General features: G+C 68.0%; 35 protein-coding genes and 2 pseudogenes. 21 read left to right on the top strand and 16 right to left on the bottom strand.

The window, feature by feature from the left end; genetic code table 11:
- A partial coding sequence (locus HNV26_RS18415; RefSeq protein WP_216612478.1) for a hypothetical protein occupies positions 1-742 on the top strand: 742 nt, incomplete at its 5' end.
- Positions 743-1,237: 495 nt separating this feature from the next.
- On the opposite strand, the gene HNV26_RS18420 is transcribed toward HNV26_RS18415, so the two are convergent.
- Complete coding sequence (locus tag HNV26_RS18420) at positions 1,238-2,002, bottom strand: hypothetical protein (RefSeq protein WP_171439719.1); 765 nt, start codon at positions 2,000-2,002, stop codon at positions 1,238-1,240.
- 369 nt (positions 2,003-2,371) lie between these two features.
- Here HNV26_RS18420 and HNV26_RS18425 point away from each other — a divergent pair, with 369 nt between their 5' ends.
- The 4 genes from HNV26_RS18425 to HNV26_RS18440 are packed head-to-tail and all read left to right on the top strand — an operon-like array spanning position 2,372 to position 6,010.
- Positions 2,372-2,944, top strand: a complete 573-nt coding sequence (locus tag HNV26_RS18425) for an RNA polymerase sigma factor (protein ID WP_171439720.1) — start codon at positions 2,372-2,374, stop codon at positions 2,942-2,944.
- Positions 2,945-2,947: 3 nt separating this feature from the next.
- Complete coding sequence (locus tag HNV26_RS18430; RefSeq protein ID WP_171439721.1) at positions 2,948-3,727, top strand: hypothetical protein; 780 nt, start codon at positions 2,948-2,950, stop codon at positions 3,725-3,727.
- Between the two features lie 10 nt (positions 3,728-3,737).
- Positions 3,738-5,402, top strand: a complete 1,665-nt coding sequence (locus HNV26_RS18435; protein ID WP_366816898.1) for a caspase family protein — start codon at positions 3,738-3,740, stop codon at positions 5,400-5,402.
- On the top strand, positions 5,402-6,010 hold the full coding sequence (locus HNV26_RS18440) for a carboxypeptidase-like regulatory domain-containing protein (protein WP_171439723.1): 609 nt from the start codon (positions 5,402-5,404) through the stop codon (positions 6,008-6,010). Before HNV26_RS18435 ends, HNV26_RS18440 begins: the two co-directional genes overlap by 1 nt.
- Positions 6,011-6,411: 401 nt before the next feature.
- Here HNV26_RS18440 and HNV26_RS18445 read toward each other — a convergent pair whose 3' ends face one another.
- The 8 genes from HNV26_RS18445 to atpD all read right to left on the bottom strand — a co-directional run bounded on the left by HNV26_RS18445 (position 6,412) and on the right by atpD (position 13,158).
- A complete protein-coding gene (locus HNV26_RS18445) occupies positions 6,412-7,275 on the bottom strand; it encodes a F0F1 ATP synthase subunit gamma (protein ID WP_171439724.1) in 864 nt (287 codons plus the stop codon).
- Complete coding sequence (locus HNV26_RS18450) at positions 7,272-8,765, bottom strand: F0F1 ATP synthase subunit alpha (RefSeq protein WP_171439725.1); 1,494 nt, start codon at positions 8,763-8,765, stop codon at positions 7,272-7,274. The genes HNV26_RS18445 and HNV26_RS18450 overlap by 4 nt, the downstream gene beginning before the upstream one ends.
- The gene (locus HNV26_RS18455; RefSeq protein ID WP_171439726.1) at positions 8,765-9,493 is read right to left on the bottom strand and encodes a hypothetical protein; all 729 of its coding nucleotides are present in this window, start codon (positions 9,491-9,493) and stop codon (positions 8,765-8,767) included. The genes HNV26_RS18450 and HNV26_RS18455 overlap by 1 nt, the downstream gene beginning before the upstream one ends.
- A 6-nt stretch (positions 9,494-9,499) precedes the next feature.
- Positions 9,500-9,760 (bottom strand): ATP synthase F0 subunit C, encoded by a 261-nt coding sequence (gene atpE / locus HNV26_RS18460; protein WP_171439727.1) that lies wholly within the window; start codon positions 9,758-9,760, stop codon positions 9,500-9,502.
- Positions 9,757-10,437, bottom strand: coding sequence for a F0F1 ATP synthase subunit A (gene atpB / locus HNV26_RS18465; protein ID WP_171439728.1), 681 nt, complete (start codon positions 10,435-10,437; stop codon positions 9,757-9,759). Before atpB ends, atpE begins: the two co-directional genes overlap by 4 nt.
- 226 nt (positions 10,438-10,663) lie before the next feature.
- Positions 10,664-10,954 carry an AtpZ/AtpI family protein gene (locus tag HNV26_RS18470; protein WP_171439729.1) on the bottom strand — a complete coding sequence of 97 codons (291 nt, stop codon included), beginning with the start codon at positions 10,952-10,954 and terminating at the stop codon, positions 10,664-10,666.
- Complete coding sequence (locus tag HNV26_RS18475; RefSeq protein ID WP_171439730.1) at positions 10,947-11,363, bottom strand: ATP synthase subunit epsilon domain-containing protein; 417 nt, start codon at positions 11,361-11,363, stop codon at positions 10,947-10,949. Before HNV26_RS18475 ends, HNV26_RS18470 begins: the two co-directional genes overlap by 8 nt.
- Complete coding sequence (atpD, locus tag HNV26_RS18480) at positions 11,356-13,158, bottom strand: F0F1 ATP synthase subunit beta (protein WP_366816899.1); 1,803 nt, start codon at positions 13,156-13,158, stop codon at positions 11,356-11,358. Before atpD ends, HNV26_RS18475 begins: the two co-directional genes overlap by 8 nt.
- A 17-nt stretch (positions 13,159-13,175) precedes the next feature.
- Between atpD and HNV26_RS18485 the strand changes: the two genes are divergently transcribed.
- Together HNV26_RS18485 and HNV26_RS18490 are read left to right on the top strand one after the other, a co-directional pair.
- Positions 13,176-13,556 carry a zinc-binding dehydrogenase gene (locus HNV26_RS18485; RefSeq protein ID WP_253816754.1) on the top strand — a complete coding sequence of 127 codons (381 nt, stop codon included), beginning with the start codon at positions 13,176-13,178 and terminating at the stop codon, positions 13,554-13,556.
- Between the two features lie 40 nt (positions 13,557-13,596).
- Positions 13,597-15,033, top strand: a complete 1,437-nt coding sequence (locus HNV26_RS18490) for a glycosyltransferase (RefSeq protein WP_171439733.1) — start codon at positions 13,597-13,599, stop codon at positions 15,031-15,033.
- A 29-nt stretch (positions 15,034-15,062) separates the two neighbouring features.
- On the opposite strand, the pseudogene HNV26_RS38470 reads toward HNV26_RS18490, so the two are convergent.
- Positions 15,063-15,330 (bottom strand): annotated as a pseudogene (locus HNV26_RS38470) (transposase); the annotation flags it as partial.
- Between the two features lie 227 nt (positions 15,331-15,557).
- On the opposite strand from HNV26_RS38470, the gene HNV26_RS18500 reads away from it, so the two are divergent.
- The gene (locus tag HNV26_RS18500; protein ID WP_216612480.1) at positions 15,558-20,444 is read left to right on the top strand and encodes a cadherin-like domain-containing protein; all 4,887 of its coding nucleotides are present in this window, start codon (positions 15,558-15,560) and stop codon (positions 20,442-20,444) included.
- A gap of 389 nt (positions 20,445-20,833) precedes the next feature.
- Here HNV26_RS18500 and HNV26_RS18505 read toward each other — a convergent pair whose 3' ends face one another.
- Entirely contained in the window at positions 20,834-21,358 is a 525-nt protein-coding gene (locus HNV26_RS18505) for a DUF1993 domain-containing protein (RefSeq protein ID WP_171439736.1), read from the bottom strand.
- Between the two features lie 117 nt (positions 21,359-21,475).
- Here HNV26_RS18505 and HNV26_RS38475 point away from each other — a divergent pair.
- The 3 genes and pseudogenes from HNV26_RS38475 to HNV26_RS18520 form a co-directional block, all read left to right on the top strand.
- Positions 21,476-21,961 (top strand): annotated as a pseudogene (locus HNV26_RS38475) (M57 family metalloprotease); the annotation flags it as partial.
- Positions 21,962-22,146: 185 nt separating this feature from the next.
- A complete protein-coding gene (locus HNV26_RS18515; protein WP_171439738.1) occupies positions 22,147-24,303 on the top strand; it encodes a xanthine dehydrogenase family protein molybdopterin-binding subunit in 2,157 nt (718 codons plus the stop codon).
- 2 nt (positions 24,304-24,305) lie between these two features.
- Entirely contained in the window at positions 24,306-24,785 is a 480-nt protein-coding gene (locus HNV26_RS18520) for a (2Fe-2S)-binding protein (protein WP_171439739.1), read from the top strand.
- A 141-nt stretch (positions 24,786-24,926) separates the two neighbouring features.
- Here the strand turns inward: HNV26_RS18520 and HNV26_RS18525 are convergent, their stop codons facing one another.
- A complete protein-coding gene (locus HNV26_RS18525; RefSeq protein ID WP_366816900.1) occupies positions 24,927-26,924 on the bottom strand; it encodes a lipoxygenase family protein in 1,998 nt (665 codons plus the stop codon).
- A 275-nt stretch (positions 26,925-27,199) separates the two neighbouring features.
- Here HNV26_RS18525 and HNV26_RS18530 point away from each other — a divergent pair, with 275 nt between their 5' ends.
- The 7 genes from HNV26_RS18530 (at position 27,200) to HNV26_RS18560 (ending at position 37,708) form a co-directional block, all read left to right on the top strand.
- Positions 27,200-29,227: a lipoxygenase family protein gene (locus HNV26_RS18530; protein WP_171439741.1), complete on the top strand. Its 2,028-nt coding sequence runs from the start codon at positions 27,200-27,202 to the stop codon at positions 29,225-29,227.
- A 20-nt stretch (positions 29,228-29,247) separates the two neighbouring features.
- Positions 29,248-30,684, top strand: coding sequence for a cytochrome P450 (locus HNV26_RS18535; RefSeq protein WP_171439742.1), 1,437 nt, complete (start codon positions 29,248-29,250; stop codon positions 30,682-30,684).
- Positions 30,681-31,526: a fatty acid desaturase family protein gene (locus HNV26_RS18540; protein ID WP_171439743.1), complete on the top strand. Its 846-nt coding sequence runs from the start codon at positions 30,681-30,683 to the stop codon at positions 31,524-31,526. Before HNV26_RS18535 ends, HNV26_RS18540 begins: the two co-directional genes overlap by 4 nt.
- Before the next feature lie 1,690 nt (positions 31,527-33,216).
- Positions 33,217-34,575 carry a M23 family metallopeptidase gene (locus HNV26_RS18545; protein WP_171439807.1) on the top strand — a complete coding sequence of 453 codons (1,359 nt, stop codon included), beginning with the start codon at positions 33,217-33,219 and terminating at the stop codon, positions 34,573-34,575.
- A gap of 175 nt (positions 34,576-34,750) precedes the next feature.
- Positions 34,751-35,092 (top strand): hypothetical protein, encoded by a 342-nt coding sequence (locus HNV26_RS37925; RefSeq protein WP_216612481.1) that lies wholly within the window; start codon positions 34,751-34,753, stop codon positions 35,090-35,092.
- Between the two features lie 259 nt (positions 35,093-35,351).
- Entirely contained in the window at positions 35,352-36,116 is a 765-nt protein-coding gene (locus HNV26_RS18555) for a hypothetical protein (protein ID WP_171439744.1), read from the top strand.
- Between the two features lie 164 nt (positions 36,117-36,280).
- Positions 36,281-37,708: a tetratricopeptide repeat protein gene (locus HNV26_RS18560; RefSeq protein ID WP_171439745.1), complete on the top strand. Its 1,428-nt coding sequence runs from the start codon at positions 36,281-36,283 to the stop codon at positions 37,706-37,708.
- Positions 37,709-37,935: 227 nt separating this feature from the next.
- Here HNV26_RS18560 and HNV26_RS18565 read toward each other — a convergent pair whose 3' ends face one another.
- On the bottom strand, positions 37,936-39,081 hold the full coding sequence (locus HNV26_RS18565) for an acyltransferase family protein (protein WP_253816757.1): 1,146 nt from the start codon (positions 39,079-39,081) through the stop codon (positions 37,936-37,938).
- An 831-nt stretch (positions 39,082-39,912) separates the two neighbouring features.
- Entirely contained in the window at positions 39,913-40,089 is a 177-nt protein-coding gene (locus tag HNV26_RS18570; RefSeq protein ID WP_171439746.1) for a hypothetical protein, read from the bottom strand.
- Positions 40,090-40,355: 266 nt separating this feature from the next.
- Between HNV26_RS18570 and HNV26_RS38480 the strand changes: the two genes are divergently transcribed.
- Positions 40,356-40,538 carry a hypothetical protein gene (locus HNV26_RS38480; RefSeq protein WP_253816759.1) on the top strand — a complete coding sequence of 61 codons (183 nt, stop codon included), beginning with the start codon at positions 40,356-40,358 and terminating at the stop codon, positions 40,536-40,538.
- 18 nt (positions 40,539-40,556) lie between these two features.
- Positions 40,557-40,964: a hypothetical protein gene (locus HNV26_RS38485; protein ID WP_253816760.1), complete on the top strand. Its 408-nt coding sequence runs from the start codon at positions 40,557-40,559 to the stop codon at positions 40,962-40,964.
- Positions 40,965-41,220: 256 nt separating this feature from the next.
- Here HNV26_RS38485 and HNV26_RS18580 read toward each other — a convergent pair whose 3' ends face one another.
- Positions 41,221-43,578: a hypothetical protein gene (locus HNV26_RS18580; protein ID WP_171439747.1), complete on the bottom strand. Its 2,358-nt coding sequence runs from the start codon at positions 43,576-43,578 to the stop codon at positions 41,221-41,223.
- Between the two features lie 755 nt (positions 43,579-44,333).
- Complete coding sequence (locus HNV26_RS18585) at positions 44,334-44,591, bottom strand: YjhX family toxin (protein WP_020477688.1); 258 nt, start codon at positions 44,589-44,591, stop codon at positions 44,334-44,336.
- 537 nt (positions 44,592-45,128) lie between these two features.
- On the opposite strand from HNV26_RS18585, the gene HNV26_RS18590 reads away from it, so the two are divergent.
- Positions 45,129-50,597: RHS repeat-associated core domain-containing protein (locus HNV26_RS18590; protein ID WP_171452842.1), on the top strand; the 5,469-nt coding region annotated here is incomplete at its 3' end.

The raw sequence follows: 50,597 nt of genomic DNA on the forward strand, positions 1-50,597 counted from the left end.
TCCTATCGCCGGCCGCCCCCCGCCCGCCCTCGACCTGGACAATGCCTCATGCCTGACCCATGGCATGGCCCCGGAGCACGTGAAGAGTGCTCTCCAGCAAGGCCAACTCAACTCCGCCTACAGCCGGGAGGGAAAGGCGGGCCGCTATTCGCGGCCGGCGGACAAGAACGGCGGTGGCGCGCTCGCCGTCTACACGCGCGCCGTGGGGACACAGCAGGCCGACTGGCCTTCCAAGGGCTATGGCGTGGGGAGCAATGACAGCAAGGTGCAGCTGATCCTCAGCCCCAATGTGTTGCAGACCCCCAACCATGGGTGGCGGGCGTCCTCCACGGACAACGGAGGCCTGGTGCCCGGTGCGGCAAAGAAGGACCAGGTCGGCCTCCCTCAAGGGGATCCGCTCAAGCGGACGAAGCAGCTGTGGGGCAAGCAGACCGAGTCGGGCCGTAACGGCGCCTTCAACGAAACCGTGAAAGACACGTCCGTCAAGGAGAACAATGAGCAGCTGCATTGGGAGAAGGTCTCCCTCCAGGGAAACCTCAAGGGAATGGTGGTGACGTCCCAGGCCAGCTTCAACACGCTGATGGGGCTGGAGGGCGCACAGCAGACCGCGGGCGCGGCTGGACGGGGCACCGTCCGATTCGGGAACCAGGACGTCCCCGTCGTCCTCGCCGAGAAGAACTCCTCGCTGCTCTCCACGCTGAAGAGCGCAGGCATCGCTGATGACAACGGACGCGTCCGCTGAAGCAAGCGGCGATGGCATGGGGACGCCGCCCACTGCGAGCCCACCGTGACGCCCAAGCTCCCAATCCCAGGCACTTCACGCACCCCGGCGCCCTCGTGACAGCTGAGCGATTTGCTGGGGCTGCGTGAAATGCCGACGATGCCCCGCGGCGACTCCAGAGAACGGGTGGGCGGCGTGCCAAGCGGCTGTCTTCGGGCGTCATCACGGTGCTCGCCGTGGTGCCGAACTCCAGTGTGGGACTGGCCGCGGCCCCGCCTTCGTCCCCCACTGCCGCGCCTCCGAAGTTGCATCCGAGCGTCTCCGCGACACTGTGGCTGTTGTCGGCGCCCCCGGCCCCGGAGCCCACGCCCTCAGGGATTGAGTGCACCCCACCACATCTCAGGTGTCTACGGAGTCGGGGCAGGCTCAGACCTGCAACATTCGCGGCTGAGCGCCACAAGGACACGGCCCGCCCCTCACGCAATCGAGGGGCGGGCCGCTTCCATTCAGTCGGACTCAATCATCTTGATTGTCGTCGCTGTCGTCGTCCTCGTTGCTATCCATGTCGTCGTCGTCGAAGGCGTCGATGGAGCGGCGAAGATTGTCCTCAATCGTGGAGCGCGCAGACTCATTGCGAGGGTCCAACCGCTGCCCCTCGGCATCGACGAACCAGCCAGTGGGGTCGATGTTGATGGTGATGTTCGGCTCCTCGCCCTGCTTCACCTCGAAGTGGGCCTCGCGCTCCTGCTCCACGCGGATGCTGGAGACGAAGCTGAAGGGCTCGCCATCGATGGAGCCGTCGATGATCACGGACGCGCCGAGCTGTGCGAGCTCCTTGAGCGCCGCGTCTTCACCGGCCTCGGTGGTGGACACCTTGCCGATGTCGAACTCGATTTCATCGAAGATGCCGGGCTCCACATGGAGGTTGCCCACGCGGATGACCCTGCCGTTGAGGTCCTCCTCCGACAGGTCGATGAGGAACGGGCCAATCTCCTGCTCGGAGTCGTCGTCGCGCGAGTCCGGACGGTCTTCATCCGGTCCACCCTGCTGCCCGTCATCGCTGTCGTCGCCCTCGTGCTCCAGTTCCAGCTCGCGAACCGAGAGGCGGACACGGTCGATGGTGATGCCGGTGGACGCCTCGAGCTGCTGGGCGACCTTGCCGCGAACGGCTTGGGCCCCGCTCGATGCGCCCACGCGGGCGCTCAATCCGACCTTGACGGTCTCCTCACTGCCGCACGCCGAGAACAACATGAGGGACGTGAACAAGCCGATGAATCGCATACCTTTCATCTCCTGGTGTCGAGGGGAGCTGGCGCGCGACGCCTCCGGCCTGGAGCCGCCCGAAAATCCCCGGTCTGAAAAGGAAGGAGCACCGAGGCTCTTATCGGCCACATCGCGACGCGTCGTGCTCGTGCGAGTGGGGCGAGGAGTGGCCGACAGTCAGCTCGTGACTCCTTCCTTGAAGGCGGGGTACTGACTGGGAGACATGTCTTGTGTGCGTGCATGGAGAGTGGAGTGCGTCCGGTGGACCGGAGCATCCCGCGTGTGGGCCATGGCGCACGCATGTGGAGCAGGCAACCACGTCGTGTACATGTGGGACCTCCACGGAGGGCGAGGGGCGTCTCGTGGTCTGGGCGAGGGGGACATCTCGTGACGGAGGAGGAACTCTCCACCTGCATCCAGCGGGCGACCCGGGGCGCGCAGGATGCCCACCGGGAGCTGTACCAGCGATTCCATGGGTCCGTGCGTCGCGCCGCGCTGGGTTACTCCGCGCTGGGGCCCGCGGAAGTGGAGGACGTGGTCCAGGAGACCTTCGTTCGCGCCTTCCGGGAGCTGCCACGGCTCCAGCACCCGCGCGCCTTTGGGAGCTGGCTGGTGACGATTGCGCGGCACCATGCGCAGGCGCTCAGTCGGGGCGCGCAGGTCCGAGGTCGCGCGGTGGAGGACTTGGCGCTGGAGCTGGAGACGACGACGCCCGCGCAGCCTCCGTTCCTGGAGCTGGAGCGGCGCGTGGCGGTGGTGCGCGAGCTCATCGAGGCGCTGCCGGAAGGGCCAGAGAAGGAGACGGTGCGTCTCTTCTATCTGGAGGGGGAACTGAGCGCGCGGGAGATCGCCGAGCGCCTGGGGTTGGGCAAGAGCGCGGTGACGATGCGCCTGGAGCGCTTTCGCGCGCGGGTGAAGCGTGAGTTGCTGGCGCGGCTGTTGGCCGCGGGAGTGGGATGAGCCATGAGCGACGCGGGCAGACACCTGGATGCGCGCAACCTGCGGGCCCTGCAAGACAAGTCACCCGACGAGGTGGCGTACTTCGCCGACCACCTGTCGAGGCCCTGCGAGGTGTGCGAGGCGTTCCTCGAGGGGGCGGACGCGGAGCCCGCGTTCGGCTTGGACGCGCTGGCGGATGAGGCACTCGGGGCGCTCACGCCCGCGCGCGAGGACGCGCTGGGCTGGGCACGGCTGCGCCGTCGCTTGTTCGCCCCCCGCCGCGTGTGGTTCTCCGGTGCCGTGGCCGTGGCCGTCGCGGCCGTGGTCACCCTCGCGGTTCACCCGGAGCTGCTGACGGGTTCGCGCGCTGGACCGTCGCAGCGACTGAAGGGAGGCGCGGTGATGTCGCTGGAGCTGACAGCGGTCGCGCAACTGCCGGATGGGAGCCTGCGCGCGGTGACGGAGGACGCCGTGCTCCCCTCGGGCGCGGTGGTGCTCGTGCGCTACCGCTCCAGCGAGGTCGCCGACGCGCTGCTCGCGTTGGAGTCTCCAGACGGGCCCGCGCAGATGCTGGGCGGATATACCCTGCAGGTGGGCACGCACGACCTCAGCGAAGAGGGCGAGCTGGCGGGCGTCTCCTTGGAAGGTGAGCAGGGGCCCAGGGCGCTGGTGCTGGCCGCGTGGCCACGTGGCCCTTCCTCCGAGGCCGCGCGGAGCGCGGCGCTGGCCCAGCGGCAGGTGCCCGAGGAAGCGACCCAGGCCCGGCTCCGGTTGCGTGTGGAGCCGGGGTATGTTGTCCCCTGAGCGTGTGCGCGTGAACCGTCCTGGCCTCCACGTCGTCCTGTGGCTCGCCCTCCTGTCGCTCTCCGCCTGTGCTTCCGTCAGCACGGGGGAGAAGGGGCGGGCGGTGCGAGTCCGCCTGGACCTGGCGGAGCTCGCGTCGGCGCACGAGGGGGAGCGACACGCGCTTCTCATCGGCGTCAACCACTACGATGACGAGTCCTGGAACGACCTGCGTTACCCGGGGAAGGACGCGGAGGACCTGGGGCGCGCGTTGGCGGACCCGAGTCGCGGGGGCTTCCACTCGGTGACGGTGCTGAGCCGCCCCGAACAGACCACGCGCGCGGCGGTGCTGGAGGCGCTGCGGGCCCTGGCGGCGCGTCCCTGGCGGCCGAAGGATGTGGTGGTTGTCTATGTCTCGGGCCACGGCACGCTCGCGCGCGACGCGCGGGGAGACCTCCAGCGCTACCTGGTGATGCGTGACACCCGCTTCCGGGACGTGCAGGGCACGGGCTTGGAGATGGCGGCACTGGAGCGGGAGTTGGAGCGGCTGGCCTCGCGCAGGCGGGTGCTGGTGCTGGCCACGTGTCACAGCGGGACGGGCAAGTCGTTGCTGCCCCCGGCGGTGCTCGACGAACTGGAGCGCACCAAGGCCGCGTTCGTTCCGCGTCCGCTCGAGGAGGACAGTCGCGCCTCGCTCGTCCTGTCCGCCAGTGATTGGGGCGAGGCGGCGCGCGAGGACGACGCGCTCGCCAACGACATCTACACGCACTTCTTCATCCAGGCGCTCGACGGCAGTGGAGACCGCAACCGGGATGGCGCGGTGAGCGCCACCGAGGCGCACGACTGGGCGCGCCGCCACACGTGGACCTATACCCAGGGCCGCCAGCGCCCGAGCGCGCGGATGATGGAAGTGGGCGCGGACCCGGTGCTGCTCTCCGGCACGCTGAAGCGGCCTGGACAGCCGGAGGTCTTCTCCTACAGCCCGCGACTGGAGGGCTTCACCCTCAAGGTGGATGGCGTGGACGCGGGCGAACTCCCCGGCGGCGTGGCGCTCCCCGAGGGTAGGCGCAAGCTGGGGCTGCACAAGGGCGGCGAGCTGCTGTGGGAGGACACCGTGGCGCTCCATCTTGGTGAGCGGCGCGCGCTCGACTCGCTGCTGCGCGAGCTGGCGGAGGGCCACCGCCGCACCGCCTCCCTGGAGGTGGGCGCGCTGGGATTCCTCGATGGGCGCAGCCGCCGCGAGGTGCTGCCTCCCACGGTGATGGCGGGAGCGGGCCTGCGGCTGCGCGGTGTGCTGCTGGAGCAGCGGCTGGATGTCGGGGTGGATCTGGCGGTGGGAGCGGGGCGTCAGTCACTCAGGCTCGACATGGGGGGCACGGTGCCGGTGCGCCACCGCGCGGTGATGCTGGGTGTGACGGTGGGGCCTTCGTGGGAGTGGGGCCGGCTGGGGGTGTCCACGGGACCACGTGTGGCCGCTTTGTGGCTGGAGCGCTCCTTCCAGTTGGACCTGTTGAGCCAGGACGAGCGCTACCTCACGGTGTGGCCTGGCTGGATGGGGGGAGTGTCATGGCGCGTCGGAGCCCGGCTGGTGCTGGAGGCGAAGGGGCAGTTGCTCTGGGCCTATGTCCCGGTGGACGGCCGCACCCGCGCGGTGGGCTTCGGTGGCCTGTTGCTGAGTGGAGGGTACCGCTTCTGATGCGTGCGTCGAGACATCCGTCGTTCCTGGCATTGGCGGCGCTGGTCGGCGCGGGAGCCTGTGGCGGCTTCAACAACGGGCCGTTGCAGGCGGGCACCGTGCGCGGGCGAATCCTCGGCGTTGAGTCCGACGTGGCGGTGGTGAGCGTGTTCGGTAGGCCCGACCTTCGCGCGAGCGTGTCCCCGGACGGGCGCTTCGAATTGAGGGACGTCCCCGCCACCTCCGTGGAGTTGTTCCTGGTGGCATCGCGAACTCGGGCTGCCCGCACGAAGGTGCTGGCACAGGGAGCTCGCATCATCGACGTGGGCACTATCGACGCGCCCCTGGGAGGCTTCATCACCGTGCGCGTGCGAGACAGCCAGGGCAACATGCCGCCACGCGCCACGGTGGAGGTGGACGAAACCGTGTTCGATGACCTGGAGGTGGACGCATCGAGCGGCGAGGTGCGCATCGGTCCTTTGCCTGCGGGCTGCTACACGCTGGAGGTCGAGGGTGACGAGTACGACGAGACGGACGAAGACGTCTGCGTCCACGAAGGGGAGGAGCTGGTGCACGAGGTCGTCTTGGGCAACGATGACCCCGGAGGAGATGACGACGGCGGGGACTAGAGGTGACCTCGGAGTTGCCTCAAGAGGATGAGGATGCAGCCGATGTGGAGGCAACCGAGGACGTTCTCCACCTTCACCTCGTAGCGGGTGACGAGACGACGGGCGCTCTAGAGCCGGGCGAAAAGCCGCTCCCCCCTCCAGCCGCGGCGATATCGCCGCAGCTCACGTACATCCTGAGCCTTCGCCTTGCGCCCTCGACGGTGCGGGGCAATCAGCTCCACTCCCCGCTGGTGCAACAATCGCTCGTCCAGCTTGGCTGGCGTCGTAGGTCTTCCCAACGCAAGGCCCCCTCTTTTCGCCGAGGCGAAGAACGCGTCGAAGCCTCCGCGCTCCTTGAGGTCGAGAGCGAGCCAATCTGGCCGCCGACGCGTGTGCTGCCCCCACGTCAACCGCCCTGCGAGTCAGAGACCGAACCTTGGAGAGGCCCACCTCTGCTCATGCGCCATGGCTTCATGGCGGGCCCTTACTCCCACAGCAACTTCCAAGACTTCCTGCGTGCTGGCTTCTCGACGAGCCGCCGCGAGTTGCCGCCGAAGTCTGCAGGTCCGCTCTTCCAGCCATTTCTCCGCAGACTGAGTCGCGATGAGGCGCGCTCCATGCTCCGACGCGATCGCATCAAGCAACACATCATAAAGCGCGATGTAGAGAAACTCTCGAATCGCCGCAAAGGAGAACACCCCGGACTGAACATAGCGGGTCCCTGGCCACGCATCGGCGCGCGCTACTTCAAGAGGTAGCAGACGCACACTCTCCGGGCTCACACTCCCCACGCCGGCAAAGCGGCTTGAAACAACATCAAAACTCAAAAGCCGATTTTCGGCATAACTCCCAAGGATTTCCTCAGCCAATTGCAGCAACAAGCCCGGAATACCAGCCACGCTGGTCGGCATTCCATAGTCGCGAAGCACAGCGACCCCTCTGCGCCGCAACAAAGCCGCAGCACGATGTCCAACACAGAGAGTGGGCCCACCCCCGAGCAAGGCGCGGCGCGCCGCCCCCTCCGAGACGACCTGAGAGTTGTAGCTTCCACAAAAGCCCAACTCGGCTCCGATAACGAGCAACCCTGCCCCCTCCACTCCACGCGCGAAAACCGCTCCCGACCACTGGAGCATGCGTTCGACTCCACTCCGGTAGGTTCGAGCCGCCTCGACCGACATCCGCGCTGCGCGCAAATGATGGGCGGAGAGGCTTTTCATCGCGCCCACGGCCTCGCCTAGCGCATCAAGAGAGTGGAGCCTCCGCCGCCCCTCAATGTCACTCCTCATCGACCCGTCTCCAGCACGCGCTCCAAGAGCAACTTGAGCTGCTGCTTCCAATCCCCTGGCGGTCCACGCGCCTGCCCCCACTCTCCAAAGAGGTTGGGACTCTGTGCGAGGGCCCGGCGCCCCATGGCCCACACGGTTTCAGCCGCGGCCTCGGGGGGCAACGCGTCCAGCCAACCCTCCGACACGGCCGTGAGCGCAAAAACCTGTTCAGCCAACGTCCTCACGGTGAAACGCGGCTGGCGGAGCAACTCCCGCAGGAGATGTCCCCGCACCAAGGCCTCCCGCGTCGAAGGGTCCACATCGAGACCGACACGCGTCAGCGCCTCGAGCGCCTCGAACCGCGACATGACGATGCGCAGGTTCCGGGCCGCGGCCCGAAGCGAGGCGGGCTGTGCCGCCCCTCCGACCCGCGACACACTCCTCCCGACGTCCACGGCGGGAAGCTGGTTCCTCGCGAAGAGGGCCGAGTCCAGATAGAGCTGACCATCCGTTATCGAGATGAGGTTCGTCGGGATGTACGCGGTGATGTCGCTCTCTGTCGTCTCGACAATCGGAAAGGCGGTGAGCGAGCCTCCCCCCGAGGCATCCGACAGCGCCGTCGCCCGCTCAAGCAGTTGGGCATGGATGTAGAAGATATCTCCAGGGAAGGCTTCCCTGCCCGGCGGACGCCCCAACAAGAGCGCCAGCTCCCGGTAGGCATCGGCGTGTTTCGTCAAGTCGTCGAAGACGACCAGCGCCCCCTGCCCCGCATCTCGGAAGTGCTCCGCGACCGTGGCACCCGCATAGGGCGCGAGATACTGGAGCCCTGGCGGGTCGCCCGCATCCGACGCAATCACAACCGTGCCAGCCAGGGCTCCACACAGCTCGAGTTGCTCGCGGACGCCCTGGACCCGTGAACTTGGCTGACCAATGGCGACATAGACACACGGAACCTTTTCCGGAACCTGCGCCGCGATGATGTCCAACGCAAGGGCCGTCTTGCCCACGTTATGGTCCCCCACGATGAGCTGCCGCTGCCCCCGCCCAATGGGAATCGCCGCGTCGATGACCATCACGCCCGTGAGCAATGGCCTGTCCACGGGCGCCCGCTCCGACAGCGCCGGCGCGGGCCTGAAGACGGGCTGCCGCTTCCCTGCCGGAGGGGGACGGTCATCCCGCGGGCGGCCGAGCGGGTCCAACACCCGCCCAAGGAGCTCGCGCCCCACCGGCAGCGAGGGCAGGAGCCCCACTGCGTCAACGCCATCTCCTGAGCGCACCTGCTCCGCCCCTTGCAAGAGCACCACCCCCGTATGCGTGGGCGAGAGCTCGTGGGCCATGCCCAGCGCCCCCGAGTCAAAGACGACGAGTTCATCGGCGCCGCAAGCGGGAAGCCCCACCACCCGGGCCACATCATCGCCGACTTCGACAACCGCCCCGCGGAGCCTGGCCGCCCTCCGTAGCTCCAGGTCGACGACGCCACGGATGCGCCGAACCACGTCCTCGTCAGGCATCACCCCCCCTCCAAGCTGACGCCGTGTGCGTCCCGTACTCGATTCACAGAGCGTGCAGCCTGGCGTGCCACGGCGACCGCCGTGGCATCGACCTGCCCTGCCGGCGTCGTCACGCGAACCCCCGCTCCGAGCTCACCGACGACTCGCTCGTGCACGCCGCCTCCGAGCGCCTCCTCCAGGAGCGTTCGAGACCTGGCATCCAGGGGCCGCGCGCTCTCCACCAACGCGGCCCCGCGCGCTTCGACGGGCACCGAGTCGAGCTCGGCGCAGGCGGCGCGGACGAGCGCGAGGTCGAGCGCGGGGCCATCAAACGCGGACAGGAGGCGGCGAACGGACTCGGCGGCGATGCGACCGACCGTGTCCACCAGCTCCGAGGCGCTGGCGTCTCGCCAGTCCTGGAGCTCCTTCTCCATCCGTTGCCGCTCCGCCACCTGGGCGCGCTTCGACGCCTCGGCCGCCTGAAGGGCCTCATTCCGCGCCGACGCGAGCATCTCGCGGCGGCGGGCCTCGCGCTCACGTCCCGCGGCCTCACGCTCGGCTCGCGCCTCGCGAGCCAACACCTCGGCCTCTTCCCTCAGGTGCCGCGCCGCCTCGGTCTCCTGGGCGTGGCGGGCCTGCTCTGCGTCGAGCGCCCGGCGAACTGGCTTGAAGAGGAGCCACCCCAGCACCGCGGCCAACACCAGGAAGTTCGCCGCCTCGAACAGGAAGTTGGTGAGGGCGGGCGACAAGGCGTCTCACCTCGCGGGCAACAAGGGGTTCGCGAAGAGCAGGACCAAGGCGATGACCAAACAGAAAATGGCGGTTGACTCCACCATCGCCAGGGCCACGAATTGGTTGCGTGTGATGGCGCCTGCCTCATCCGGCTGCCGGGCCAGGGCGTCCATGCCAGCGGCGCCAATGCGGCTCTCCCCGAACGCCGCGCCGATGGCGCCGAGCGCCATCGTCAGGCCCGCGGTGATGATGGACACCAGCGCCAGGATGGTGTGCTCACTCATGCTCCCTCCTCCTCTCCGACGCGAATCGCCGCGCCGATGTAGACGCTCGCGAGAATCGTGAAGATGTAGGCCTGAAGCAGGCCAATGAGCAGGTCCAGCGCCATGAGAGGAACAGGCACGAGCAGGCCGACGAGCGCGACGATGAGCGCGACGATGAGATGGCCGCTCATCATGTTGCCGAACAGCCGCAGCGCGAGCGCGAGCGTCCGCGACAGCTCACTGACGAGATGGAGCGGGAAGAACAACGGGCTCGGCTGGAAGTAGCGCTTGAAGTAGCCAGATAGACCGCGCGCCCGAATTCCAGCGAATGGCACCGCCAGGAATACCAACACGGCGAGCGCGCTTGTCGCGGCGAGGTTGGTAGTGGGCGGAGCGAAGCCAGGCAACTGGCCCAGCAGGGCTGCCCCAGCGATGAACAGGAACAGGCTTCCAGAGAAGATCTCGAGCCCGCGCGAGGGGTGGCCGACGGTCTCCGTCACCAGGTTCCGGAGAAACCGATACATGAGCCGTCCAGCCGCGGCCAGGCGCCCCTCCGGCGTGCGCGCAACAGCCCTCCCGACCGGCGCGAGGGCCCCCCAGAGGAAGAGGCTGGTCGCCACGCTGGTCGCCATCGTGCGCGTCAACGGCACCGGCCCCAGCCAGACGAGCACGTGCTCGGTGAAGACCTCGGCGCTCATCGGAACCTCCGTTGAACGAGTGCACTGGCGGCGGCAAAACCAGTGAGCCACCCTACGGCTCCCGCCACGAGATGCCCTGCCAGGGCCGAGATGAGGAGCACCGCCCCCACGAGCCCCAGGCGCAACAGGAGCGACGGGGAGCGCGCCCTCCCCCGCGCCGCGCTCGCGAGCAGGTGCGCCTGCACCACGCCTGCCACGCCCCCCAACAACGCGAACCCCCAGCCGTTCATGTCCCGCTCCCGCGCACCGCGCGAAAGGCCATGAGACACCCCACCACCGTCCCCACGAGCAGCAACAGCAGCGTCAGCTTCACCCCCGTCCCAAGCCAGGCATCGAGTTGCCGGCCCAGGAGAGCGCCGCCCGTGGAGAGGATGACGATGGGCCACCCTACGCTTCCAATCAGCGCCAACGCTCGCCAGAAATCACCACCCGGTGTGCGCCGCTGGTACCGAGAGAGGTCCTTCCGCGCCTGCTTCCGGGCTTCCTCTCGACGGGCAGACTCCAAGCGCTCAGCCATGGCGAGCCTTCGGGCGCGACGCCACCGGCCACTGCCGCAATTCGCGCGCGATGCGCTGCTCGAGCTCGCCGAGGCGACGGCGCATGGAGAGTTCGCTGTCCGGTGTCGCCAAGGCCTGAGAAAGCGACGCGAGCACGTCCTCGCCCCGCTCTCCCGCCACCGCGAACGGCGTGTAGAGAATGCCGGTCTCGCCAGCCGCATCGAGGAGACCTCCGGCGGTCGCAGCGAAACGCACGCCTTCATCCATCCTCAACAAACACAGTCCGGGCTCGACCACCGAGGCAAAGGCTTCCTCCCGGGGCCGCAGCCCGACGTGTCCGCTCTCTGTCGGAAGGCGCACCGAGCGGACACGCGCGTCCACCACCACCTCCCGCGGTGTGCGGATGACGAAGCGAAGGCCCTCACCCATGCAGCACCTCCGAGAGAGCGCCCATCATGAAGAGACTGTCCTCGGGCAAGGCATCGCAACGCCCCTCCAGGATGGCGGCCACGCCCTCAAGGGTGTCGGCCATGGAAACCCACCGCCCCTGCAGCGCTGTGAAACTCTCGGTGACGAAGAAGGGCTGTGTCAGGAAGTTGCGGAGCCGCTTCGCCCGGCCAACGAGTGTCCGGTCCTCGGGCGACAGCTCGTCGACGCCGAGCATCGAAATGACGTCTCGCAGTTCTTCGTGGCGGGCAAGCAGCCTCCGTGCATCCTCCGCGACGTCACAGTGGCGCTGCCCCACGAAGGTGGCATCAAGGGCTTTGGAAACCGAAGAGAGTGGATCGACCGCCGGGTAGTAGCCCTCGGCCGCGACCGCGCGCGACAGGACGAGCGCGCTGTCGATATGCCAGAACGCATGCGTCACCGCGGGGTCGCCGTAGTCGTCCGCCGGGACATACACCGCCTGCACGGAGAGCATGCCACCCCGGTGGGTCGCGGTGATTCGCTCCTCGATAGCAGCCAGGTCCGCGGCAAGCGTCGGCTGATAACCCACGCGAGAGGGAAGGCGCCCGAGCAGACCGCTGACCTCCATTCCAGCCTGCACATGGCGATAGATGTTATCGACCACGAACATCACGTCCTGGCCCAGGTCGTCGCGGAAGTACTCGGCGATGGAGAGCGCCGCCTCGCCAACCATGAACCGGGCGCCGGGCGTCTCATTCATCTGCCCAAAGACGAGGGCCGTACGGTCGAGAACCCCACGCCGCCGCATCTCTCCCCAAAGCTCAAGGCCCTCTCGTGAGCGCTCACCAATACCCGCGAAGACCGCGACGCCCTTGAACCCGGCGACAGCATTGTGGATGAACTCCGTCAAGACGATGGTCTTGCCCACACCCGCGCCACCGAACACTGCTGCGCGCCCTCCTTGAACGAAGGGGCAGAACAAATCGATGACCTTGATGCCGGTCTCATAGACCTTCATCCACGGGCGCCGTGCCCACGGGGGCGGGGGCGGGCGGCGAAGCGGGCGGTGGTCATCCGCGACAATGGCCCCTCCGCCGTCGAGTGGCGTCCCTCGCAGGTCCACAACGCGCCCGAGCAGCCCGCGGCCAACAGGAACTTGCAGGGGACGGCCATCGCCGTGAACGTGGGCGCCACACCGAAGCCCGCGCGTTTCGTCAAGCGCGATTGCGCGGAGGCGACGGGTCCCAACGTGAGCTTGCACCACAGCCACGACGCGCCCCTGGCCCGCGGCACATTCGAGCGCGGCGCCAATCGAAGGGACCGCCCCTTCCACGTCAATCTCCAGGACCGTACCGCGTACGGAGGCAATGCGCCCCTTGAGCAGGGGCTCGGTCTGCGTCACGAGCCGCTCCAACACCGGTCCGCGCAGCCCGGATTTCGTGCCATGCCGGCGGGCGAGCCCAGGTATTTTCGCCCCCCAGTCTGGTCCTCCGCGGAATCCATCCCAACGCCCCTCCATGCAACGTTCCCCCATGGGATACTCACGCGGCCCCCTCCGCGACACGCTGCCGGGGCGGGCAAGCGGCGATGCGCGCTGAAGGCGTCCTGGCCTCCAGGCGAAGTGCATGCCGCCGCGGCCTCCCCTCATTCTCGACAGGCGTCCCCCCTTGGGCGTGATTGCACGCCGGAAGGAGGAGCCCGAGGTTTGCTGAGATGAGAACCCGAGCTGCATCTCATTGGGGCGACCATGCGAGCAACCGTTCTTCCAAGCGACGCGGTGGTGGTCTTGGCCCAGGGGCCATCGGGCTGTGCGCATCCCTGGGTGCCCAGCTGATGGGGGTGGCCGAAGTGAAGCGGCTGACCGGAGGTGGCGCGGACGTCGCCATCGAGACACTCGGGAACCAGCAGACCTTCAAGTACGCCCTTCGCTCGCTGCGCCGGGGCGGCACCCTCTCGAGCCTGGGTGCCTGCTCCGGAAAACTCCAGCTGCCTTATGAAGCCCTCGCCGCGAGGCTCGGCGACCACCGCATCGTCACCACGCCCTGCCCCGGTGGCAAGGAGCGCATGCGGCGACGGATGGCCAGAGTCCAGGCCGGCCGCGTGAACGTCACACCGCTGCTGACACACCGTTTCGCACTGAAGGACAGCCGCGACGCCTACGCGCCCTTCAGCCAGCGTCGTGACGGGGTCATCAAGGTCGCCATCCACCCGTGAATACCCTGCCAACGAAAGCGCAGCGCCCGCCGGAGGCTTGATGCTCAAGCCCGTCGAAATCCACATCCAGGCCGAGCCCCTGACGCACCTCAAGTCCGAGTTGGACCCCAACGGCTGGCGCGACTTCCAGGCCCACGCCGACCGGGCTCGGGCCCTCATGGCGGGCCGCACGTTCTGGAACATCAGCTCCACCTCGAAGGGCGGCGGCGTGGCGGAGATGCTGCCTCGGATGGTCGCCTACGCTCGCGGAGCGGGCGTGGATGCACGCTGGCTGGTACTGACGGGTACTCCGGCGTTCTTCCACATCACCAAGCGCCTTCTTCATGCCCTGCATGGTTCGAGCGGGGACGGGTCATCACTCGGGGCCGTCGAGCGCGCAACGTACGACGAGGTGATTCAAGACAATGTGGAGGAGTTTCTCGCCCTGGTGAAGCCACGCGACGTGGTTCTCCTGCATGACCCACAGACGGGCGGGCTTGGCCCCGCGTTGGCCGCGGCGGGAGCCAGCGTCGTCTGGCGCTGCCACGTAGGGTGTGACACGCCCAACGCAGAGGTGGCACGGGCGTGGGAGTTCCTGCGTCCGGACCTGTCCGCCGCTCGGTTCATCATCTTCAGCCGAGCCGCCTATGTGCCGCCTCAGTACGCGGACCGGGCGCTCATCATCCAGCCATCCATCGACATCTTCGCGGTCAAGAACCAACCCATGGCGCCCGAAGTCGCGCGGGCCATCCTCGCAACCACCGGCTTGCTCCGCGGGGGCCCGGACATGCCCGCCCCCGTCTTCACTCGTGCGGACGGCGTCACAGGGCGTGTGTCGCGGTGCGCAGATATCATCCGGTTGGGTACCGGCCCCGCTCCCGACACGCCCCTGATTGTACAGGTGTCTCGGTGGGACCCGTTGAAGGATGCAGCGGGCGTGCTGAGTGGGTTCGCGCTGCTCCTGCGGCATTCGCCCCACCTGCGCGCGGAGCTGGTGCTCGCCGGTCCAGCAGTCACGTCCGTGGCGGACGACCCAGATGCAGCAACCACGCTTGAGGACGTCCTCGCATTGTGGCGACGACAATCCCACTTCGTGCGCCAGCGCATCCATCTGGCGTGCCTCCCGATGGCGGACCATGAGGAGAACGCCGCCATCGTCAACGCACTCCAGCGCCACGCTGCGGTGGTGACTCAAAAAAGCCTCCAGGAGGGGTTCGGGCTCACCATTACCGAAGCCATGTGGAAAGCACGCCCCGTCGTGGCCAGCGCGGTGGGGGGACTGCAGGATCAGGTGGTCCACATGAAGAACGGCCTGCTCATCCGCAACCCCGAGGATCGGACGGAATTTGCGGGCGCCGTACGCGCGCTCCTGGAGGCTCCCGAGCTAGCAGCCCTCCTGGGTCGCCGCGCCCATGAACACGTCCGTGCCCACTTCACCGCCACCCGCCATCTCACGGATTTCGCGCGCCTTGTCGAGCGACTGGAGGAGCAAGGCTGAAGCACGCCTTGGGATTGAGGCACAAGGAGATGCGTTGAGTCGACGACGAGTCGCACGCTCCTCAACCCTCGCTCAAGCAGTTGGCGAAGTAACTCCATCCAGGAATCCAATGACTCGCTGCCCCCAGAGTCACCGCCAACCGGTGCCGGGGCCCATCCTCGCCCACGCCGTAGGCCACCAGGGCCGGGACGTTCTGCACCGGGCGTCCAGGAAGGTGGCATCCAGGTACAGGTAGGGGAAGGGCTGGGTGCGCAGGCCCTCCACCTTCTCCTCCAGCGCTCTGGACACCCGGTTCACCGCTCGGCCAGGCCGAAGGGGATACGCTCTCGCCATCGTGCAGGACCTGTCGCGGTGCTGTGCAAACCCTTGCACAATCCGGCGGTCAGGGAACGATATCCTCGCCCTGCCCCGCCATGGCCCATGTCGTGCAAATGGGGGACAGGTCGAACGACATCCCCGCCGCCCACACGCCCATGACCACCTCTCCCCCGCGTCCCGCCCCTTCGAGATATCCGTGCCTCTGCTTGTCTTTGGTCCTCCTGACCTGGCTGGGCTGCCGCTCGCAGCCTCCTCCTGCCGAACCCCTCGCCACGTCCACGAGCACGACCGTCACCGCGCCCTTCGACGTCGCCGCCGTCATGAGGCAGGTCCACTTCGCCTATCGTCCCTCGGGGGAGGAGTGGAGCGGTGGCCACTCGACATATGACGTCCGGGCATCAGGAGAGGGACTGGCCCTGACGCCTGTCCTGGCCCGGGAGGGCGCGCCGAAAGGCGAGCCACTGCGGCTGGGGCAGGCGCGGCTTCAGCGGGGAGGCGTTCGACTGACGACGGGGAAGACGCAAGGAAGCGTGGACGCGGAGGGGCGCCTCCTGCTGGAGCGTGAGGGGCTCTCGGAGCATCTGAGCAACGCCGAGGATGGCGTCACCCAGTCATGGCGGCTCGACCGCGCGCCGCCGGGAGACGGAGACCTCCGGTTGGACATACCGGTCAGCGGGCTCTCCTTCGCCGGGAGCACGGCCGATGGGCTCCACTTCGCGACGGCTCGGTCGGCGCTCGGGTTCCGCTATGGCCATGCCGCCTGGGTGGATGGCGAGGGCCGGCGCACGGAGCTTCCTTCCGGGTATGCGAATGACACCATCGGAGTCACCGTGCCGGAGGTGCTCCTGAAGTCCTCCGCCTTCCCAATCACCCTCTCGGTGGTCATCACTCCCGAGCAGGGAGTGGACCTGCCCATCCAGGGGCCCACCTGGGGAAACTGGATGCACGACGTCGCGGTGGGCTCCAATGGCACCGACTACCTCGTCGTCTGGTTCGACTTGCGCGACGGCACTGCACCCAATCTCTTCGGCGCGCGGGTCTCGAGCACAGGCGTGGTGCTGGACCCCGCTGGCATCAGCATCTCCTCGGAACGTGGCGACCGGCTATCGGCGACGGTGGCGTCGAACGGCGCCGACTACCTGGTCGTCTGGACGTCCACCGAGTACGTAGAAAACGAGCTGAGGGAAGACATCCGGGCTGCCCGAGTGACGAGCGGCGGACACGTGGAGGACACACCGAGCATCCTCCTATCGCCCGACAACCATGCCGAACGCAGGCCGAGCGTTGCCTCGGTGGGCCCGGACTACCTCGTCGTCTGGGAGCGGTGGCGTTACGGCGCCGCGGAGCGGAGCATCGTGGCGACGCGCGTGACGAGCGCGGGCCAGCGGCTCGCCCCCGTGACCTTGAATCTGTCGGACCCGGAGCGTGACCACCTCACGCCCTCGGTGGCATCCAATGGCGTGGAGTACCTCGTCGCCTGGCTCGAGCTACGCACCACGGGAGAGCAAGCGCTTCTCGGAGTCCGTGTCTCACCGCAGGGAGAGGTGGTGCCGGAGTCCCGCCGCGTCATCGCCGGCAATCCCCAGGGACTTCCGGCAAGCCCGGCGGTGGCATCCAATGGCTCAGGGTTCCTCGTCGCATGGGTGGACCGTCAGGAAGGCGACGCGAGAGGCAGCTACTGCGCGCGCCTCTCCTCTGCGGGCGACGTGCTGGACACGGCGGGCCTGCGCATCTCCTCGCAGCTCCCCACCAGCTTTGACGCCGAGCTGCGCGTGGCGGGCAATGACGTGAACTACCTCGTCGTCTGGGAACAAGCGGATGGCATCCACGGCGTCATCGTCCCCCCCGAGGGGATGCTCGGACCCCAGCGGGTGCTGAGCGCGAATACCTCTCTCTTGAGGCACGACACTCCTGACGTAGCGTCGAATGGTACGGACTTCTTCGCCGTCTGGGAGACGTGGAATGTGACCACGGACTTCCTCTCCTCCACGATTCAGGGGACCCGGGTGACAGGAGCGGGGACGGTGGTGGATGCGCCCTCGCCGCTGCTCGTCACCGCGGCGAGCAACACTCAAAGCGCGCCAGCGGTCGCGACCAATGGCACGACCTATCTCGTCGTGTGGAATGACTTCCGCGGTGGAGCGTCGGACATCATCGGCGCGCGAGTATCCCTCGCTGGCGAGCTGCTGGATCCCCAGGGCATCGCGATTGCCGCCGCCGACTTCGATCAGCGAACGCCCTCCATTGCCTCCAATGGCTTGGACTATCTCGTCTTGTGGAACACCCGCGACCCAAACGTTTCGACCCGTTCCGTTATCAAGGGCGCGCTGGTGGCCGGGGCCGGACAGGTGTTGAGCCCCACCCCGCTGAGCTTCCCCTCCGGGGCGTGGTACGTGGCAGGGAGCGCGGCCGTGGCCTCGAATGGGACGGACTACCTCGTCGTCTGGGAGAGTTACGACCTCGGCAGCAGCGCCGTTCTCGGGGTTCGGGTGACGCGCGAGGGCGTCGTGCTCGACAGTCCATTCCTGGTGCTGGCCAGAGCCCGGGAGCACGCGTGGCCGGCGGTCACCTTCAACGGGGAGCACTACTTCGTCGCCTGGCTGAACAAGCGGACCCTCACTCCCGGCGAATGGGATGTCCATGGAGTACGCGTGACGAGCGCAGGCGTGGTGGTGGACCCTCCAGGCCGGCGACTCGCCGCCATCCCCGCTGAGCCGAGCGACCTGCGACTGGCCTCGAATGGGAAGGACGCCCTCGTGGTCTGGCGCGCCGGTAACGCCGTCCGTGCGGCGCGCGTGACGCACGAGGGAACGAGCCTGGACCCCTTCGGTATCCTCGTTGCCCAGTCCCCCAGGGGGCTCACTTCCGCGCGCGTGGCCTCCCTGGGGACGGAGTACCTCGTCGTCTGGCGGGACTTCCGGAACGAGTCCCCGGACACGCCCACCTACCGCTCCAAGGGTGACATCTATGGGGCCCGGGTGACGGGGGCGGGGCTTGTGCGCGAGCCAGCAGGGATCGCCATCTCCGTCTCCGCGTCGGTTGAGTCGATGCCCGCCATCGTCTCATCCCCGCTGCGCCGGTCCGCGTTCGTCGTCTACACGCGCTATGACGACTCGCCGTCCTTCATGAGCCAGCGAGTCCGGGGGCGATTCATCTCCTTCAACGACAACGAGCCGCCCGCCGCCATGGACCAGGGCCTCCTGCTCCCCGAGGACGCCTCACTCCCCTTCACCCTCCAAGGAACGGACCCCGAAGGGCTGGGGCTCTCCTATATCCTGGGGCCTGCGCCATCGCGCGGCACGCTCACGGGCACGGGCGCGGACTACCGCTACACGCCTACGCCTCACTTCCATGGCTCCGACAGCTTCACCTACCAGGTCTCGGATGGAGAGCTGCTCTCCGCGCCCGCGACCGTCTCGTTCCAGGTGACGCCCGTCAATGATGCGCCGTCGGTGCCGGAGCCGCTGGCGCCGTCGGATGGCTTCGAGTCCGAGGGCGGGCTCTCCACCTTCCGCTGGAGCGCCTCCACGGACATCGAAGGGGACGCCGTGAGCTATCACCTGGAGTTCCTCCGGGATGGCGTGGTGTCGCGGACGCACGTCGCTTCGTCGACCACGTACACGCTGCCCCTGGCGGAGGCGCTTCCCGAGGGGCGGTACTCCTGGAGAGTGCGGGCCGTGGATGCCGGGAACGCCTCGAGCGCGCCGTCCTCGGAGCGTGTCCTCATCTCCCTGCCACGCAGGAACCTGCCGCCGACCGCGAGCGGCCAGACCGCCTCCACGAACGAGGACACCGCGCTGCCCCTTCACCTCCAGGGGCAGGACCCAGAAGGACAGCCCCTCACCTTCACGGTGACGACGCCTCCAACGAATGGCGTCCTGACAGGGCACGGGGCGGCGTTGACATACGTGCCTCGCGAGAACTTCCACGGCACCGACAGTCTTGTCTTCACGGTCTCCGACGGCGCCCAGTCATCCACACCGGCGACGGTGTCCATCCAGGTCATGTCCATCAACGACGCGCCGACCGTCCCGGGGCTGCTGGCTCCCGCGAACGGGGTGGTCCTCGTGGAGGGAGCTCGGGCTGCGCTCCAGTGGTCGCCTTCCACGGATGTCGAGGCGGACGCCGTGGACTACATCGTGGAGTTGCTCCAGGCAGGTGTCGTCATCCATCGCCATGTCATGGAGCCAGCGGCGCGTGAGCTCGTCGTCGAGGGAGGACTGGCCCCAGGTGACTGGCACTGGCGAGTGAGCGCGCGCGACGCGTGGGGGGCCGCCAGCGCCCCCTCCGTGGAACGCTCCCTCACCGTGACTCCGAAGTCCGCCTTGCCGCCCTCGGCCACGCCGCGAGCGGTGGACACTCGGGAGGAGACACGCGTCGACTTCGTGCTCGAGGGTCATGACCCCGTGGGCCGCACGCTCATGTTCAGCATCGAGTCTCTGCCGGAACACGGCACCCTGGGGGGCGCGAGCGAGTATCGCCACTACACTCCCACGGCGAACTTCCATGGCGAGGACCACTTCACCTTCCGCGTCTACAACGGCGAGACCTGGTCCGAGCCCGCCACGGTGACCATCCAGGTGGCGTCCATCAACGACGTGCCTTCCGTTCCCCGGCTCCTCGCTCCCGCCGACGGAGCGGTGGTGGAAGGGGGCCTCGCCACGTTCCAGTGGGAAGCGTCCGTGGACGTCGACGGAGACCCGCTGGACTACGTGCTGGAGTTCCTCCAGGAGGGGCGCGTCGTCTGGACCTTCGCACTTGCCGGGACCACGTCACGGGAGCTCATGGGAGAGAATGAGCGGCTCGCGGTGGGCCGCTACTCCTGGCGGGTCCGGGCGGTGGATAACCAGGGAGGCTCCAGCGACATGGCGCCCGAGCGCGCCTTCACCGTGGTGGCCCGTGTCCCGCCTCCCGATGATTCGCCTGGAGGCGCCCCCAAGGCGCCGCCAGCTTCGGGGTGTGGCTGTGGGGCCACCTCGGGGAGCACCTCGGCTCCGTTCGCCCTCGCGCTCATGGGATGGCTCGCGCGTCGCGGCGCCCGCGCTGCGCGCTTCCCGTCCTCTCTTCTCCCGAGCCGGAGGAGAGCGACGTGACGGGTTGAACGCGGAGGCGCGCGAGCCGCCTGGGCCCCGCCGCTAGCGGGACGCGGAGCGAGCCTGGCCCTCTCCCGGTCCACCAGCGCGCTCTCGGTGCGTCGCATACGATGTGCTTCGCGCCCGCGGAAGTGGGGCTGCAGCCAAGCCCCAACCTCCTCCATCTCCGTCCCGAGCCTGAGGCTGCTTCCGAACTCCAACTGCATGACCAAGTGGCGCACCAATCCCACGCGCGGGAATGAGACGCTCCGGCAACTGCTGGGCCGTATGACTCACCTCCAGAACAACAGGGCCTCGCAAGACATTGCTGCGCGCCGCCGTCACGCGACGCGCAGCCACTTTGGGTACACGCCTACCCCAGCCGCCTGCCTTCACAATGAACTTCCAGCTTAGGCTGTTCTGGTGCGCAGCCGGCCTTCGTAATCACGCTTGCCGAGCGGTACCCCGCGCGAGCGGAGGATGTCGTAGGCAGTGACGGCGTGGAAATGGAAGTTCGGCAGGGAAAACGAGAGAATGAACGTCTCCGACGTGAAGGCGAGCCTCCGCGGCCCGATCTGAAGGTCCAGGCTCTTGCCCGCGCATTGGTCGACCTCGTCGGGCGTGAACGCCTCCAGCGCCACTTCCGCTTTGCCGATCATCGCCTGCAGGTCGGCGAAAGGGACCGGTCCGACCAAGGCCGGAGGGGCGAACACACCGGTCTTAAGGGCTTCCACCCCCCACACGGAATGGTGCCATGTGGCTTCGACCTGAAAGTGGAAGGGCGCCATGTCGTCGAAAAGGCGCGCGTGCACGAAGTCGTCGGGATCAACACCCGTCTCCGCGCAGTGCCTGGCCGCACGGTCGAGAAAGCCTGCGACGGCCCTCACGGTCTGCAGGAAGGTGGGCACGCTGAGGTCGTAGAGTGATGTCGCCATCGGCTTTCCCTCGCATCATGGCGCTCGCGTTTCCGCCTTGCCAGCATGCGCCCGAACGACCACGACAGCAAGAACCGGGCGTTCGAAGCCGTCCGTGGCTTGACTCGGAGCGCAGGCATCGTCCCGAACTCCGCGTACGCCGCCAACGCCACGCAGATGTCTGCCCTTGACCGGGCGGCCGCCAACTTCAACGCGCTGGGACGCTCGTTCACCATGCAGCGCGGCGGCACCGGCTGCAGCGCGACCATCTCCGCGCCCACCACGTCCGGCGCTGGCGGCTCGGCGGGCTTCCCCTCCGGCGGCCGTCCCTACGGCATCATCCACATCGGCACCGACACCACCACCTACGGCGTGGCCCTGGTCGAGCACGTCGTGACCCACGAGTTGGGCCACGCCGTGGGCCTGCGTCACTCTGACGACTACGACCACGCCATCAGCTGCGGCGGCGCGACCACCAACGAGGGCACCGCTGGCGCGGGGGCCATCCCCATCCCGGGCACGCAGACCACTGCCACAGTGGGCGGCACCATCATGAACACCTGCTTCCCGTCGAGCACGACGGGGGAGTTCACGAAGAGCGATGTCGCGGCATTGAGCGCTCTGTCCTTTGGAGCGCTGCCTGCCCCCTGGCTATCGATGACCGGACCCCGACGACGACGACTTGCCGCGGTACCAATGCATGGGGACGAGGCTGCACAGTCCACACATGAACGGCACGCGTGTCGGGCGGGTGAACGCACGGCTGCGCGTTGTTGGGCCCACGCAGCGAGTGTGAGAGACTTTGACCCATGGCGGACACGCTCGAGCCAGACGCGACCGTTTCCGAGGGGCTGGACCGCCGTCGATTCCTGACGTGGGTCATGGCCTCTCCCACGTTGATGATTGCCGCCCGGCTGGGGCTCGACGTGCCCGAGGCCGAGGCGGCGGAGCCCCCGGAAGGGGCGACAACGGCGCTGAGCCTCTACCTCGCCGTCCAGACCGATGGGCGCGTCGTCACCACCCTGCCTCGCACGGAGATGGGCCAGGGCATCACCACGGCCGTGGCCATGCTCGTCGCCGAGGAACTCGACACGGCGCTCGACCAGGTCGATGTGCGCAGCGCCGGCGCGGACGCCCGCTGGGCCATCCAGCTCACCGGCCTGTCGTCGACGATGCGCTTCCTCACGGGCCCCCTGCGCGCCGCAGCGGCGGAGGCCCGGGCACGGCTGGTCACTGCCGCGGCGCTGCGCTGGCGCGTCCTGGCCCACACCCTCGCCACCTCGCACGGCGTGGTGAGCGCCCCCGACGGGCGGCGGGCCGGCTATGGCGAGCTGGCGGAGGACGCCGCTCGCGTGCTGCTCCCCGCGGTCTCCAGCCAGCCCAGGCCCGTGAGCCGGTTCAAGCTGGTGGGCCAGCCCACCGGACGCATCGACGCGAGGGACATCGTCACGGGCGCCACGCGCTATGCCCTGGACCTGGACATCCCCGAGGCACTGCCGACGGTGGTGGCCCGGCCCCCAACGCTGCGCGGCACCGTCCAGTTCGTCGACGATGCCTCGGCGCGGACGATGCCCGGCGTGGTGGCGGTGGTTCCGCTGGGCACCGGCGTGGCGGTGGTGGCCCGGACCTTCGGACAGGCGCTCGCGGCGCGCGCGGCGCTGCGCATCACCTGGACGCCCGGCCCCGCCAGCGCGCTGTCGGACGCGGACATCCGGACCCGCCTGCGCGACGGCATCGGCCCAAGGCCCCTGCCGCCGCTGTTCACCACACGGACGATTGAGGGGCGCTTCGACTTCCCCTACCTGGCGCACGCGACCATGGAGACGCAGAGCTGCCTGGCCCGCGTGCAAGCTGGACAAGCCGAGGTCTGGCTGGGGGCGCAGGACCCCAAATACGCGCAGCGCGAGGTGGCCCGGGCGCTCGGCTGGGAGCTCACGCCGTGGCGAGTGACGGTGCACACCATCCGGGCCGGTGGCGGCTTCGGCCGCAGGTTCTTCACAGAGGCCGCGGTGGAGGCCGCGCTCGTCTCACGGGCAATCGGCAGACCGGTGAAGTTGATGTGGAGCCGGGACGATGACATGCGCCACGGCCACTTCCGCCCCGCCAGCCACCACCGCATCCTCGCCTATCTGGGCCCGGGCGGGCGCGTCCTGGGCTGGCATCACCGCGCCGCCATTCCCACCGTGGAGCTCCCCCACGGCTTCGGTGATGCCCTCACCGCGCTGGCCGGCGAGGTCCTGCCCAAGGTCACCAGCGCGGTCTTCTTCGCGCTCTCCCAGAAGCTCCCATACGGCTTCGGCTGGGTGAGCCAGGAGCTGCGCGACGTGGCGATTCCGATTCCCACCGCGTCCTTCCGCTCGGTGTTCACCAGCCAGGTGGGCGTGTCCAACGAGGTCTTCGTCGACGAACTGGCCCGCGAGCTCCAGGTGGACCCCGTCGCGCTGCGACGGGAGCGGCTCACTTCGAACCGCCTCAAGGCGGTGCTGGACAAGGTCGCCACGGAGGGACAGTGGGGCCGCAGCCTGCCACCCGGTGTCGCCCAGGGTGTCGCCGTCCTCGAGGAGTGGGACAGCGCCATCGCCCATCTCGTCGAAGTGGACGTCACCGGAGGGACGCCTCGGGTACTGCGCATCGTCATCGCCGCGGATGTCGGCCTGCCCATCAACCCCAAGGGTATCGAGGCCCAACTCCAGGGCGCGGCGGTGGACGCGATGTCCACCACGCTGAGCGCGGGAGTCCACATCGACGCGGGCGCGGTGCGCGAGGGCAGCTTCGCGGACTATCGCTGGATGCGGATGAAGCACGTCCCGTCCGACATCCAGGTGCACCTGGTCCGCTCGGATGACCGGGTGGGCGGCGTGGGCGAGCTCGGCTATCCCAGCGCTGCGGCGGCCCTGACCAACGCCATTGCCCGGGCGCGAGGCTCGATGCCCACCCGCTTTCCCATCCTCGACGAGGGAGTCTGAGCATGGCGGCCCATCAGTTCATCCTCAATGGCCAGACGGTGTCGGTGGAGGCGCCCGAGGACCTGTCGCTGCTGTGGGTGCTGCGCGACGTGCTGGGCGTGACGGGCCCGAAGTACGGCTGCGGCGTGGGCGTGTGCGGCGCGTGCACCAGCCACCTGGACGGCGAGGCCTTCCGCCCCTGCATCCACCCGGTGGGTGGGCTGTCTGGCCGCGAGGTGGTCACCATCGAGGGGCTGGGCGCCCAGGGACTGCATCCCGTGCAACAGGCGTGGGTGGACGAGGACGTGGCCCAGTGCGGCTTCTGCCAGCCGGGGCAGATCATGGCCGCCGTGGCGCTGCTCAAGAAGAACGCCCAGCCCACTGACGCGGACATCGACGCGGCGATGAGCGACAACGTCTGCCGCTGTGGAACCTATGTCCGCATCCGCGCCGCCATCAAGCGCGCCGCCCTGCTGCTGCGAAGCGGCGCGGGCGGCGGGTGATGCCGAGGAGGCCAGGGCGCCCATACGCATGAGCCCCTCCGAGAAGCCATGCGAGAGGCGCTCTCGACGGTGAGGCCGCACGGCGCTGCGGCTGGGTCCGCGGACTGCGGCGGGCCCGCCTCAATCGCGATGCACGCCGTGTCAGATATTGATGCGGGAGCTGACGGTGCGGATGTCCATCCCCAACGCGGAGAACTCGGCGGCGTGGGCGCGCAGGCACTCCACGAAGCGGGGATGCACGTCCGCCTCCTCGTTCGCCAGCAGGAAGCCGTAGCTCGTCTTCGAGAGCATCCACGAAATCCACAGCATCTCCGTGGCCTCCTCCGGAGGCGGCGCGACGTCATGGTCCGCCTCCGTCGACAGCGCGCCGGCCTTGCCCCAGCGCAGGCCCAGGCACGCATAGAGCACCTCGCCCGCGTCGTCCCACTGGAGGTTGTTGGCCCAGGCATGGCGGAAGGTCGCGAAGTAGATGACGTACCGGCACAACTGCTTGAGCGCCTCCATCTCTCCCGGCTGGGGCGCGTCCGTCCAGGTCACCGCGCTGACGGCCTTGGCGTGGGTCGCGGCGACCTTCGCGTCCAGGTCCATGCGCTCGGAGCGCACGAACCACGGCGCCGCCCTTCCCGGCACCGTCGCGCGCAGGTAGCGGCACACGAATGCGGGCGCCGAGTGCGCCACCAGGTCGTCCGAGAAGCGCCGCACCTCGCTCCACTGCGCCTCCAACGCCGCGCCGTGCTCCGCGAAGAAGGCATCCACGTGCTCCCCGACCAGCCTCCAGAACAGGCCCGCCGCGCGTGCGTAGCGGTGTGACTCGCAGATGGGCGGCGCGGGCGCGAAGCCCTTCCAGTCGTAGCTGCCCATCAGGTGCAACAGCCGCGTCTCCACGCTGCGCTCGGTGAGCGCGCTGGCGCGGGTGATGTAGCCGGTGGGGCCCACAAGGAAGCCGTTGGCGGAGTGGTTGATGAGGACCACCTCCCGCAGGTGCGGCATGAGCAGCCAGCGCAGCGGACTGCGGCGCAGATTGCGGTGCGCGGCGATGGCGTACTGCTCCACGTTGAAGTGGCACTGCCCCAGGTGGTTGCCCAGCTCCGTCTCCAGCGTCGCGCTCACCCGCGCCATCCGCTTGGCGGCCTCCCAGGCCTCGCCGTCCGCGGGCGTGTAGCTCCGCCGCGTCACGGGAGAGCCCGGCGCCGTCGCGCCCGGCTCGCGCATGCCCAGGATGATGCGCACCGGCAACAGCCGCCCCTCCACCAGCCGCAGCCGCACGTCCACGTCCGGCAGGCAGTGGACGCCGTCCTGCTCGTAGGCGTTCCACGGGAAGTAGAGCCGGAACGCCTCTGGGTCTCCGGGGGCCTCCGGGTCTCCATCCATGAGGGTGGAGAACATGCCGTTGAGCAGCCGCTCTCCGAAGAAGGCGTCGGTGCGTGTGGAGCCCGGCGACTCGCGCTCCATCCGCACCGTCATCGCCTCCGGATAGTCCGCCTGAATCCTGTCCAGGCTCGGCGCCTGCCCCAGCCGCCCCTGGAGCAGGTGGCGGCGCTTGACGAGCTCGATGGGCGCCACCGCCTTCAGCATCGCCAGCGCGCGCCCCGGCGCGTAGGCCGTGGGCGGAGTCCCCTCCTCCGTGACGAGCAACCGGGCCAGCGGCGTCGTGGGGTCGTACTCCCAGTAAGGCAGCCGCAGCGTACCGAAGTCGTGGTGGAGCCCACCATGGTCATCCGGCCCCTTCTCAGAGCCGATGCGGCGCCATGCCTCCACCACCCGCCCATCCGGGCGGAAGCTGTGCTGGGGCTCGAAGAAGCGCACCTCCAGGTCGGGCAGGTCATTCACGCCCGCGTCGGCCGGGTCATAGCGGATGGAGAAGCACCCATCCGAGTCCGTGAAGCCCTCTCCCAGGAAGTCATCCGGCGTGCCGAAGTCCCGGTCCCACAGCTCCACCTTGATGTGATGCAGGGGAATGGGGCCCTGGGGTCCGTCCTGCTCGAAGACCAGCCGCCCGACCGCGACGGCTGGCAGCGTGCTGGGCTCCCTCGCGGGACGGACAGCCCGGACGCGCGGTGCGAGCTCGCGGCTGATGGCCAGACGCTCCTCGAGCGCGAGCCCCGAGTACCACCGGGACAGCTCCTCCGCGTCGAGCACCTCGTTGCTTCCGCTCTCGCGTCCTTTACCCCCGAGAGAGCCCATCCATCGGCGCAGCCCTGCGAACATCATCCCCGTCCCCATGCCGCGGGCGCGCCCGTCCCAACGTCTGTCATCAGCCCCACCTCTCCGGGTCACACGCGCGCTCACGTCAGACGCGAGTTCAATGCGTTCCTGCGCTGAGCGACGCCGGCTTCATTCCCTGGGGAGGATACCATGGCTTGAGGTCCTACTTTTCTCGTTCTACGGTCTGCGCCCGCTACACAGAGGGTTCCATGACTGTCGAGTACAAACTCACGATTCGGACGGGCACGAAGCTCGGCGCGGGGACGGATGCGAACATCTCCATCGTCCTCGTGGGCACGCGAGGACAGAGCGCCCCCTGCGTGCTGGACAAGCACTTCCACAACGACTTCGAGGCGGGCGCGGAGGACGAATACGCCCTCTCCTGCGAGGACGTCGGTGACCTGGTCCTGTTGCGCTTCAGCAACGCGGGCGGCGTGGCGGCCGACTGGCTGCTCGACTGGGCAACCGTCACGGCCGGAGAGAAGCAGTGGCGCTTCCCTTTCTACCGGTGGGTGCTGGGCGGCGCCACGGTCGACGTGCTCGAAGGGAGCGCGAAGATCGCTCGCCAGGCAGGCAGCAAGCGCGAGTCCACGGCGCGGCGCGAGCTGCTCGAGGCCCGCCAGCGGATGTACCCGTGGCGCGCGCCTGAGCTGACCGAGGGGCTCCCCGGCGCGCTCGACCTCAGCGAGGGGAGGCCCCTGCCGAAGGACGAGCTCTACCGGGGCCTGACGGAGGGCAGCTACGAAGTGGTCATCGCCAAGACGCTGGCGGCCATCAAGCTGAACCTGCCCATGCTGACCCGGGCCTGGAACGGGTTGGTGGACATCTTCGACTTCTTCAAGCACCTGGAGGTGCCCCAGCTCGCCCAGCGCTGGAAGGACGACGTCGAGTTCGCGCGGCAGGCCATCCAGGGCATCGCCCCCCTCCACATCACGCTCGTCCCCAGTCTGCCGCAGGGCATGCCGCTCACCGACGACGACGTCCGGGGCCTCTTGTCGCCCGGCGCCACGCTGGCCAGTGCGCTCGACGCCAAGCGCATCTTCCTGCTCGACTTCGAAATCCTCGACGACATCAGGATGTACCGGAAGGTCGGCGAGGACGGCGTCGAGGAGCGGCGCTGGGCTCCCGCGGCGCGCTGCCTGCTGTACCTGGACGACCAGCATCAGCTGCGGCCCCTGGCCATCCAGCTCGGGCGGGACGCACAGCAGGACCCCGTCTTCACGCCGAACGATGACGCGTACGACTGGCTCGCCGCGAAAATCTACCTCCGGTGCAGCGAGGGCAACTCGCACCAGATGGTGACACACGCGCTGCGCACACACTTCGTGGCGGAGCCGTTCGTCGTGGCGACGATGCGCAACCTGCCGGACCCGCACCCCGTCTACAAGCTGCTGCGGCGGCACTTCCGCTACACGCTCGCCATCAACGAGGGCGCACGCAAGGGCCTGCTCGACGCGGGCGGGGTGTTCGACGACTTCATCGCGACGGGCGGCCCCGACAAGGGCCACCTCCAGTTGGGCAAGAAGGGCTTCCAGCGCTGGACGCTGGCGGACAACAATCCCCGTCAGGACCTCGCGCGGCGGGGCGTGCTGGACCCGGCCGTGCTCCCCAACTACCCGTACCGCGACGACGCCCTGCCCTTGTGGGACGCGTTCGAGGAGTACGTCGGCGGCGTCCTCAGGCACTTCTACCGGACCGATGCCGACCTCGAGGCCGACACCGAGATGCAGCAATGGTGGAAGGACCTCACCGAGCACGGGCTGCCCGCGGACAAGCTGCCGTGCCGGGAGCTGCGCCGCGTCGACGACCTGGTCGACATCCTCACCACCGTCCTCTTCACGGTCAGCGTGCAGCACGCGGCGGTGAACTACCTGCAATACGAGCACTACGCCTTCGTACCGAATGCGCCCCTGAGCATGCGCCGGGAGCCCCCCCGGCAGAAGGGGACACTGCGCGCCGAGGACATCCCCGAGATGATTCCCACCAAGTCCCAGATGCTCTGGCAGGTCGCCATCGGGCGGGCGCTCTCCAGCTTTGGAGACGACGAGGAGTACCTGCTGCACGAGGGCGGCTGGCGCGAGGAGTACTTCCACGAGCCGGAGCTGGTGGCCATCCGCCAGCGGTTCCAGGAGCGCCTGCGCGCCCAGCGCGAGGCGGTGGAGGCGCGCAACGCGGGCGCCGAGGTGCCCTACACCGTCCTGCGTCCCGACCGGATTCCCTGCGGCATCACCGTCTGAGCCCTTGGAGATACACGCTCATGCCCAACCTGCTCTCTCGAGGTCTCTTCAGCCTGTTCTTCGGTGGCCGGCGCAAGCCCCTGGCCAGCCTGCCCGGCCCCCCGCCGGGGATTCTGGGCAACATCGGCGACTTCCTCGGCGCCCAGCCGTGGGACGTCTGCGCCCGCTACGCGCGCACCTACGGCCCCGTCGCCGTCGCCTGGCTGGGGCCCAGCCCGGCCCTGGTGCTCAATGACCCCACCCTCATCCACGAGGTGTTGGAGACGCGCCGGCTGGAGTTCGAGAAGGGCAACATCGGCGACCAGATTCGCCACTCCGTCACGGACGACACGCCCTTCATCGCCCAGCAGGGCGAGGACTGGGCCCGCAAGCACGCCACGGATCCGCTCGCCCAGCCCTGGACGCCCGCCTGGCAGGCAGCCCAGGTGGAGCCCCTGCGCGCGGCCATCCTCGAGTCGGTGGAGGCGCTCCTCCAGCAGCCCTCCATCGACCTGACGCCCACGCTGCGCAAGCTGACGTTCGACGCGTTCTGCGTGGCCACGGTGGGCGAGAAGCTGCCCACGTCCGTGTACGACGACTTCATGCTCCTGGCGGCGGCGGCCGACGCGCGCATCCAGGCCAAGCTGCCGTTGAAGTTCGTCTCACCGCCCAAGGGTTTCGCGGATGCGAAGGAGCGCTTCTACGGCCTGTTCCTGGACAAGGTTCGCGCGGCGCGGAAGGACCCGGCGCCGCACCGCGTGGACCTGATGTCGTGGACGCTGCGCGAGATGCCCCAGCTCGATGACGGGGTGCACGCGAACCTGCTCGGCGGGTTCTTCTTCGGAGGCGTGTTCTCCTCGAGCACCACCCTGGTGGGCGCCTTCCACCAGCTGAACAAGTACCCCGCCACCGAGGAGCGGCTGGCGCTGGAGTCCGCCGCGCTGGGGCAGGGGCCGCTCACCCTGGAGCGCCTGAAGGACGCGCCCTGGGGCGAAGCCGTGGCATACGAGGCCCTGAGAATCCTGCCCGCGGTGCGCATCTTCCTGCGCCGCACGCCGCCCACGCCGACGCGGTTGGCGGAAGTCACGCTGCCGCCGGGCACGACGCTCATGATTTCCAACCAGCACCTGCACCGGGACCCCAGCCACTGGACGGACCCGGAGACGTTCGCCCCGGAGCGCTGGCTCGACGGGGGGGCGGCCCGGAATCCGCACGGCAGCGGCCACTTCTTCCCCTTCGGCCGGGGGCCTCGGGCCTGCGTGGCCGGGGACTTCGCCATCGTGTTCCTGCGCACGGCCCTGGCCACCGTCTCCGCCCGCGCGCGCGTCCACGTCGACTCGACGGAGCCCTTCGAGGAGGGCTTCTTCTTCGGCGTGGTGCGTCCCCAGGGTGTCACGGGCAAGCTCGTCGCACGCCAGGGGCAGACCCTTCACCCTCCCACGGGAGCCCCTCCTCCCCCCGCAGTGGAATCCGCATGACCTTGTTCCGACATCCCCGAGACCGCATCCCCGTCCTGCTGTTCACCCTGGTGTTCGCCCTGGACCTGACGGTCTTCTTCACGGCGCGAAGCTGGTGGTTCCCCATCCTCTGGCTCGCCCTGGGAGTGATTCCCAAGGGGTGGATCAGCGCGTGGAACCACCACCACCAGCATGTCCCCATGTTCCGGCATGCGCTGCCCAACCGACTCCTGGAGGTCATCTTCGGCTTCCAGACGGGCGTGACGTCCCATGCGTGGTTCCTGCACCACGTGCTGGGCCACCACCGCAACTACCTGGACCAGACCCAGGACGAATCGGGATGGAAGCGCCGCGACGGGTCCACCATGGGCGAGGTGGAGTACTCCGTCTTCAACACGCTCGTCGCCTATCCCCGCGCCTTCCGCGTGGGCCGCTCATATCCCAAGGTGATGCGCGTCTTCCTGGCCATGGGCGCGCTCCAGGTGGCACTGCTCGGCGTGCTGTTCTGGCACGACTGGTACAACGCCCTCTGGGTGTTCCTGCTGCCCATGGCGGTGTCGCTCTACGTCACCGTCTGGGCCACCTACTTCCACCACGTGGGGCTGGAAGCGACGGAGCACACCCACGCCTCGTACAACATCCTGCACAAGGGCTACAACCTGATGACCGGCAACCTGGGCTACCACACCGCACACCACGCGAAGCACGGGCTGCACTGGTCTCAACTGCCCGAACTTCACGCGCAGCTCTCCCAGGACATTCCGGCCACGCACTACCGGCAGCCGGGCATCCCCTTCGTGTGGACCAACCCGGAGGCGAAAATCGAGCCGGCCGAGGCGGAGTTCGGCGCCATCACCCAGTGATGAGCTGACGCTGGACGTGGTGGACGAGGTGCGAGCGAGCAAGGCGCACCGGCCGAGGCGACAACGCCCCTGACTCAGGGGCGTGCCGCCCCCAAATACGGTCACTGGGTCATCTTCGAGTAGCAGGCCCAGGCCTGAGAACGTCGACGCGAGGAGGCGCTCCAGTTCGCCCTCCAACCGCTTCATCTGCGTCGGCATCATGCCTGGGGAGCAGTCCGCCCGCCCTCACGCATTCTGGGTTCCCCTTCCCATGACAAACTGTCGCGGCTCCCACTGAAAAGGCACCGCACCTGCCAGGAATTCCACGGGCTTCCCCACGGCACGACACTTGCCATGCGCTTTCACACCAAAGGAGCCATGTCATGTCCATGAGGCAATCTGGGATTCGTGCCGCCACTCTGTTGAGTGTCTTTCTTTCCGGGGGGACTGCCTGGAGCGAAGAAGTCCGACTCACGATCAAGGACTCCCCCCAGCCGCTCGCCACCGCCGCGAAACGGCTGGAGACGCGAGAGGGTTGGGGCATCACCTACGAAGAACCGCTGGGGGCTCTTCCGGCAGCGAGCCCCCTCGACCTGACCTACACCGTGACGGAGGCGACCCGAGCGGACGTGAAGCTTCAGGAGGAGGTGCTGACGCGACTCCTTGCCCAACAGGTGGGAAAGGATGCCCCGCGCTTCCGCCTGGTGTGGGCCGGGGGGCTCTGGCACATCACGCCCGTGCAGGGCTCTCCCCTGGACACTCCCATCACAATGTCTCGTCAGGAGCGTTCCCTGGGAGAGGTCCTCCGGGCCCTCTGCGCCGAGGTCACCCGACAGAGCGGGACACGAGTCGAACTCGGGAACACGCCCGGACTCCAGTTGGAGACACCCACTACCGTGGATGCTGTCACCCAGGAGCCCGCGCGCACCGTCCTGGCACGGGTGCTCAACAGTGCCAACCGGCGCACCGTGTGGACCCTGAGTGGGCAGGGGATGAAAGCCGGATACCTGCTCTCTCTCCACCGGGTCTTTCGCATTGTTGGCGGCACGCTACCGCCCCCTACACCTGCGCCCAGCGAGAATGTCCCCGCTCCGAAACGAAGCGCTTCGGGCGGGTGACCGCGTCTCTCAGCACGCATCGTCAGGCGGAGGGGGCACATGGAGTTGCCCCCGTCAACTCGGACAGCTCAGGGTTGAGACTTCGCAGTGCGGAACTCGCGGGGTGACTTCAGCCTGAGCCCTCGGTGCGGATGGAGGCGCCTTGGCGGTGCCCGGACCGAAGCGGGCCTCGAGCGTCTCGGCCATTGGAGTGCGGGTGATACCCAACCCCCGGTCGTGGGGGCTGATTCGGACACTCGTCCCAGTCCGCCGGAATTGTTCAACCCACCCGGTCAGTCGCCCCCTCGACGCGTGCGCGCACATCATCAGGGACAACGCCAACAAGCATGCTGGGCGGAAACAAAACGATATCGGCTCAGATAATTTTCTCCGGATGCGCGCGGGTCCCTTGCCTGTCACCGGGTGCTCGAGCGACGCCAGCACGGACACTCGCCATTTCCACGCACATCTGAATTATCTCGATTCGACGAAGCTATTGTCGCACCTCCTGAGGCCAATAACTCGCGGCGGTTCCACTGCCTGGGCGGGCCACAGTCCGTGACAAAGCGAGCCGCAGTCTTCACGACCTCTCCCCATCCCCACTGGAGGTTATGATGTCTCCCAAGTCCCGCAACCCTCGCCAATTCTCCCGGCGCTCCCTTCTGCATGCCGGCAGTGTCGCGGCCGGCTTCGCCGCCTTCGGCGGGTCTGGTCTGCTGGTTGGCACCGCCCACGCCGCAGAGACAATCATCAACCCATTCGCTGGCTACTCCATCTCGGATGGGTGGTGGGACCACGTCAACCGAGGTTCCCTGGGCGGCATCGACTACGTGATGGGCGTGGGTACGCCGCTCCCGGCCTGCGCATCGGGTCAACTCCTGATCGACTGGAACAACGGCACGGGCGGCTACACCGCGACCATCGTGATGGCCAACGGCATGAGGAGCCAGTACCTCCACCTGTCCGGCTTCAACGGTGGCCAGCGCTACGTCCAACAGGGAGAAATCGTCGGGTACTCCGGGGGCGCTGCGGGCGCACCCGGCTCCGGGTCCTCGACGGGTCCACATCTGCACTGGCATCTGGTGACCGCCGGCGGCACCCGGGTGAACCCGCTCGACTACGTCGGCGCCGGCAGCGGCGGCACCGGGGGCGGTCTGCCCTTGGAGGACCGGCGCCTCGGTCATCTCGGCACTGCAGGAGGCTGGGCCCACATGCTCAGCAACCTCGTGCTGCCGGGCAACACGACCTACGGGGCGTTCTCGCCGGGCCCTGGACAGTCGCCGCGTGCCATGGCGAACGTCGACGGCGTGATGATGCTTGTGTATGCCGGCAGCAACGGCTGGACCACGATGAGCAGTGGCCTGGCGATGGCCCCGGGGGCTCCGCTCAACGTGCTGCGGACTCCAGCCAATGCCTCGCCCCAAATCTTTACCCTCGAGGACGGACGGCTCTGGCACACCTTCGACGGCAATGGCTGGAAGAAGTTCCCGTCGTCCGTGACGGTGTCGGGCAACTGCACCTTCTCGATGACGGCCAATGGCACGGACCTGCATGGACTGTTCAACGACAACGGCCGGCTGTTCCATGTCTGGGCTGACGGTTCCGGCTGGCACAAGGGTGACACCCAGGTGGACCTGCAGCCCGGCGCCGACCTGGTCGCCGTCATTCAGCCGGATGGAAGCCTGCAAGGCCTGTCGCTGGAGTTCAGCCGAGTGCACCACATCTTCGGGGCAAACGGGAGGTGGAACCGGATACCGACCACGGCATCCCTGCCCACTGGGACGCCCATCGCCGGCCGCGCCGCCTACGGCTGGCCGCAGTTGGTTGCCAACCACAACGGGACCATCATCCACGTCTGGGGCACCTCGTCGGGCTGGATGTGCGTGCCCACTGGACAGACGACAAACGCGGGACGGCGGCTCAGCCTCGTCCCGGATGTCGCCTCGGCCCCGCTGGTCGGCCTGACGCTCTGAGACGCGCCTCACCTCCTCGGACGAGGGCGCCCCACGCGCCCGCGCTGGCCCGGTCCAGGGTTCGGGCCAACGATGTTTCTTTCACATCGCCAGGCAACTTTGGACCGTGCTTTCAAATAATCCAGGACCGAACTCCAACTCCAACTCCACGTCCGTGAATCCTGGAGCAATGAGCATGGCGACGCGCGTCACAGGTGGTGTCTCTTCAGCCGGCGCTTCTACCGCGAGCAGTGCGGCGGAGGAGGCCGCTCGGCGCGCGGCGGAGGCAGCCCGTCGCGCCGCCGAGGAGGCCCGCCGCAGGGCCCAGGAGGCGGCGCAGCGGGCGCTCGCGCAGGCCCCGCTCACCAAGGGCCTCCAGGACGCGAAGAAGGCCTCCAAGGTGGGGGCCACCGCCTCCCAGGCAAGGCAGCTCGCGACGGCCGCCGTTCACCAGCAGGTCTTCGACGAAGGTGCAGCAGTTGTTCAGCCGGGGCGGCGCCAACGGAACACAGACGCCCGGCTCACGTCGTACCTGTAGTCGAGGAACGCTCCAAATAGAGTGAAGAGCCCACCTTTCAGACGGCCAGCGGCTCGCTGTGGAATGACATACGGGCCAAGGCAGGCGCGCGCTCATGGGAGATGCGCGTCGCGTCGCCGGATGGCTCCGCGGGGCCCCTGGTCTGCCCCCCCCGACGCACGGAGCCGTCGGGCAAGCCATGGGAGGGGCGAGTGGCTTGCGCGACGGAACGGTGGATTCGCCACGGGTGTCACGTGTAAGCACCCGCTGGAGGTCCGCTGTGCTGACTGTCGTGTTGCTGAGCCTGTTGGCCGTACCTCCGGTGGAGGTCGAGGTCTTCGTCCCACTGTGTGACAACGCGTTGCTCCAGTGCGGCCTCCCTCCCGCGGGGGCCCCGCGCGCGCTGGAGACGAACCTCTACTGGGGAGCGATATACGGTGCGGAGCGATTCCTCTCACGGGCGCCTGGATTCAAGATGGTGAGCCGAGAGCCGGGACCCGAAGGGGCCGCGGTACTGCGCGAGCTCGTCCTGGAGCGGACCGCGGCGAAGGGAGAGCGGCCCGTGCGGCTGCGGCTCCGCGCCTACGCGGGCGACGCGATAGACACGGCGCTGGAGGACTTCCTGCGTGCGGCGGCGGGCGCGAGTCGCGCCGACCTGTTGGTGTGGGCCGGACATGACCGGCTCATGGACCGCGAGCCTCCCCGAGTGGCTGCACCGCCGGGAGCCACGCCCAGGCCCGTGGTCGTCCTGGCCTGCATGAGCGAGCAATACTTCGGTCCGGTGCTGAAGACGCTGGGCGCAAGCCCCATCGCGCTCACGCGAACGCTGATGGCACCCGAAGCCTATCTGCTGGAGGCGCTGGCCAGCACCGTGGCGCGCCATGGGCCCACGGAGTCCAAGGCCATGCGCACGGCACTCGTGGAGGCCTATGCGCGCTATCAGCGCATCTCCCTCCGCTCCGCGGGCTCCGTCTTCTCGAAGCTGCCCCCGTCGGAGGTCGCGCTGCCTGGCGCGGTAGCTCCCGCGTCGAGGTCGAAACCCTGATGCGAGCGACAGCGCAGAGGGCAGGCAGGCCTCTGCCGTGAATGCGGGCGGTCGAGTCCCACGCTGAAGAGAGTCCCGCTCCGCCAATGAATGAACGTGGGCAACTCCACTGGGTCGCGGACTTCACGCGAAGGCCGCGCCAGGACTACATTCACTGACCGCGCATGCTCCCACTCCTCCTGCCACTCCTGGTCGCCGTCGCGCCCGCGCCCTCCCCGGAGATTTCGTCGGCGAACCTCAAGAAGACCCCCGCCTTCCAGGATTGGCGCGGCGGACGATTCCTCTTCGAGGAGCGCTGGGTCGAACTCCCAGAGGTCGGACTTCACGTGGGCTACTTCGTCGTCCCCAGCCGATGGACCCGCCAGTACGAGGACAAGCTCCCTTTCCATGACGCCTTCTTCGTGGTGGACCCACGCACGGGGCAGCTCGTTGCCCCGCCCCTGGCACGAACGAGACTGCCACTCAATGGCTGTCCGACGATGGGCGCGGTGGGGCGGCTCATCCCCGAACCCAAGAGCGAGACCTCTGCGGCGATCCGCTTCGGCAATGCTCCTCAGCGGTGTCTGGTCCAGCTCCAGCGCATGAAGGAGGGCTGGGCCGTTTCCCTCTTCCCGGATGAGGCACGCTCCCCCGTGGAGGCCTTTCCAGAGGCAGCTGTCGCCCTGGAGAAGGCACTGGGTCCCAGGGACGGAGCGGCTCGCGAGCTCAAATGGTCCTACCAGCCCAACTCGCGCTGGCTGCTCGCTGCGCCCCAGGATGAGTGCGCCCTGTGGGTCATCGACAGCATCACCCCTGAGGTGAACGCCACGGCCAGCAAGGCCATGACACGGGAGATCTGCGAGTGTCTCGAGGAGACCGTCTCCGCCGACGCCCTGTATCTCCATCTGCCCCAGACAGCGTACACCCTGAGCTGGACGGGTGGGGGCACCGCGCTTCCTACCTGTGATTGCACGTTCGCGCAGACGGGTGAGGCAGGCGTCACGTGCGAGTCGTACATGGGTCGCCAATACTCCCTTCCAGAGCTTGAGGAGATGCAAGCGGACGGACGGCTGACGGAGAAGAACAGGGTCGAAAACCAGAAGGAGCTGGAGGACCTCCGTCGCACCCATCAAGGCCTGCTCGCCGCGAACGAGGATGCGCTCACTCAGTGGAGAACGGGGAACCAGAAGGCGGCGCTCGGCGCGTGGACCACGCTGTACCGAAGATGGCTTGAGAGCGGCCGGCCCATGGCTGGGGGAACCCTGGACGAGTTCGCCGTGGAGAACGCAACCCTGCGGGAACAACTGAACCAGCAATTGGAGGCAACCATCGACCTCCAGGCGGAGATCCTCAACAACCTCGGCTTCGCGCTGTGGTCCCACAAGGAGTGGTCCCAGGCCGAGGCTGTCTTCGACGAATGCCTGGCGCTGCTCACCGCGACGGGCCACGAGCGCAACGTGCTCAACCTGAATCGGGGAGACCTGTTTCGGGACATGGGAAAGGGACCTGAGGCCATCAAGGCCTATCGGGCCTTCCTGCTTCGCAAGGTCACCGCGGCGCAACGCAAGTACGTGGAGCGAGAATTGCGGAAGCTCGAGCAGCGCTCGAAATGACTGTCTGAATGACCTGCCGGGACGCACGCGCTCGGCCTTCGAATGACGCGAGGAGGAGGCTCCGCCGTGCCTCGGGACCACGAGTCGCCGCCGTCCCGCGGCGTGCTTGGCGAGGCAGGCTCGCCCGGCGGCGGCCTGCGTTTCGACCTGCGCCAACCCCGCCAACCAGAGGACCCAGTGAGTGGTGCCCCGAATGGTCCTGCGCCGATGTCTGTACTGCCGAGCCGTTAGCGTCCAGGTGCCACCACCCCGTCACGCGCCTCCGCCCGCGAGGCCTGCCACGCAAGCAGCCTATCCCGCAGCCGCAGGGCAGGTCTCTCCACCGCGACGTAGGTCACCCATGCGACCCCATGCGTCACCGTGATGAAGGCGAGCAGATCCAATCCCCAATTACCCAAGGTCAGGTTTCGCCGATCGAACACGCGTGCCACGACCCAGAACCAGAGATAGGTGCCATAGGAGAGGACCGCAGCCTGGTACACGAGGCCTCTCAGCGGTACGGGCAGCGCGACCGCTTCCGTGGCCACGAGCAGCCCGCCAAATCCCACCGCGAGCCCCGCGAAAATCCACACGCCTCCCCATTCCGGCAGGAGAGGCACGCACCCTGCCAAGGTCACCCCGAGCAACAGGGCGCCCATCGCGCCGCAGGCGCTTCGCCAGGCCTGAGGCCACCGTTGCCAGCGCGGCGCGGTCTTCGCGAGAAAGACACCTACCGCGAGTCCATCCAGGTGGAGGTGGGTGCGCCACTGCAATCGCACCCACTGTTCCGCGGGCAGCAGGCCCGGCGTGGGAGTGAGTACCTCCCAGGCCCTTGCTCCCAAGCTCAGGAGCAAGGGCATCAGCCATGCCCAGGCGGGGGCGGAGCGGGCGCGCAGGCCGAAGGCGAGCAGCGGCAGGACCACATAGAAGTGCTCTTCGACACAGAGCGACCAGCTCTGTACGAAGTCGCGCACGCCGACGTAGTTCTGGAGGAAGACGAGGTAGTGCCAGCCTCCTCCCACGAAGGGTGTCCCGAACAACCATGGCTTCAGTGCATAGAAGGCGAGGACGACAAAGTAGAGCGGAAGCGTTCGCATCCACCGCTTGAGCCAGAACGTGCGGAGCTGAAGTCCCAGAGGCGCTGAGTCCTCCATCGCGAACACCTGCCGACCAATAAGGTAGCCGGAGAGGACGAAGAACAGGTCCACGCCCACCCAGCCCACTTCGAAGCTGGCACGGAGCACCTCTGGCAGGGCCCGCCGCACGGCCTCCGGGGCGTGGAAACAGAGCACCGAAACGATGGCCAAGGCCCGGAGCACGTCCAGGCCGTCCTTGCGTGAGCGCCCTGAGTCCAGGACTCCCGCGTCTGAGGTCTGCGGGTGAGAAGGGGGCATGAAGGGCGCCTCGCATTGCCTTTCACATGGGCTTGGGGACGGCAATGCCTCCATGATTGACCGTTCGCTCCCGGGGATTCCTCGTGGCATCCCAGTTGGCACCGGCTCCCAACAGCGGCTCGGCTGGCTCCGTACGGGCAGTCAGCGACGCCTTCGCCGCCCGCGGCCATGGGGCGACTATGAGTGGTTCGTGGATGAAGCCGTGGTTACGCATTCCCAGACAGTGCCGTCCTGCCTCACCGCCATCGCACAGGGCGCCATGTCCTCTTGGCGAAGCAAGCCCGAGCGCTCCTCGGTGCCGCAGCCGCACAGGGAAGCGACGAGCGCCTGCGCCACGCCGATTGACCACATCATTCCGTGTCGATTCATCACGGTTCCCCCCGGAACCCGGCAGCACATGGTGGACGGAGTCCATCACGGTACGAGCATGACCGACGCGCCGCGCGGCATCCAGGTGCGGAGCGAAACCACAATCGTGTATGTGACAGACCGAGCGCGGTGCCGGTCCGAGCCAACCACGTCAGAACGTTGGCCTCGGGCGCCACCTCTCATCGGGCACACCTCCAATCAATCCAGCGAGGTACGGCCGACCGGCCATCGCCGAGCCGGCGCGCAATGCGGCGGCTGGCACCATGAGCCATCTTGAAATCAAATATGACATGAATGCTCATCAAAGGGCCCGACATGGGCGCTGTAAACACGAAGCGCCGGGTTGTGGGTTCGATGCAACCTTCAAAAGGCAAGAAGTGGGGGTAGGTTTTTTGTGCGAAGCGGCCCTGGAGTCATGCTGGGGAAACGCCCAGACAGCCAGCAACCAGAGCAGGCACCGAGTCACATCAGCGCGGCCACCTCTCCTCTGAATGCCAGCGCATGGATATTGGACCGGGTGCTTACACAGCGCGGGCTCTCAGCCCAGGCCCAGCCGCCGAACGCGGAGGCCAGCAGCCGGATGCCCTCGTTGCGGCCCCGGCGCAGCACCTGGCCCTGCCCATAGAGACGCAGAAACATGGGCTGGGCGCGCTCCACTCACATGGAGGGGTGAGTGATACCGCTGCCCTTCCCACTCACGGCCCCGTCGACTCGCGGAGGCGGGCGGACGCATGCCAGGAACTTTGTGTCCATGGCACTCAAGTGCCTGGCGGCGGATGTCGCGACGACGTCGGCCATCCGCGTCTTGTGCGCCGAGCAGCCGAGAGCGAGAGGTGGCGTCGTGCATTCCATGAGGGATGCGGTCCATTCAGGGCGTCATCGTGCTCCTCGGGGGGAGACCGTCGATGCGACGCCGTTCTGGTGTGCCACGGTCATGGGGGCTGGGCGTGACGCTGACCTTGTCGCTGGGAGCATGCGGCGTGGAGGCCCTGGGGGAGAAGGTACTTCCTCTGGAGAATGGGGCGTCGCAAGAGGCCGAGGCCGGCGGTGCGTTGACGCGTGAGCGTCCGGAAGCCTCGTTGACGTGAGACCCGTATGCGGACGCGGTGGCATCGGGCACCACGGCGACGGTGCTCAACGCGAGCGCAGCGCTGGGCGCTCCGGACGGGCAGGCCGCGACACTGCTGGGCTTGCTCAACACGGCGCTGGTGCTGGACCTGGGCCAGGGAGAGGAAGGCACCGGCGACCTGCGCGTGTACTACCAGGGTCTGTCGTTGGCGCTGGTGGCGCAGGTGGACTTCCTGAAGGCGGATGGGAGCTTCATCGGCTCCAGCTCGTTGCACCTGGTGGAACTGGGCCTGGGGACGCATGTGGCGGCGTACCCGGGGAACGTGCCCTATCGCTACGTGCGACTGAGGGGCGCAGTGCTCGCGCGCTACCTGGTGGACGCGGTGGAGACGTCGCTACCAGCCGTCCGTGGTGAAGGGGTGCTGGGCCGGGTTCGGCAAGCGTGACGACGGCGATCAGCGCTCGGGAGACGGCTGTAACAGCCGGATGGCGACGGCCGGGCGCCGCGCCAGCAGTCGCGGCACGCCCCTCGAACGGCGGCGCCCTGGTGGCCTACACGAACGGCACCAGTGTCTACGCCTCAGTGGTGGTGTACTGAATCAACGGGCTCCCGGATGCGCGCCTCCAGGTCGCAGGAGCGGCGCGCATTCCAGGTAGCCCATGCGGCATTCAACGCTGAACGAAGGGCCCTGGCGCGGTGGCTCAAGGGGAAGGCTGTAGCGCCTTGCGCTCCTTCGCGCAGAGCTGGACCAGCTCCAGCATGCTCATGCTGGCGCCGCCGATGTCGAACTTCTGCTCCTTGAAGTCGGGGTATCGGTTCTCGAGGATGCGCCCCTCCGCGATGCAATCGTTGAGCTGCGCGAGCGCCTCGTTCTTGCGCCCCTTGGAGAGGTGGGCCTTCGCCGCGTCGTAGGCCTTCCGCTGGCCCTCCTGGAACCGGAGCTCCACGTCGACGCGCTTCAGGGGCAACTGCAGGGTCTCTGCCTTCTGGGCACACTGGGCCATCACGTCCTGGGGCTGGGTGGGGACCCCGCCCACGAGCACGTCGACCGCCGCGAGGCTGGCGTTCTCCTTCACCATCCGGGCGCCCTCGTCCTGGCAGGCCTTGAGCTTCTCCGCCGCGCTCGTGTACAGCGCCCTGCGCTTGCGCAGGTCCGTGGAGGACGCGGCGGATGCCGCCGCCTTGCCGGCGACGTCCAGCGCCTCACCGGTCAGCCGGCGCAGCGCCCTCGCCTGCTTCGCGAACTCGAGCGCCTCGACCATCTTCAGCCAATCGGCGCGCGACCGCTCGGCGGACGCCGCGTAGCTCGCGTCCTGCCGCTCCAGCGCCGCGTGCGTCTCGAACATCTGCATGATCGCGTCCACGCTCTTCGAAGCGGTCTCGACCTCGGCGTCGGTCGCCGAGATGGCCTTGGCGACCTCGAGCTGCTCCTTCGTGGCGGCCAGCCGGGACGCGAGCTGGACCCGGGCATCCGCCGCGGCCAGGACAATCTTCCGCCGGGTGATGCGGTCGTTCAGCTCCGCCATCCGCTCCTTCGACTCCTTGGCGTACAGGCCGTAGTCACGGTCCTTCTTGACGAGGGCGGCACCCGCCTCCAGCACCACGCCAATCTGCTTGACCGCGTTCTCCGCCGCCTGGAGCTGCGCCTCCGAGGGCGTCTCCTTCTGGACCTGGGAGACCAGCGCCACCGCGTTCTTCCGGGCCTCGTCCACCTTCGCGCGCTGCTGCTGCAGGTCCACCTCGTACCGGCGCCGCTCCATCGTCACCCGCCCATCCTTGAGGAGCTGACGTGCGTCGGCGGCGACCGGGCTGATGGCGGGGTTCTTCACGTGGACCGTCTCGAGCGTCTTCTCCAGGACGACCATCGCCGTCTTCGCCTCCTCGAACTGCTCGGCCGTCACGGACCGCTTCTCGACGTTCCGCAGCGCCTGGACGACCTCGGCGCGCGCCGCGTCGAGGGTGCGGACCTGGAGCGCCACCTCCACCTCGACGAGCGTGTTCTTCACCTCGGCGAGGTACTGGCCAATGGCCTGGCTCCTCGCCGCTTGCGGCTCGTACTTGTCCACCAGCTTCCGGACGACGAACGCCGCGGTCTTGGCCTCGGAGAGCTGCTCGGGCGCGGGCCGCTTCACCCGGAGCGCCTTGGCGGATGCACGGAGCTCTTCATGGGCGGGCTCCAGCTCCACCTTGACCCGCGAGACACCCGCCTGCGCCACGAGCTCATCCATCCGACGCCTGGCCTGGGTGACCTCGGCGCGGGCCTTCTCCGCCTCCGCGCGGTAGGCCTTGTCCTGCGCCTCGAGCGGCCTGCCCTCCTCGAGCTGCTTCTGCAGCGCGGCCACCGCCTTGTCGGTGGCGGCGAACTTCTCGTCCGACCAGGCCTTGCCCACCTCGGTGAGCGAGCTCGCCAGGGTCTTGCGGCTCTCATCCAGAAGGCCCCGCTGCTTCTGCGCCGACAGCTGCAGCCACCGCTCGTCGAGCGTCTTCCGGTGACGGGCGAGGGTCGCCTCGACCTCGGTGAGGTACGTGGAGAACTTCGGGTCCTGGCTCTTGAGAGGCCGGCCCTCCTCCGCCAGCTTCTCGAGCGCGTCCACCGCGGCGCGGGCCTCGTCCATCGCCTTGGAGCCCGGGTCACCCTGGCCGAGCTTCGCCATGCGCTCGTTCAGGGGCGCGAGCGCGCCGTCGATGCGTCGGCGGTACTCGTGGATGTGGACCTTGGCCCGGCGCTCGTCGACGTACTCCCGCTGCGTCCGGAGCTGCTTGCGCGCCGCCAGGACCAGCTTCGCGTACTCGAGGTCCTCCGTCTCGAAGCTCGCGCCGGCGTCGAGCGCGACCTTCAGCGCCTCCACCGCCGCGAGGGCCGCGTCGAGGTCAGCGTTGCGCGGCGGCTCCACTTCGATCCGCTGCACTGCCGTCGCGAGGTCGGCGCGCGCGCGCTCCACTCGCTTTGATGCCTCCCCGATGGACCTCGCGGCGCCAGCCTGGGCGGACGCGGCAGAGGCCCCGGCGGAGGCGAGGATGAAGAACCCGAGCAACACCAGCCTTGAAGTGCGTACCATTCACGCCAACCTACTACAGCGCGGCGGGAGAACCCGGCATTGTGTCCGCCCCGCGCCCCCATATCGGACAGGATGGAACCCGAGGTGGGAGCGCCGAGGGGATGTGCCTACCCAAGACTCGGTCGCTGCGTCACAGCTGCGCCAAGACGCGCAAGCGATGCGCACGACGAGCCGATGGGGCTTCTCTCCCGTTCGAAAGAGGACGGCCGTAACAGCTCCTGGCCTGCGTGTGGACACCCCCACCCCGTCCTGCGGAGGGAGGGGCGAGGACGCAGAACCGTTCAGGCCTCGGCGCGAGTTGCGCAAGCCGGGGAGAGCACCGCGTCGCGTTTCGCGCACCCGCGCTGCACACAGGGCCCTCCTGCTTCGGGCGCATCATCAGCTGATGATGCGCCCGAGACTTCTCGCCCATGCCCGCGACGAGGACCGTCATCGCCTCGCCTGGGCACGCATGCACCACTCCGAGCAACCGCTCCGCGAGGCCGGCGACCGCGCTCGTTGGCCGCCGGGCTCCCGTCTTTCGCCGTTGCGTCGCCACGCCTGGCGAGGCAGTCAGCGCTGGGAATGCGTGCACCACCTCCGCCTTCACCAAGAACTGCTGCCCCACCAGACGTTCGCGAACCCGTCTTTCATTCTTCGCTTCCAGCGTCGCAGGGGGCTTCGCGCCCATCCGCCACGGCTTGCACACCGCGACGAGGGCCTCCCCCTGAACGGTTACCCAGGTGCGTCCTCTTGAGGCAATTCTGAGTTCATCGCTAGCGTGTCTTTGAACTTCCGCAGAGCGCTTGAAGCCCCAGCCTGGTGATGAGGTATGGGCCGCCCTTCACCGAGGAGATGAGCTTTCGCCGCTTCAACTGCTGGAAGACCTCCAGCGTGCAGAGCGACAACTGCCAGCCCTCTGGCGTGACACACGCCACATGGGTCAACCGCCCATTCTCATCCTTGTGCTTCAGAATACGCCCGCCCTGAGCCAGCACGTTCAGGACGCGCAGCTCCTTGCGTGAGACGTTCACGGAGGAATCCTGCCAATTTGATGCGGGAGAGGGGCACACGACGCCCCATTCGGCTGTCTCAACAGCCGGTGTCCGCCCAGTGTGTGGGCGGGGCCTCAGGGTGTTCTAGGCCTCCTGCGCATCAACCTCGAACGTCAGCGGTTTGTCTTCTGGTAACGGGGGCACCGTGGGTTGTCAAGTAACAGGGGCCGCGTCCCTGGCGAATCCTGCGGAGGCAAGCCCAGGACCTGGGAGGCTTCGTCCCAACCCACTCACGAGTCCGATCGCCAGGCGACAATCCTCACGTACGCGAGTCGCATCCTCGCATCATCGACTCGACTTGCCGCTCTGTTCGAATCACAATCACTTCCACTCCGGGCGATTCACACAAGGACGTCCCACGTCACGTCTCTGTTCTGAAAGTACCGGTTCCCTCACGTCGAATCTCCATTCCAACGAGCGTCATCTTCTCGCCTCGGCCGCGGCGTGGCTGGCGCATCCACACGGCGCCCCGTTGGGGCGCTGGCGGCGGCGGACTTCGCCGCACGGAGACCCTCAATGGCAGACAGCACGGGAAGGCTCACGGACCAGTTCAACGTCGACAAGGACGGAGGCGCCGCATATGCCTTCGAGCTCAAGGTCCCTCCGGGCACGGCGGGTCTCGCCCCCGCGCTGGGCATCGCCTACAACAGTGGCGGCGGAGACGGGCTGCTCGGCGTCGGCTTTGGCCTGAGTGGCCTGTCGTCCATCACCCGTACCGGCCGGACGGTCGCGCAGGACGGACGTCACGGCTCCGTCAACTATGACCTCGACGACCGCTTCATTCTGGATGGACAGCGATTGATGGCGGTGTCCGGCGCCTACGGGCAGCCCCAGGCTGTCTATCACACCGAAATCCAGACATGGCGAAAGGTCATCCCTCACTATCCCTCTGGATGGGACGTCCAGCGAGGCCCCCAATCCTTCACCGTCCTGACCCGGGATGGGCAGACATGGGAGTACGGGGCCACCGTGGATTCCCGAGTCCCCGCCTCGAGCAGCGTCCCCGCCATCCGGCTCTGGTCCCTCAACCGCGTCACAGACCGGCATGGCAATTTCATGACGGTGACGTACGAGCTGGACCTCCAGAACAACGCCCACTACCCGAAGCTCATCGAGTACACCGACAACATCAAAAGCCCCATCGCGAAGAAGCGCCAGGTGCGGTTCGGCTTCACAGACCGTCCGGAGGTCGCCACCACCTACGTGGGTGGCCATCCCATCCGCATCACCCGGCTGCTGTCCCAGGTCGAGACCTTCGTCGCGGACACGCTCGTGCGGACGTACCGATTCGAGTATCAGCCGAGCAAGGCCACCCACCGCCCCCTGCTGCAAACGGTCTCCACCGAGGCCCGGGACACGTCGCTTCCCCGCACCGCCTTCACGTGGCAGGGCCAGGCGGAGTCGGACCCCACGCTGTTGCAGCCCTCGCGCGCGCTGGGGAAGAACCTGCCAGGAGGGCTGCGAATCCCCATGAGCGTCAGCGGCAACGGGCTCACCGACGTGCTGCACGCATACCCCGTCAACCAGCAGCTCCGCCTTGAACTGTACCTGTCCACGCGCACAGGCCTGGATGGCCCTCACGCGGTGGACCTGGGCGGCACACCCCTGGTGTGGGGAGGCATCTTCTGTCCGCTCGACGTGGACGCGGACGGACGCATGGATCTGGTCTATGCCGTCAACAACGGCGGCAAGCTGGGACTGACACTCTTCAAGGCCACCGAACGCAACGGCAGATGGACCCTGGTCCGCGAGGGTCCGGTGAACGGCGCCGGCCCCGACAACCTCATCTGGGGAGGCCGGCTGCTCGCCCTCGATGTCGATGGCGACGGTCGCTCGGACCTGGTCTACGCGACCAACAACGCGTCCACGCTGAAGCTAGACGTCCTGTACTCCAATGGTCGCGTGTTCACCCCGTCCTCTCACGGCCCGACCACGACGTCCCTCCCCTTCGGAGGGCACCTGCTGCCGCTGGACGTCGATGGGAACGGGCAGATGGACCTCGTCTACGCCACCAATGCCGGTGGCTTCCTCGCGCTCACCTGGCTGAAGGCGGAGCCGGAGCGAGGGGGCTTCCAGCCACAGAGTACGCCGCTGCTTCCTTCCGGCACCCGCATCCCCTGGGGCGGCAGCCTCATCCCCATCCACCTGAACGGAGATGGACAGGTCGACCTCGTCAATCCCTATACGGACGGGAACACCCTGCACCTGCGCGCACTCCACAACACGGGCAAGGGGTTCGTCATCCAGGACATGGGGAGCACCGGCCTCCAGTTCGGCGCCACGATTCCCCAGCTCATGCCCGCGGACGTGACGGGCAGTGGGCGCGACGACCTGGTGATTGTCGGAGAGCACCGTCGTGACGGCGCGCCCCGGCCCCAGCGGCTCGCCGTACTGGTCAACGAGGGGGGCACCCTGCGCTTCCACGCGAAGGTGTCCCAGGTACCTGACTTCGTGACAGTGGGTGAATCCACCATGGCCCTGGGCCTGACGGGCGTGGGAAAGGCGGACGTACTGCATGTGGATGGCTCGGGCACGGTCCACCTGCTGGCGGCCACGCCGGAGTACCCGGACCTGATGGCGTCTGTCACGAATGGGCTGGGAGGACGCTTCGAGCTCTCCTACAAACCGCTCACCGACGACACCGTCTATCGCCGCGAGACGCCCGACGCGGAGCAGGTGGATACGCAGTCGCTGTTCAGCAACCAGCTCTCCGGGGCCACGTATGCCCTGGCGGCCAACCCCGCCAGCCAGACGGGCACCGCGGGAATGAGCTTCGCGTCCCGCAGCGTCCAGTACCCACGGTACGTCGTGTCCGCCTACACGCAGGTCTTCTCCCCGTCCCAGCAGTACGCCCACACCTTCAGTTACGCGGGAGCCCGGCTCAACATCCAGGGCCGTGGGTGGCTGGGCTTCGCCTCCTGGAACAAGACGGACCCGCACACGGGTCCCGCCGGCGTCGTCACGGAGACGCGCTACCACCAGGAGTTCCCTCGCACCTACGCGGTGAAGACCCAGACCGTCCGGCGCGCCTCGGACCGGGCACTCATGGTCCAGTCCGAGTACGACTACAGCACCCCCGCCAGCGCGGGCGTCCACCAACTCCAGACGACGGCGGTGCGCAAGAAGCTCTACACGTTCGCGACGTCGGACACGCCCGACTGCGTGCGCATCAAGACCTTCCAATACGACGACTACGGCAACGCCACATCCATCACCCACAGCACCACGGGAGCCCCCTCCGCGCCGCTCCACACGCTTCAGGTGTTCGAGAACGACGTGGCGAAGCACCGCTTCGGCTTCCTCACGGAGCGTAGGCTCAGCGCGGACCCGGCCGGCAATCAGACGCTACGGTGGGAGCGCATGACGCTCGACCCCGTGACGTGGGACGTGAAGACCCACTCGCGTTGGAGCAGCGGCGACACGTGGCAGCGCTATTCCTACCAGTATGATGACTGGGGCAACCAGACCCGCATCGAAGACCCGGGCAATGGCGTCATCACCTACCACTACGACGCCACCTACCACACCTTCCCGAGCAAGCGCGTGCTGCCGCCCACCGTGTCGGGACGCGCCGTGGAAATCGAATTCCAGTACAACGCCGCCACAGGCGTGCTGACCTCCCAGACGCAGCCCAACGGCGCACGGGAGGTCCACCAACACGATGGGCTGGGCCGTCCGGTGGAGTCCCAGCGCACGTCGCCCGGTGGCTCGCTCGTGGCGACGATGCGCATCGAGCGTGGGCAGGATTCGACGGGGCGGTACCGGAAGACGTTGACCCGCCAGGAGTGGGACCGGGACGTCTGGTCGGCGCGGACGGAATACGTAGATGGCTTCGGGCGCGTCACGCGGACGGTGAACCAGGGACAGGAGAACGGGGCGCTCGTTGGCCGGGCCATTCTGGAGGACACCGTCCTCGACGCACACGACCAGCCCGTGGAACAGACGCTGCCCTATTTCAGTGGCGACACGCCCAAGCGCGCCCAGGCGCTCGCCTATGACGAGTACGAGCGCGTGGTGCGCCGGGAGACCTCCAGCGCCGACAGCACTCCCCATGTCACCACCTACGCGTATCCCCGCGCCAACCGGGTCGTCCTCACCGAGGGAGCCACCTCGCAGGAGCCGCGTTCGCGGACGCTGACCCACGGATTCTACGGGGACACGGAGTGCCTGGAAGAGCTCCAGGACCATCGGGGCAACGCTACTCGATTCACCCACGACGCCCTGGGCCGACGGCTGAGCGCGACGGACCCGAAGGTGGAGACGCACTTCACCTACGACGGACTTGACCGCCACACCCGCATCACCACCGGCTCGGGCAGCACCACCTTCACACGAGAGACCTACGCCTACCAGGACGACCAACGGGCCTGGACCCACACCGACGGCACCGGTCGGGTCACCACCTTCCGGCACGACGCCCTCCGGCGCCTGACGTCGAAGCAGGTGGGCAACGAGCAAACGCACTACACCTATGACGAACAGACCGGCCCACACTCCCTGGGCCTGTTGACCGGTGTCCAGCTCCCCGACGGCTCGGCGTATGCCTATGGCCACGACGCGGACGGAAACACGACGTCCGTCAAGCTGACGCTGGACGGCACGGACTACACCCTGAGCCAGGACTTCACGCCCCATCGGCTCGTCTCCCGCATCATCTACCCGGATGCGACAAAGACCGAGGTGCGCTACCAGCGCGATGCCCTCCAGCGCCTGCTCAAGGTGACGGAGGGTGGCGTGGAGCACCTGGTCCAATCGGACTTCACCGCGAATGGCGCCCCTCGGGTGGCGCGGTATGGCAACGGCGTCCGTACGGCCTGGACCTATACGGCGGACGGACATCTTCTGACGCAGGACGTCTTCGACAAGGACGAATGCCCCGTCTCGGCCACCACGCTGGAATGGGATGCGTTCTGGCAGGTGGGCGCCATCCGGGACCGCCTGGAGCCCCCCCAAAGCCAGACCTTCGGCTACGACGCCCTGGGGCAGTTGGTGAAGGCCCAGGGTGGAAGCTACGGCGTCCAGGAGTTCGCCTATGACGGGGCCTGCAGCCTCACGCGCAAGGCAGGGCTGACAATGGAGCGCTCGGGCCACCAGATTTCCGGAGGCTTCTCCCCGGCCAGCTCGGATGCCTTGCACACCCGCTACGACGAAAATGGGAGCCTGGTCGAGCTGCGGTATCAGGGCGTCACCACCCACTTCAGCTATGACGGCGAGCGGCGCCTCCAACAGGTGGGCGAGGTGCGATTCACGTATGACCAGGACGGGCGGCGCCTGACGAAGACAGAGCCCGGGTCGACGACGTACTACGTGGCCCCCTGCTTCGAGGTCGTCGCCTTCGCGAACGGAGCGCGGCAGCACACCCGCTACGTGCTGGAGGGTGAGCAGCTCGTGGCCACCGTCACCCGCGTGGAGTCGGGCACGCCGCCGAAGGGACAGACGGGCGTCCCCTCACCGGGCACGCGCTACTTCCACGTCAGCAACACCCGCAGCACCACGCTGGTCACCAACGAGCAGGGGCAGGTGTCCAGCGCCATGGACTATGACCCGTTCGGGACACCGAAGCTGCGCACGGGCAGCGACGACTTCCGGCGGAAGTACACCGGGCTCGAGTTGGACAGCACGGGGCTCTACTACGCGTCGTCGCGCTACTACAGCCCGCTCTTGGGCGGCTTCATCACCGCCGACACGCAGTTGGGCGCGCCCGAGGAACACACGGGGGCGTACAACCGCTACGCCTACGTCCTCAATGACCCGATGACGCTGTTGGACCCGTCGGGCTTCGGGTTGTTCGGCAGCATCAAGAACTTCTTCACCAACACGCTTCCGAACTGGGTCTCCAAGAACTGGGAGGAGATTGTCTCCTACGCGGTGGATATCGCGCTCATCGCGGGAGGCATCGCGCTGTCCTTCGTTCCGGGGCTGCAAGGCGTCGCCGCGGTCGCAGTGGGAATGGCCGTGGGCGGGCTGGTGGGCGCGGGGCTCGGG

The sequence above is a fragment of the Myxococcus xanthus genome, from assembly GCF_013116825.1.
GTDB lineage: Bacteria > Myxococcota > Myxococcia > Myxococcales > Myxococcaceae > Myxococcus > Myxococcus xanthus_B.

Bases quoted from the DNA above. Each gene is read 5' to 3' on its own strand.
- HNV26_RS18420 (WP_171439719.1), bottom strand. From the start codon at position 2,002: ATGCGATTCATCGGCTTGTTCACGTCCCTCATGTTGTTCTCGGCGTGC.
- HNV26_RS18430 (WP_171439721.1), top strand. From the start codon at position 2,948: ATGAGCGACGCGGGCAGACACCTGGATGCGCGCAACCTGCGGGCCCTG.
- HNV26_RS18440 (WP_171439723.1), top strand. From the start codon at position 5,402: ATGCGTGCGTCGAGACATCCGTCGTTCCTGGCATTGGCGGCGCTGGTC.
- HNV26_RS18445 (WP_171439724.1), bottom strand. From the start codon at position 7,275: ATGAGGAGTGACATTGAGGGGCGGCGGAGGCTCCACTCTCTTGATGCG.
- HNV26_RS18450 (WP_171439725.1), bottom strand. From the start codon at position 8,765: ATGCCTGACGAGGACGTGGTTCGGCGCATCCGTGGCGTCGTCGACCTG.
- atpE (WP_171439727.1), bottom strand. From the start codon at position 9,760: ATGAGTGAGCACACCATCCTGGCGCTGGTGTCCATCATCACCGCGGGC.
- atpB (WP_171439728.1), bottom strand. From the start codon at position 10,437: ATGAGCGCCGAGGTCTTCACCGAGCACGTGCTCGTCTGGCTGGGGCCG.
- HNV26_RS18470 (WP_171439729.1), bottom strand. From the start codon at position 10,954: ATGGCTGAGCGCTTGGAGTCTGCCCGTCGAGAGGAAGCCCGGAAGCAG.
- HNV26_RS18475 (WP_171439730.1), bottom strand. From the start codon at position 11,363: ATGGGTGAGGGCCTTCGCTTCGTCATCCGCACACCGCGGGAGGTGGTG.
- atpD (WP_366816899.1), bottom strand. From the start codon at position 13,158: ATGCGCACAGCCCGATGGCCCCTGGGCCAAGACCACCACCGCGTCGCT.
- HNV26_RS18485 (WP_253816754.1), top strand. From the start codon at position 13,176: ATGGGGGTGGCCGAAGTGAAGCGGCTGACCGGAGGTGGCGCGGACGTC.
- HNV26_RS18490 (WP_171439733.1), top strand. From the start codon at position 13,597: ATGCTCAAGCCCGTCGAAATCCACATCCAGGCCGAGCCCCTGACGCAC.
- HNV26_RS18505 (WP_171439736.1), bottom strand. From the start codon at position 21,358: ATGGCGACATCACTCTACGACCTCAGCGTGCCCACCTTCCTGCAGACC.
- HNV26_RS18515 (WP_171439738.1), top strand. From the start codon at position 22,147: ATGGCGGACACGCTCGAGCCAGACGCGACCGTTTCCGAGGGGCTGGAC.
- HNV26_RS18520 (WP_171439739.1), top strand. From the start codon at position 24,306: ATGGCGGCCCATCAGTTCATCCTCAATGGCCAGACGGTGTCGGTGGAG.
- HNV26_RS18530 (WP_171439741.1), top strand. From the start codon at position 27,200: ATGACTGTCGAGTACAAACTCACGATTCGGACGGGCACGAAGCTCGGC.
- HNV26_RS18535 (WP_171439742.1), top strand. From the start codon at position 29,248: ATGCCCAACCTGCTCTCTCGAGGTCTCTTCAGCCTGTTCTTCGGTGGC.
- HNV26_RS18540 (WP_171439743.1), top strand. From the start codon at position 30,681: ATGACCTTGTTCCGACATCCCCGAGACCGCATCCCCGTCCTGCTGTTC.
- HNV26_RS18545 (WP_171439807.1), top strand. From the start codon at position 33,217: ATGTCTCCCAAGTCCCGCAACCCTCGCCAATTCTCCCGGCGCTCCCTT.
- HNV26_RS37925 (WP_216612481.1), top strand. From the start codon at position 34,751: ATGGCGACGCGCGTCACAGGTGGTGTCTCTTCAGCCGGCGCTTCTACC.
- HNV26_RS18560 (WP_171439745.1), top strand. From the start codon at position 36,281: ATGCTCCCACTCCTCCTGCCACTCCTGGTCGCCGTCGCGCCCGCGCCC.
- HNV26_RS18565 (WP_253816757.1), bottom strand. From the start codon at position 39,081: ATGCCCCCTTCTCACCCGCAGACCTCAGACGCGGGAGTCCTGGACTCA.
- HNV26_RS18570 (WP_171439746.1), bottom strand. From the start codon at position 40,089: ATGTTTCTGCGTCTCTATGGGCAGGGCCAGGTGCTGCGCCGGGGCCGC.
- HNV26_RS38480 (WP_253816759.1), top strand. From the start codon at position 40,356: ATGCGACGCCGTTCTGGTGTGCCACGGTCATGGGGGCTGGGCGTGACG.
- HNV26_RS18580 (WP_171439747.1), bottom strand. From the start codon at position 43,578: ATGGTACGCACTTCAAGGCTGGTGTTGCTCGGGTTCTTCATCCTCGCC.